This is a genomic window from Phenylobacterium sp. (assembly GCF_030697305.1).
In the GTDB taxonomy this organism is placed as follows: domain Bacteria; phylum Pseudomonadota; class Alphaproteobacteria; order Caulobacterales; family Caulobacteraceae; genus Phenylobacterium.
In genome coordinates, this window is sequence record NZ_JAUYQL010000112.1 from 1 (window position 1) to 46661 (window position 46661).

Here is a 46661-nt window from a genome sequence, read left to right on the forward strand (position 1 = left end):
GCGCTGGCGCTCGAACGCTATGAGGAGGCGTTCCGGCGGCAGGGCTTCACCGAGATGCTCTACGCCTACGAGCCCGTCGGCGCGGCGTTCTTCTTCGCTCGTGGCCTGACCGAGGACGCGACGGTGCTGGTCGGCGACTTCGGCGGCGGCACAAGCGACTTCTCGATCATCCGCTTCGAGCGCGTGGGAAACGCGATGCGGGCGACGCCGCTGGGACGCTCCGGCGTGGGCGTGGCGGGCGACGCCTTCGACTATCGGATCATCGACCGACTGGTTTCGCCGCAGCTCGGAAAGGGGTCGAGCTATACGGCGTTCGACAAGGTGCTGCCGATCCCTAACCGCTACTACGCGGCGTTCGCCCGCTGGGATCAGCTGGCGCTGATGCGCGCCTCACGCGACATGCGCGAGATCCGCGGCCTCGTCCGCGACGCAGTGGAGCCAGAGAAGCTGTCGCGCCTGGTCGAGGTGCTGGACGACAACCTGGGCTATCCGCTGTACCGCGCCGTCACCCGGCTGAAGGAGGCGTTGTCGGTCGATGAGGTGGCGGCGTTCAGCTTCGCGGCCGGCAGCATCGAGATCGCCCGCGACGTCGAGCGCACGGAATTCGAGGCGTGGATCGCGCCGGAGCTCGCGCTGATCGAGAGCGCCGTCGATTCGGCGATGGCCGACGCCGGCCTGGGGGCCGATCAGATCGACCGGGTGTTCCTCACCGGCGGCTCGTCGCTGGTTCCGGCGGTGCGACAGGTCTTCCATCGCCGTTTCGCCGCCGAGCGGATCGAGTCGGGCGGCGAGCTTGAATCGATCGCCTCAGGCCTGGCCCTCATGGGCCTGGAGCGCGACTTGGGCCGCTGGACGATGCGGGCTCCCACAGCCGCTCATCCCGGCGAAAGCCGGGACCCAAGCTGACTTTTGGTTGATCCGCTTAGAGCCCGCTTGGGCCCCGGCTTTCGCCGGGGTGAGCGGGTGTTGAGTGGGTGAAGCAGCCCCTACTTCGCCAGTTTGCGCAGGGTCGGGCTTTCGACGTCGAGCTGGTCGATGGGGATGACCTCCAGATTGGCGGCGCGGGTCTTCAGCTCGGCCTCGAAGGCCTTGGCGTCCCCGACGACGATGACGCTGGCCTTGTCGGGCGCCAGGATGCGCGCGGCGAAGGTCTGCACCTGCGCGGCGTCAATCGCCTCCACCTTGCCGGTGTAGGCGCCGATCTCGCCCAGCGGTACGCCGTAGAGCGCCAGTTCGCCGAGGATGTCGGCGAGGCCGCCCGTGGTGGCGAGCTGGCGCCCGAACCCGCCGATCAGCACCGATTTGCGCGCCTTCAGCTCTTCCGGTCCGGCGGGCTGGGTCGCCAGGCGGTCCAGCTCTGCGCGGATCAGGTCGAGCACCTGGGCCGCGGACTCGTTCTTGGTCTGGGCGCGGGCGGTGAACACACCGGTGGTGCGCCGGGCCGAGATGGCCGAGCCGGCGCCATAGCTGAGGCCGCGCTTGATGCGGATCTCCTGGTTCAGGCGGGCGGAATAACCGCCGCCCAGCACCGCGTTGGCGACCAGGCCAGGATAGAAGGCCGGATCATCCCGGGCGATGGCGGGGCCGGTCACCGTCACCGCCGCCTGGCCTGTGCCCGGCATGTCGACCGCCACGGCGCGGGGCTTGGCGTCGGCCTTGACGTTCGGCTGGTCGGGCAGCCGCGACGCGGGCTTTTCCCACCCGCCGAACACCTGCGAGGCGAGGGCGAAGCCGTCCTCGGCGGTGATGTCGCCGGTCAGCACCAGCACGGCGTTGTCGGGCCGGAAGTAGGTGGTGTGCAGCTTGACCAGGTCGTCGGTCTGGATGCGGGCGATCGAGGCCGGCGCGCCCGTGGCCGGGTGTCCGAACGGCGTGCCGCCGAACACCACCGGAGCGGCGACAAATGCGGCCACCGATCCCGGTTCCTGGTAGGCGACCTGCAGGCCGTCCAGCGCGAGCTGGCGCTGGCGTTCCAGTTCCTCCGGCGCGAAGGCCGGGTTGCGGGCGACGTCGGCCATGATCGCCATGGCCGGGGCCAGCTTGTCCGGCGTGACGTTCAGGGTGACGGAGGTGGAATCCGACGCGGCCCCGGCGCCCAGCGTCGCCCCAAGGGCCTCGATTTCACGGGCGATCTCGCGGGCGCTGCGGGTCTTGGTGCCTTCGCTGAGCATGTCGGCGGTGAGGCCGGCCGCGCCGGCGAGGCCGGTCGGGTCGGCCCAGGCGCCGGTCCTGACGGTGAGGTCGGCGGTGACCAGCGGCAGATCGCTGGAGCGGGCGACGATCACACGCAGGCCGTTCGGCAAGGTGCGTTCTGCGGGCGTCGGCAAGGTGGGAGCGATGGGGTCGGCGATCGGCGGCGGCGCCTCGCGGGCGGCTTCCGGCGCCAAGGCGACCACCGGGCCGGTGTATTTGACCGAGGCGACCTTGCGGGCGGGGGGCGTCGCCGGCGCCTTGGCCGAGCGCTCGGACTCCGGACGGTAGCGGATGGTCATGCGGCGGTTGTCGGCCAGATACTTGACCGCCACCCGCTGAACGTCGGCGCCGGTGACCGCCTGCAGGTCCGCGAGCGCGGTGTTGGCGCGGGCGGCGTCGCCCTCGACCTGCAGCGCATAGCCGAGCGCGAAGCCGCGGCCTTCCAGGGTTTCGCGTTCACGCAGGGTGCTCGCGATCAATTCGTTCTTCGCCTCGTCCAGCTCTTCCGGTGTGGGGACTGCGTCGCGCAGCTTCGCTACCTGCGCCAGCAGGGCGCTCTCGCCCTCGGCCAGGGTGTGGCCGCTGGCCATCACCGCGCCGACCACCACCATGCCCGGCTGCTGCGGCAGGTCTGCGTTGGAGTAGATCTGGGCGGCGATCTGCTTGTCGTAGACCAGCGCGTCATAGAGCCTGGACGACTTGCCGGCCGAGAGGATGGCGTCCAGCACCTTCAGCGCCGGGGCGTCGGGGTCGGCCGCGCGCGCGCCCAGCCAAGTGATCGCCACAGCCGGCAGCGGCACATTGGGGCCGAAGCCGTCATAGACGCCGGGACCTTTGCGCGCGGGCTCCACCGCAGTCACCCGGCGGACGGGCGCGGCGGGCTTCTTCAGGGCGGCGTAGTACTTGTCGACCCAGGCGGCGAGGTCCGCCTCGTCGAAGTTGCCGACCACGATCAGGGCGGCGTTGTCGGGTCGGTAGTAGGCCTGGTGGAAGGCGCGCACGTCGTCGAGCGTGGCGGCGTCCAGCTCCTCGATGGAGCCGATGCCGGGCCGGCGGTAGGGATGCTTGGTGTAGGTCGCCTGGGGCAACATCAGCGCGAACAGCCGGCCGTAGGGATCGGCCAGCACCCGCTGGCGCAGCTCCTCCTTCACCACGTCGCGTTCGGATTTGAAGTTGGCCTCGTCGACCACCAGCGAGCCCATGCGCTGGCTCTCGACCCACAGCAGGCGCTGCAAATGGTTGGCCGGGACCACCTCGTAGTAGTTGGTGAAATCGTCCCAGGTGGAGGCGTTGTTGACGCCGCCGACGTCCTCGGTGAAGCGGTCGATGCTCTCGGCCGGCATGTCCCTGGTCGCCTTGAACATCATGTGTTCGAACAGGTGGGCGAAACCCGAGCGGCCGTTCGGATCATCCTTGGACCCGACGCCGTACCAGACCTGGACGCTGACATTGGGCGTCGAACGGTCGCGGGAGGTGAACACCTTCAGCCCGTTGGCGAGCGTGCGTTCCTTGTAGACGATCGGCGGCACCTGGACGCCTTGAGCGGCAGCTACGGTCGGGACGACGAGGGCGAGCGTCAACGACAGGCAGGCGGCGCGAAGGGCGTTGCGGAACATGCGGGCTTCCGATGCGAGGAGGAGGCCCCACCCTTAGAGCAGATCGCTCGCGAGTTGAATCGCAGGTGTGAACTCAGTCGTCGCCCGGCATGGGGTCGCCCCAGTCGATGTGGCGGACGGCGCGGTAGGCGGCCTTGTCGCGGCGGGGCACGAAGCGATGCTCGACGTCGCCAGCCGTGCAGAGCTTCAGCTCGACACCGGGCTTCAGGTGGCGGGGGCGGGCGAGGACGCGAGGGCTGCGCGCGGCGAGGCGCACCGTCGGCCGGGCGGCGACGACATAGGCGAACTTCTCATCCTCGAACGGGGCGTCGGCGCCTTTGGCCAGGCGATGGGCGCGGCTGCGCGGCAGGCGCTGGACGAAGTGGCACCAGTCCGGCTCGACCATCGGGCAGGCGTCGTTGTGCGGGCAGGGCGCGGCGATGGCCACGCCGGTGGCGATCAGGCTCGCGCGGGCGGCGCGGATGCGCTCAAAGCCCTGTGGCGTTCCCGGCTCGACCAGCACCAGCAAACCCGCGCAGGCGTCCCACAGGGCGGCGACGGCCTGCGCCTGGGCGTCCACGCCCAGTTCGGCCAGGGCGTAGCTCGCCACTACGAGGTCGGCTACGGGGAAGGGATCGGCCGCGAGGAGGTCGCGCCGCGTGATCTCTGCGGCTTGCAGCGCGGGCGATCCGGACCCGGCGAGGCGGCGCGCCAGGGCCAGGAACGGGGGGCTCGCGTCGATCATCCGGACGTGCTCGAGGCTCGGCCAGCGCTCGAGCGCCGCCCAGCTCGCGCCGCCCGGTCCGGCGCCGGCGTCGAGCAGGCGGCGGGGCGCGAAGTCGGGCGCCATCGCTTGGCCTCGCGCGAAAGCCGCTGCGCACGCCGCGTAGGTCGCAGGCGCGCGGGCGAGCGCATAGGCCAGCGCGTCCTCGCCATCGGCGATCGCCTTGGCCGAGGTGTCGCCGCGGCGGTAGCGTTCGGAGACCTGTGTGGCGCGCTCATTCAGCGCGCGGCCGGAGACACCGTCCAGTTCGCGCGCGATGGCCTCGCTCAGGGCGGCGGGAAGTTCGGCGTTCACGCCGCCGGCTCAGTCCTTGGCCCGGTTGGCGACCAGGTCGTCGACCACCGCAGGGTCGGCCAGCGTCGAGGTGTCGCCGAGGTTGGACAGGTCGCCCTCGGCGATCTTGCGCAGGATGCGGCGCATGATCTTGCCCGACCGGGTCTTGGGCAGGCCGGGCGCGAACTGGATGACGTCTGGGGCCGCAAAGGGGCCGATCTCGCGGCGAACCCAGCCCTTCAGTTCGGCCTCCAGGATGTCGGTGGGCTTCACCTCGCTGTTCAGGGTGACGAAGCAGTAGATCGCCTGGCCCTTCACGTCGTGCGGGCGGCCGACCACGGCGGCCTCGGCCACGTCCTGGTGCTCGACCAGGGCGCTCTCGATCTCGGCGGTGCCCAGGCGGTGGCCGGAGACGTTGATCACGTCGTCGACCCGGCCGGTGATCCAGTAGTCGCCGTCCTCGTCGCGGCGGCAGCCGTCGCCAGTGAAGTACTTGCCGGGATAGGTGGCGAAGTAGGTGGTGATGAACCGTTCGTGGTCGCCGTAGACCGTGCGCATCTGTCCGGGCCAGGAGTCGGTGAAGCACAGGTTGCCGCTGACCGCGCCCTCCAGCACCTTGCCGTCGGCGTCGACCAGCTGAGCCTTGATCCCCGGCAGCGGGCGGGTGGCGGAGCCGGGCTTCAGCGCCGTCGCGCCCGGCAGCGGCGAGATCAGCGCGCCGCCGGTCTCCGTCTGCCAATAGGTGTCGACGATCGGGCAGCGCCCCTCGCCGACCACCCGGTGATACCAGAGCCAAGCCTCGGGATTGATCGGTTCGCCGACGCTGCCGAGCAACCGGAGCGAGGCGCGTGAGGTGCGCTTCACCGGCTCCTCGCCGTCACGCATCAGGGCGCGGATGGCGGTGGGGGCGGTGTAGAAGATCTCCACCTTATGCTTGTCGATCACCTCCCAGAACCGCGAGTTGGTCGGGTAGGTGGGCACGCCCTCGAACATCACCGTGGTCGCCGCGTTGGCCAGCGGGCCGTAGACGACATAGGTGTGGCCGGTGACCCAGCCGATGTCGGCGGTGCACCAGAACACCTCGCCCGGCCGATAGTCGAACACCGCCTCGTGGGTGTAGGCGGCCCAGGCGAGATAGCCGCCGGTGGTGTGCAGCACGCCCTTGGGCTTACCCGTCGAGCCGGAGGTGTAGAGGATGAACAGCGGATCCTCGGCGTTCATCGGCTCGGGATCGCAGGTATCGGCGACGGTCGCCTTGAGGTCCGAATAGTAGGCGTCGCGACCCTCCACCATCGGCACGTCGGCGCGGGTGCGGCGCACGACGATGACGTCGGTGACGCCCGGGCACTCCTTCAACGCCTCGTCGACATTGGCCTTCAGCGGCACGGGCTTGCCGGCGCGCAGGCCTTCGTCGGCGGTGATGACGATGCGGGAGTCGCAGTCCTGGATGCGTCCGGCCAGGCTGTCGGGGGAGAAGCCGCCGAACACCACCGAGTGCACGGCGCCGATCCGCGCGCAGGCCAACATGGCGACGGCCGCCTGCGGGATCATCGGCAGGTAGATGGTCACCCGGTCGCCCTTGGCCACGTTCTTGGCCTTGAGCACATTGGCCATCCGGCAGACCTCGGCGTGCAGGTCGCGGTAGCTGATCGGGTAGTATTCGCCGTCGTCACCTTCCCAGATGATCGCCGTCTGATCGCCGCGGGTCTCGAGGTGGCGGTCCAGGCAGTTGACCGAGACGTTCAGGACGCCATCGGCGTACCAGCGGATGCGGAAGTCCTCGCGATCGAAGGAGACGTCCTTGATCTCGGTGGGCGGGGTGATCCAGTCGAGGCGGCTGGCGAAGTCGCGCCAGTACCCTTGCGGATCCGCGTCGACGCGCGCGACCGCGGCCTGATAGGCCTGCTGGTCGATGAGCGCCCGCTTCGCCCAGGCCTCGGGAACGGGAAAAACCTCGCCATCGCTCACCGCGTCACTCCTCCCGCTGCCGACCTCGCCGGGCCGGATGCGCGAATTAGGCGATACCCGGCGCGATGCGCAACACCCTGCACGCTCAGTCGCGCAGCGCGCGCCGCGACCAGCCGGAATAGGTCATCGCCGCCGGCGCCGGCATCTGCGCGAACACGTGGCCGGAGAGGCCTGACGTGCTTTGAAGCTGCAGGCGCAGGCGCGCGCCAGGCGCGGCCTCGGCCGCCGACAACCGGAAGCGCCAGCCCACCGGCGTGTTAGCGGCGCCCGGGAAGGCTGCGAGCACATCCGGCCGTTCGGCGGCAGGCAGGATCTCGGCCGCGGGGGCGCCGTCGACGAGGACGCCGATGCGTTCGATCCGCTGCCCCGGCGTGCGCTCGATCGCCCAGCCGGCGAATTCGGCCTCGCCGGTGGGCAACAGGGTGATGGTTTCGAGTCCGCCCATCGGCGTGCTGGCGAGCATGAGATGCTGGAGCTCGACGCCAGGCGTTCCGACCACATAGAGGTCCTGGTTCTCGTACAGCCCCTTGGGGAAGCGCCGCCAGGCGAGGCCGGGGGCGACGCGCGCGATCGCGTCGGCGACAAAGGCTTCGGTGACGTAGGACATGCCGTAGATGTCGGCGTCGAGGCTGCCGCTCTCGCTGGTGCGGAAGTAGCGCAAGCCGGTGGCGTCCATGGTTTCGCCAGCCGGCAGCAGCGCCTCGTCGTGGACGCTGAACGCCAGCACGCCGCGGGGCCCCAGGAACCCGTAGAGCTTCGCCAGCCAGTCGTGGAACAGGCCGGCGGGCAGGTGGGAGAACATCGAACCCACGAACACCAGGTCGTGGCCGCCGGCGTGGTCCAGAAGCGCGGGGTCGGGGCCGGAGGCGAAGGCGTTGACGCCGAAGGTCCGCGCCTGCCAATCCACGGCCTCGGCATAGATGTCGGACACCCAGATGCGATCGCGGGGCAGCTTCTGGATGAGGATGCGGGTCAGGCGGCCGTAGCCGGAGGCGAAGTCGAGCACCGAATTCAGCCGCTCGAACCCGCCGAACACGCCGCGCACGATCTGATCGTAGGCGTCGAAGTGGCGTAGGGTCGCCTCGGTGAACTTGAAGGCGCCGATGTTGCGGTCGAACTCGTAGTTGGGCAACAGCGCCTTGAAGGTCATCTCGTCGGCCGCCGGCACCGGGGTGCAGAACACCGCCGGATCGAGACCGTACTGGGCCAGCGCCTCGTCGATGAAGGCGCGGTAGGCGGGATCCAGGTGGTCGAAGTCCAGGTCCTGAAGGTCCGAATCCGCCATCACCGCTCCGCTCGCCAGGGCTGTGCGGCCCGCGTCATCCGCAGCACTAGCGCCGCCCGGCAGGCGTGAGAAGCGCCTGGCGCCCGCCCAGCGCCGCGGCGATCACCACGACGCACAGTACATTGGACGGGAAGATGTAGCGGGCGTCGGCGGCGGCGGCGATGAACAGGTGGCTGCCGGCGTAGGCCAGCGCGCTCAAGGTGAGCAGGCCCAACGGCAGGGCGCGCACGTCGCGGCGCAGGGCCAGCCAGAGGACCGCCGCAACCGCGCCCAGGTAGAGCCACACCGGCCGACGGAGCGGATCGTTGGCGGATTGGGAGATCGCCACCGCCGCGCGCTGCGCTTGCTCGGGATTGTCGAGCACGAAGCCGAAGCGGTTGGGGTCAATTCCGCCGTGCGTCGCATAGAACAGGCCGCCGGGAGCCGCGCCCATCTGCTCGGTGAACACGGCCCAGCGGTGCTTCAGGTAGCAGCCGGGATGGGCGGCCACCGCGCGACGCCAGGCGGCGTCGACCTGGTCGGCGTCGGCAGGTTTGACGATCGAGGCGACGCCGGGCCGGTCGGCGAGGCTGACGTTGAGGTGGCGCGGATCATAGTGGCGGCGGACGGCGGCGATGGAGACCGGACCCTTGGCGGTCATCTCGGGGGTGAGGAAGCTCTCGCCGCACAGCGCCGACACGCCGATCAGGTCGAAGCTCTGGATCGTGCGCACCCCGGCGTTGAACGGCAGCGGCTTCAGGTCCGGCAGGCGATGGCTGAAGCTGACCAGGGCGATCGCGAAGGCGACCAGGGCGACGGTCGCGACAGTGATCCGGTGCTTCGCCGTGCTGCGCGCGCCCAGCGGAAAGGCCAACAGCAGCAGCATCTCCGGCCCGATCAGGAACACCGAGTTGTAGCGCAGAGCGAAACAGGTCGCGTAGGCGAGAATCGCGGCGAGCGCCCAACCGATGCGCTGGCCACGCGCGCCGGCCAGCTGGAAGACGGCGCCGGCCAGCATGAAGCCCGCCACCGGCACCGCGTTCCACAGCACGATCATCGTGCCCAACAGCGGCGGAACCGCGATGAAGGCGGCCATGAACAGCACCAGCGCCAAGAGCCTGCGCACCGACGATCCCGCCGCCAGCCGCATCGTCAGATATCCGCCGAAGCCGAACACCATCGCAGTCTGCGCGAGGAACAGGGCGCCGTAGTCGCCGCCCAGCGCGCGGGTGATCTGGATCAGGTAAGCGTAGGCCGGCGGCCAGGTGCTGCGGGTGACGCCGTCGATCGCTTCTTCGTAGAACAGCAGGCTGTCGAACGACATGAAGCCCGGCGCGAAGATGGTGTGAAGCTGGTAGGCGGACGCGCCGATGCAGAGCGCGAGCGCCAGCCATTCGACAACGCCCAGCCGGCGGCCGGCCTGCTCCGCCGCGCTCAACCCCGAAGTCGCCGCCATGCCCGCATCGTTCTCGAATCCGTGCCTGAGTGAGGCTTGGGCCAAGGACGCGGTCACGACAACGCCATATGCGCCGCAACACGCTTAACCCGGCGCGCGGGCGCCTCTAGACTCATCCGCATGGCGCTCAAATCTTCCCCGTTGCGCGGACCGCGCCTGTTGCTGGCCCTGGCGCTTTCTCTGAGCCTGGCGGCCTGCGGCGGCGCGGTGAGGAAGGACGCCGCCGGCGACGTGCGGGCCTTCCTGCAAGCCGCAGAGAAGGACGACGCCAAGGCGCTGGAGGCGCATCTCGACCGCAAGGCGTTGCGCGCTGACCTGAAGACCCAATTGCTGGAGTCGCCCGACGTTCGTGCGCTTCACGCCCAGTTGGGTGATGTGGGCGACGTGGCGGTGGACCGGATGATCGCGCCGCAGGCGCTGGCGCTGGCGCGGGGCGGCCCGCTGCTGTCGCTGTCGGGCGACAGCAGTCGAGCGGATGTCGCCCGCGCCCTCAAGAAGCTGGACAGCGGCAGGGTGTGCCTGCTCGACCCCGGCGTGCGCGACCTCTGCCTGCTGACGTTCGCCAAGCGCGCGAAGGCGTGGAAGCTGGTGGCGCTGCACGCCGCCGACCTGGGCGTGCAGCTCGCCGATCCATCGATCACGCCGGCCAATGTGGCGCCGGTGGAAGACGCGGCGGACTAGAGCGCCTCAGCCCACCGGCTGCTTGACCGTCCGGAGATACGGTTTGTGCTCGGTCCAGCCGTCAGGAAACAGGTCCTTGGCCTGGTCGTTGGTCACCGAGGTGACGATGATCACGTCCTCACCCTGACGCCAGTTGGCCGGAGTGGCGACCTTGTGCTTGTCGGTGAGCTGCAGGGAATCGATCACCCGCAGCAGCTCATCGAAGTTGCGCCCCGTCGACGCCGGATAGGTGAGCGTCAGACGCACCTTGTGGGCCGGGTCGATGATGAACACCGAGCGCACGGTCATGGTGTCGGACGCGTTCGGATGGATCATGCCGTAAAGGTCGGCGACCTTGCGGTCGTGGTCGGCGATCAGCGGGAAGTTCAGTTTCGCGCCTTGCGTCTCCTCGATGTCCTTCGACCAGCCGGTGTGGCTGGCGGCGGCGTCCACCGACAAGCCGATGACCTTGGCGTTACGCTTCTGGAATTCGGGCTTGAGCTTGGCCACTACGCCCAGCTCGGTGGTGCAGACCGGGGTGAAGTCCTTGGGGTGCGAGAACAGCACGACCCACGAGTCTCCCGCCCAGTCGTAGAAGTGGATCGGCCCCTCGGTGGAATCCTGGGTGAAGTCCGGGGCGACGTCGTTCAGTTGCAGAGCCATGTCTGGCCTCCTTCGCGCGATTGGTCTTACCGGCCCGCTGCGAACGTAATATGCCGGAGGCCGATTTTCACCGTCCGAAGGACGCGCGCACGATGCTTTTGCACCTTTCCACCTGGCCGGAGATCGAAAGCTACCTGGGGCGCTCCAAGGCGGTGGTGATTCCCATCGGCTCTAATGAGCAGCACGGACCCACCGGCCTGCTCGGCACCGACTGGCTGTGCCCCGAGATCATCGCCCACGAGGCGCAGAAGACCGCCGACATGCTTGTGGCGCCGACCTTCAACATCGGCATGGCGCAGCACCATCTGGGCTTCCCCGGCACCATCGCGCTGCGGCCTTCGACCTTCATGCTGGCGATCGGCGACTGGTGCCGCTCGCTGGCGCTGCACGGCTTCGAGAAGCTGTATTTCCTCAATGGGCACGGGGGCAATCTGCCGACCATCGAGGCGGCGTTCTCGGAAATCTACGCGGACGCCAGCTACGCGGGGCGCCCGCGGGGCTTCGCGCTACGGGTGGTCAACTGGTGGCAACTGCGCGGGGTGATGGGCCTGGTGAACCGCCAGTACCCTTCGGGACACGGCAGCCACGCGACGCCGTCGGAGATCGCCATCACCCAGTGGGCTTATCCCGACGCGATCAAGGCCGCCAACTATGCGCCGCAGATCGCGCCCAGCGGGCCGATCCGCGAGGCGATGGACTTCCGCGCCCGCTATGCGGACGGCCGGATGGGTTCGGATCCCGGCCTGGCGACGCCGGAAAAGGGCGGCGAACTGGTCGCCGCCTGCGTGTCCGCGCTGATCGAGGACTTCAAGAGCTTCGCGAGCGAAGCGGCGCTGGAGCGGCCCTAGAGCCCGCCGGGGACGGCGACGCGCGGCGGGCCCTTGGGCTTCGGCCGTCCGGCCCAGTCCAGCTCTTCCGGCTTGGTGATCGCGCCCGCATCCTGGCCCATGTCGATGGCGGCCAGGGTCTCGGCGTCGTCCAGCGGCGAGGCGGCGCCTTGGCCGGAAGCATTGCGCTGGGTCGTGCTGTTGGCGGCCAACACCACCGACTCGGCCGGAGCCGCCATGCTCTCGGGCGCGTCGGACATGTCGAGCTTCACCTGGGACTTGGCGAGGCCGTCGAGGGTGGCGATCTGCAGGCCGGCCATCTCGCCGCCCGCATAGCCGCCGCTGAACGCCGGCGGCAAACCGCTGCGGCCCGTCCAGCGATAGAAGATGTGAGCGCCGATCGCGCCGATCTTCACCAGGCTCGGGCTCCAGTACGGGGCGACGTAGTTGGCGTGGTAGTGGGTGGCGGTGCCGACCTTGCGCATAACGTAGCCGTTCAGCGCCTCAACCGCGACCTGGCGGGCGCGAGACCAACCGCCCGCAGAGGGCTGGCGGCCGAGCGAACCGTCGCAGGTGAAGCTGAACTGGCAGCCGGTGGTGCGATTGGATCCCTGGAACACCACGCCGCAGACCGTCTTCGGATAGGCGGGGTGGCGCATGCGGTTCAGCACCACCTGGGCGACCGCGCGCTGGCCGTCGAGGCTCTCGCTGGCGGCTTCATAGTAGACCGCCGCGGTCAGGCAGTCGGTGGCGCGGGATTCGTCGAGCACGGCGCCGGCGTTCAGCTTGAACGGCTTGGCCGAGGCGTTCGGCAGTTCGGCGGCGGGCACGGAGGCGTTGTAGAGGCGTGCGGCGTCAGGGGTCAGCGCTTGCAGGCGGATCACTGAGTCCTCCTGGCTCGCAGCGACGGCTTCGGCCGTGGGGCCGGCGCCGCGCAGGCCGGTCTGATCGATCAGCGAATCGGCGCGCGGTTCGAACCGGCTGGCCAGCCACAGCATCGCCGGGTCCATCCGGTCGGTGAGGCGGGTGAAACCTTCGCCGGAGACGTCGCCGGCATGGCGCGGCGCGGTCTGTTCGGGCACAGCCGCAAAGGCGATGCTGGCGGTCATGGCGCCGACCACGCACAGCTCCAAGCCGACCAGGTGAATCGCCCGGTCGTGGATGCGCGTCTCCCGCGGGGTGAGCGGGAACACGGTCTTCGGATTGGTGTCAGGTTGCGATCGCATTCAGCGACGCAATAAGGCCAAAAGGCGGTTAGCGCCAGATAAATCTTTAACAGACGGTTAATCCCGCCTCGGCGCCTCAGAATGATACAGAGTTGCTAACCAAATTCCTTAAGCAGTCTAAAGTTCCGTCTGCGTGTTTGGTTAGCTGGTTAACGTGGAATTTCGCCGGTCTTCGTGAGAACAACCTGCCTATACACGGCAGCGATCTCGAAATACCGGCCGAACACGCCGTAGAAGCGATCTACAGCCTGTTTTACTCCGGGTCCGCCGATCTCGCTCTCGTCGTGCCAGTAGTCATCCAGGACCACCATCCCGCCGATCGCCAGCATCGCGGCGCAATATGCCAAGTCCACGCCGACCGCCCAGGCCGTGTGTGAACCATCAACATAGATTAGTTCGAAAGAGTTCCCCGCCTGCAGCATCCGAGGCAGTTCATATGTGGAAAAGCCTTTTCGGACGTCGATCTGAGGGAAGCCCAGCTTGTTCACGTTGCGATGGAAGCGCGGCTCGACGGCGAGGTACTTCTCTTCGGGGTTGAGGGTTTCGTCGAACCAGGGGTCGATGACGGTGACGTCGAGCTGGCCCGGCAGCAGCCAGTCCATCAGCGCCAGGTTGCGGCCCTCGTAGGCGCCGATCTCCAGGTAGCGGATGCGTTCGCGCCCTTGCGCGAACTTACGCAGCAGCGGGGCGACGTAGGGGATGTTGTTGTCCGCCCAGGCGGTGGTGAACTCGAACCCCTTGGCCTCGCAGTGTGCGGCGAAAGCCTGTGCGTCCGCGGCCGTCCGCGACGCCAGCATGGTGCGGGCGAAGTTCGGCGCGAACCGCGCGTTGATCGTGGCGAGCGCGCGCAGGGCGTCGGCCATGGCTTGCAGATCCTCTCTCGTCCAAGGATCCCGCCATAGCGAATGCAAGTTAAGGAACGGTCAGGCCCGCGGTGACGAACAGCGCGTCAGGCGGTGAACACCTCGCCGTCACGCACCTCCACCGGCCAGGGCACCAGATGGTCATCTTCACAGGGGCCGGCGATGCACAGGCCGTCGAAGTTGAACAGCGCGCCGTGGCCGGTGCACAGCAGGTGGCGGCCGTCGCGCGTGACATATTGCTCGTAGACGTCGAGCGGCCAGCCCACGTGCGGGCACCAGTCGACGAAGCCGGTGACGGTGTCGCCGCGTCGCAGCACGAAGCCATTGAACAACCGCAGGTCCTCACGGAAGTGGAAGCCCTTGGCCCCTGGGTCCTTCAACTCGTCGACCGCGCACAGGCGCACGCCCGCGGGCGGCCGCGCCGGATTGTCGTCGGTGGCGTCGTCGGTGTTCATGCGACCGATCCCATGATGTTTCCTCCCCTGCGGCCGCGCTGACGTCGCGCGGTCTTCGCTATCGTTCCTCGCGCAGCGGCCGTGACAGCAGGCCGCGGATGGCCGCGTCGACATCCAGCTCTTCGGCCAGGATGCCTGCGACCGCTTCGCAGATTGGCGTATCGACGTCGAGCTGGCGAGCCAGTTCGCGCACCGCGGGCGCCGAGGCGACGCCCTCGGCCACCGAAAGCTTGCCGGCGAGCGCGGCCTGCAGGCTCTCGCCGCGGCCCAGCGCCAGGCCGACGCTCATGTTGCGCGACTGCGGACTGGAGCAGGTCAGCACCAGGTCCCCTAGGCCGCACAGGCCAGCGACGGTGTCGGCCTGACCGCCGAGCGCGATGGCCAATCGGGTCATCTCGGAGAAGCCGCGGGTGATCAGGGCCGCGTGGGCGCTGCGCCCGAGCTCGCGCCCCTCGACGACGCCACAGGCGATAGCCAGGACGTTCTTCACCGCACCGCCGGCCTCGGCGCCGATCATGTCGACGGCCAAGTAGGGGCGGAAGGTGGGCGTAGCTATGGCTTCAGCCAGGGCGCGGCCGAGGTCCTCGTCGGCGCAGGCCAGGGTCACGGCCGTGGGCAGGCCGCGGGCGACCTCGCCCGCGAAGCTCGGGCCCGACAGCACCGCGGCGGCAGCCTGGGGCACAGTCTCGGCCAGCACCTGGGTCATCAGTTTCAGCGAACCCTGCTCGACGCCTTTGGCGCACAGCACGATCGGCAGGCCGGGGCGCACGTGCGGCGCGAGCACGGCCAGCGCCGCGCGCAAGTGCTGGGCCGGGGCGACCGCGAGGATCAGGTCGACGTCGGCGAGGACGGCCATGTCGCCGACGGCGCGGATCGAACGTTCCAGGGCGATCCCGGGCAGGAAGACGGAATTCTCGCCACGCTCGGCGATGGCGGCGATCACTTCCGGCTCGCGGGCCCAGAGCGTGGTGTCGAGGCCGGCGCGGGCGCAGACCTGAGCCAGAGCCGTGCCCCAGGCCCCCGCGCCGATGACTCCTGCGCGCTTCACGCCTTGGCTCCCTTGCGGCCGGCGACGTGAGTCGGATTGGCCAGCGCCGCGGCGGCGTCCAGCGGCCAGCGCGGGCGGGCCGGCGCGTCCAGGGGATCGCTCCAGCCCAGCGCCAGGCGTTCAGCGCCGGCCAGCGCGATCATCGCGGCGTTGTCGGTGCAGTATGTCAGGGGCGGGGCGGTGAAGCTGAAGCCGCGCGTCTGGGCCGCGTCCTCGAGCTTCGCGCGCACGCAGGCGTTGGCGGCGACGCCGCCGGCCACCACCAGGCGCAGGTCACGGCCCTCGTGCTCGCGGGCGTAGGCGGCCATGGCGCGGTCGGTGCGTTCGGCGAGCTGGCCGGCGATGGCCGTCTGCACGGCGGCGGCGAGGTCGGCGCGGTGGGCGTCCTCGGTGATCGCCTCGGCCAGGCGCGCCGCGGCGGTCTTCAGGCCGGAGAACGAGAAGTCGAAGCCGGCGCGGCCCAACAGGGCGCGGGGTAGGGGAAACCGCGTGGCGTCGCCGCTCTTCGCCAGCCGCTCCAGCGCCGGGCCGCCGGGATAGGGCAGGCCGAGCGACTTGGCGATCTTGTCGAACGCCTCTCCGGCGGCGTCGTCGATGGTCGTGCCGAGGCGGCGGTGCGCGCCCGGCCCGGACACTTCGATCAACTGGCAGTGGCCGCCGGAGACCAGCAACAGCAGAAAGGGATAGGGAACCTCGGCCGCCAGCCGCGCCGACAGGGCGTGGCCCTCCAGGTGGTTGACCGCGGCCAACGGCAGGCCGCGGGCCAGCGCCACCGCCTTGCCGAACGCCAAGCCCACCATCACCCCGCCGACGAGGCCCGGGCCCGCGGTCGCCGCCACGCCGGTCAGGCCGTCATAACCGACCCCGGCGTCGGTCATCGCCCGGGCGGCGATGGCGTCGATGGACTCCACGTGCGCGCGGGCGGCGATTTCCGGCACGACCCCGCCATAGGGCGCGTGCTCGGCGATCTGGCTGGCGATCACCGAGGACAGCACCTCGACGCGCCCGGCCGGCCAGCGACGGACCACGGCGGCGGCGGTCTCGTCGCAGCTGGTTTCCAGGCCGAGGATGGTTTGGACGGCTTCGGGCATCGGTTGCGGCGGGGGGCCGGCTCCTGTAGCAGGCGCTCTTGGTTCGGCCTCCGAGGTAGACCGCCGCCCGTGCCCACGCAACCGCCTGTCCGGATCGGCGCCCGCGGCTCCAAGCTGTCGCTCGCCCAGGCCGGCATCATGCAACGCCGGATCGCCGCGGCGCTGGGCGCGGACCCGGCCGACGCCGAGCGCGTGGCGCCGCTGACCATTATCACCACCAGCGGCGACCGCATCCAGGACCGCCGGCTGCTGGAGGTCGGCGGCAAGGGCCTGTTCACCAAGGAGATCGAGGAGGCCCTGCTCGAAGGCCGCATCGACTGCGCCATCCATTCGCTGAAGGACATGCCGGCGATCGTGCCCGACGGCCTGTGCATCGCCGCGATCCCCGAGCGCGAGGATGTGCGCGACGCCTTCATCAGCACGCGGGCCGGCAGCATCGACGAGCTGGACGCGGGTTTGGTGATCGGCACCGCCAGCCTGCGCCGACAGGCCCAGACCCTGTATCGCCGGCCCGACCTGCGCATCGCCATGCTGCGCGGCAATGTCGACACCCGCCTGGCCAAGCTCGCCGCCGGGGACGCCGACGCGATCCTGCTGGCCATGGCGGGGCTGAACCGGCTGGGGCTGGGCCACCTGCCGCGCAGCCTGATCGACCCGCTGGAATGCCCGCCGGCGCCCGGCCAGGGCGCGCTGGCCATCGAGACCCGCGAGGCGGACCGTGACGCGCCCTGGCTGGTGGCGCTGCGCGACCCGGCGACCAGCGTCGCGGTGGCGGCCGAGCGCGGGGCGATGGCGGCGCTGGAGGGGTCGTGCCGCACGCCGATCGGCGCCTACGCCCGGCTGGAGGGCGGCCGGCTGAAGCTGGTGGTCGAGGCGCTGTCGCCGGACGGCCGTCTGCGTTTCCGCCATCAGGGCGACGCCGAGCTGTCGGCGGCGGCCGATCCACACGAAGCGGCGCGCGACCTGGGGCTGGCCCTGGGCCATGCGGTGCGCGAGGAAGCCGGCGACGCGATCATCCTTAGCGATTGATCCTTAATGGGTGGCGGATAGGGTTTTTCCGCCATGGCTGACGAGGCGCGTCTCAGGATCTGGATCACCCGCGCCCAACCAGGGGCCGCGGCGACCGCCGAGCGCGTGGCCACGCTGGGCCATGATCCCGTCGTCGAACCGCTGATCAACCTCCGCCCGATCCCGGACGCCCGGATCGATCTGGACGGCGTCGCGGCGCTGGCCTTCACCAGCGCCAACGGCGTACGCGCCTTCGCCGACCTCAGCTCGGAGCGGAGCTTGAGGGTGTTCGCCGTCGGCGCGGCCACGGCCCAGGCGGCCAAGGTGGCCGGCTTCCGCTCGGTGTTCTCGTCCGATGGCGACGTCGCGGCGCTCGCCGAGGGGCTGGCGGCGCGCAAGCGCGAGCTGGATGGCGTGGTTCTGCATCCAGGGGCGACGGAACTGGCCGGCGACCTGGTCGGCATCCTCGCCGGGCAGGGGGTGGAGGCGCGCACCGTCGCGCTCTACGATTCCGTGCCCGTCTCGCCGCCCGACGGGCGCATCGCCGAGCTCGTCGGACTTGACGTGGCGCTGCTGCATTCGCCGTCCGCCGCCCGCGTGCTGGCGCGGTTCCTGAAGGACCATCCGGCCCCGAAGATGCGCGCGGTCGCCCTGTCTAAGGCGGTCCTGAAACCGTTGGCGCGGGTGCGCATGGCGGCCAAGCAATCGCCGCCGTTCCCGCTCGAGGCCGCCCTGCTCAACCTGATCGGGCGGGGCCGATGAGCGTCGCGCCCGACCCCTTGCCGCCCGATCCCGCCGATGATCCCGCGCCGGCGCTGATGGGTCGCAGCTTCTGGGCGATGATCGCCTTCAGCGTGCTGTGCGTGGTCGCCGGCGCGGCCATCGTCGCCTTCCTGCCGGGATTCCTGACCCAACGATCGAGCGACCGCGAGACGACGCCGGCGCTGGTGCACACGCCGCCAGCCGTGAGCCCCCCGCCGGTCATCGTGGCGGCGCCGGCCGCCACGAGCCCGGCCGCGCCATCGCCCGACCTGGATCGCCTGGATGCGCGGATCGCCGCGCTGGAGGCCCGCGAGGCCGGGGTGTCATCCGCCGCGGCCGGGGCTCTGGCCGCCGCCGCCCTGGTCGAGGCGTCGCAAGGCTCTCGCCCGTTCGCCGGGGAACTGGCGGCGCTGGAGGCGGTGTCCCCGCCGTCGGCCGAACTGCAGTCCCTGCGTCGCCTCGCCGAACAGGGCGCGCCCAGCCGCGCGGCCCTGGCCTCCGGTTTCCCGGACTATGCGGCGCGCGCCGCCGTCGCCGGCCGCGCGCCAGGCGACGGCGCGGGCCTGCTGGACCGCGCCCTCTATGCGCTCACCCGTGTGGTCTCGGTGCGCCGGGTTGGCGAGGTTCCCGGCTCCGGCGTCGACGCCGTGCTGGCCCGCGCCGAGCGGCTGGTCGAGGACGGCGAGATCGACCTGGCGCTGAAGACGCTCGACAGCCTGCCGCCCGGCGCGCGCGAGGCGATCGCCCCCTGGCGGCTGCGGGCCGAGCGCAGGGCCGAGATCGACCGGCGCGTGGCCTCCGTCCGCAGCCGCGCGCTGCAGGATCTGACCAGCCTGCAGAGGCCGGCGTCGTGATCCGCATCATCCTGGTGTTCCTGGCGGTCGCCGCCGTGGCTCTGACCGTGCTGGCGCTGGCCGGCGATCCAGGCCGGGCCAGCGTCGTGTGGCAAGGCTGGCGGCTGGACACCACCGCGGCCGCGGCCTGCCTGTTCGTCGGCGCCGCGTCTCTCGCGGCGATGATCGCCTGGCGGCTGCTGCTGTGGATCCTGGAGACGCCGCGCCGCGCGGCCCGCGCCCGCGACGACCTGCGCCGCCGTCAGGCGGCAGAGGCGCTGACCCGCGGCTTCCTGGCCGCCGCCGCCGGCGACGGGTCGGAGGCCCGCAGGCTGGCGCGCAAGGCCGCCGAACTGGCCGACGAGACTCCGGGCCTGGCCCGCATCCTGGCCGCCCACGCCGCCGAAGCGGCTGGCGATCCGGCCGAGGCTCAGTCCGCCTATCAGGCGATGCTGGACTTTCCCGAGATGCGCCTGGCCGGGCGTCGCGGGCTGATGCAACTCGCCCTGCAGGCGGGCGACCGGACCCAGGCGCTGGAGCACGCCGAGCAGGCCTTCGCGCTCGCCCGCACCGCCCGCTGGCCGTGGAGGGCCCTGTTCGAGGCCAGGCTGGAGGCGGCCGATTGGGATGGCGCGCTGGCGCTGGTGCGCGCCGCCCTCGACCGCAAGATCGTCCCGCCGATCGTCGCCGACCGCGCCCGCGCGGCGCTGCTCGCGGCCTCCGCCGCGGGGCTGGAGGCCAGTCCGGACCCGGCCGCCCGCGCCCGGGCGCTGGAGTTCGCTCTGGAAGCCGCCAAACGCCAGCCGGGGTTCGCGCCCGGCGTGGTGATGGCCGCGCGCCTGCTGGCCGGCGACGGCAAGTTCGGCCGCGCCGCCCAAGCGCTGGAGGGCGCGTGGAAGGCCTCGCCGCACCCCGCCCTGTGGCTCGCCTACCGTGACCTGCACACCGACGAGACGCCGGCCCGGCGCGCCGACCGCCTGGCTGCGCTGGTGCGGGTGAACCCTGAACCGCGCGAAAGCCGCATCCTGGCGATCGAACGGGCGCTGGTGATCGGCGACGCGGCCGCCGCGCGGCTGGGCGCCCAGGCGCTGCAGGCTGAGCCGCTGACCGCGCGCACCGCCGGCCTGTTCGCCCGCACCGCCTTCGCCGATGCGCAGCCCGACGAGGCGCGAATGTGGATGGCCCGCGCCGCGCAGGCGCCGCAGGAGCCGGACTGGTCCGATCTCGATCCGGAGGGCCGCGCCTTCGCCTACCAGCCGTCCGACTGGGCGAGGCTGGTCGCCGCCTTCGCCGAAACCGGCGCCCTGATCCACCCGCGCCACGAGCGGCGCGAGCGCAGCATGGGCGATCTGCCGGACCTGCCGATGGCCTATGTCGAGCCGCCGCCGGCCGCAGGTTTCGGAGACCAGCCGCCGGTGCTCTATCCGACGGCGGCCGAGGCCTATGAGGACGAAGCCGCGGCGCAGGAACCCGCCCTGCCGCCGCCGCCCGCGCCGCCGCCTCGCAGATCGGTTGCGCGGCGACGCTTGGCGAGCGGGCCAAGAGCCGCTAAGTAGGCGCGCCTTCGCGCACCAGCCCCTCAGGCTCGCCGTGCGGACGCCCCGACCAGGGCCCCAAACTTCGCCACGGTTCACCAGTGGTTAGGTCATGGGCGCTATCAGGGATGCATAGACACCAGGGTCTGCGAAACGCGGACCGGACGCCGCTTTAGCTCAGCTGGTAGAGCACCTCATTCGTAATGAGGGGGTCACAGGTTCGAGTCCTGTAAGCGGCACCACTCCTCCCGGAAGTTCGGCGCTGAAGATCCGCTGGTCTGCGTTCGCTGCGGGTCAGCTTTCGACTTAAGCGGACTTTCGTGGCGTCCGCTTTTCGCGCCGGCGCCATTGTCCGAAATCGACCCAGGGCGCCCGCGCGGCCGGTTGTCGTCGCAGAGATGGCCGCAGGCCGAGCCTCCTGAGGCAGACCCCTGCGCGCGCACGCCGATTGCACAAGCCAGCGGTCCGAACCAAGGTTGTCCTGCGCGACCGTCGCGCAGGACAGGAGGAAACGACGATGGCGCACCTGAACGTGTCGACCAAGGAATTCGCCGCCATGGCGGGCCACAAGCTCGGCCCGTCGGATTGGATGACCGTCACCCAGGAAATGGTGCAGACCTACGGGGAGACTGTGGGGGATCTCTGGTGGATCCACGTTGACGTGCCCCGCGCCAAGAAGGCTTTCGGTGGGACCATCGTCTACGGCCTGCTGACCCTCTCGCTCGTCCCCAAGATGATGAACGAGATCATGAGGATCACCGACCACGGCAACGACCTGAACTACGGGTATGACAACGTCCGCTTCCTGTCCGTGGTGCACGGCGGCGATCGGATACGGCTGACCGCCGATATCATCGGGGCTGAGCCTCGCCGCGACGGCATGCTGTGCCGTACGCACTGCATCGTGGAGGTCGAGGGCAGCGAGAAGCCCGCGCTTGTCGCCGACTGGACGCTGCTGGTCTTCCCGGATGGGGACGGGTCGATGGCGGAGCACGCGGGCCTCGTTGGGGCCAGCTAGCCCTCCGGCCCGCGCGTTCGGCCGCCGGGTCGCGGCAGAATGTCCGGTCGGCGGCCGAAGGTAAATGTCCGTCTTCCACCCCTAGCGGACGTCGGCGGGGTCAGCTTCAGGGTTGCCCTCGCCCGACCCTCTTTGGGGAATCCAGGCGATCATTCCTTCTGTCCTTGCGCGAATCTCCGGCGGACCAAGACAACTGGCCAAAGCCTCGTAGCCAGGCGAGCCCGGCTGCAGACGCACTGTCTGTGGGGGGCTGTGATTGGCAGGGCAGAAGATGGCGATCTCGTGCGGCGTCGTTGCTGAAAGGTCGAGGATTGCAGACGAGCGGGTGATTATGAACACGGGGCGATCGCCGGGGCCGCGTTTGCGCAGGTGGGCCATGACGGCCTGCTGGGTGACCTCATCGAGGCCTTGTTCGATTATGTCGATCACCAGGATCTTCGAGGCGTCCTGTTCCAGGCCGACGACCAATGCGAACAGGGCGTCTGACTCGCGAGCGCCGTCTTCCAGAAGCCAGGCCAACGCCGCCTCGGCGCGTTCCCGCAAGCCGGCGTTGGCTTCCACGGCCGATCTGGCTATGGCCGCCTGACGCTCGATCCGCTCTAGTCCGAGAAAGACCGTATCCGGCAAGTGCTCTGCAAGCATCTTCGCGAGCCTCGTCTTCCCGCTCCCGAGCGGACCGACGATGTAGTTGATGGGGCGAACGTCACGTACGGCGAACCGCTCGCCGCCCCACGGCCACGGCAAGTCGAACGTCGCCATCGGCTCGACAGCCGCCTGGATCAGGCCAGCCAAATCCTTCGCTGAGGGAACCTCGCCCCGCGCCAGCTCTCGCCTCAGTCCTCGGACTTTGTCCAACTTGAGCCCGAGCTGGCCGAGGTCGCCTTCAAGTCTTGACTGGTGGGCGGCGAGCGCCGGTTCCAGGCGGTCGGCGACGCCGCTGAGCACACCCTCCACCTGGGCTAGGCTGAACCCCAACGCCCTGAGCGCGACGATCTCAGCGGTGCGCGCCAAGTCGTCGGGTCCGTAGGCTCTCCAGCCTGCGGCCGTGCGACCTGGGGATACGAGACCGCGCTCCTCATAGAGCCGAAGCGCCTTCACCGAAATTCCAAGACGCAGAGCGGCTTCGGATGGGCTTAGAAAATTGACGGAAGCGTTCACGACTCACCTCGATTCTGCTGACCGTCACGCTTATCCGGCCGGCCCCACGGTCCAGGTCAAGAGGGGATGCGGAAAGCCACAATCCGCCCGCCCGCACGTTGCGAAGTTCCGCAATCGGGCAACCATTCCAGCGGGTGACCAATATCCATATTTCTAGGACTATAGAAATATGGATATTGAAGACGCCATTGAGAGCTTATCCGGGCGGGGCTCATCCGGTCGCGGCGGAAGAGCCCGTCGGTCATCTACTCGGCGGACTATGGCGAGGTCGCGGCCCTCATCGCGCCGGGCGAAGCATCGGGTAGACGCGAGGGAAGTCGTCAGGGCGAACCTCGCCGATGACCTCGAACCCGTACCGCGCATAGAGTGGGATGTTCCGCGGGTTGGAGCTCTCCTGATAGGCCGGCAGCCCGTGCTCGCCGAGCGGGCTATGGCCGTCGCACCGGCGCACGTTCCTGTTCGCTTCCGACCCAATTCGGAGCTTCCTCCTGTTCACTTGATCCACTTAGCCAACGGGTTGAAACTGAAACGGTGGGCGCTTGCCTTGAATGTCACGCCAGCGGAAGCATGCATTGACGATGTTCGCTGATCACGACGCCTACATAGCTGAGGCTCTTGAAGACCTCCGCCCTCTGCTGGTTCGATTGCGCGCTCAGCTTGCCAGTGCGCTGCCGGACGCCGAAGAAGTCATTGCCTACAAGATGCCAGGGTTCAGGATCGGACAATCCATCGTCGCGGGTTACGCAGCGTTCAGTAAGCAATGCGGCCTTTATCTAACTCCATCCGCCATCGCGTCGTATGCCGACGAAATAGCCGCGGCCGGGCTCAAGTCCACCAAGACCGGCGTCACCTTCTCGCCGAACCAACCGATCCCTGACGGCCTCGTTGAGAAACTCGCCTTAGCGTCTAAAAGGGATCAAAATCTCTGAGCGGCTCGATCCGGCACAGTGGGTCTTGTCGATGCTGGAGGTGACGGTTCGGGATACGGCGTTCCACAAGCTGACGGTTCAAGATCGATCCTGGACGATCGGGTCGACGAGCCGAGCGTACTGGGACGTGCTGATGCGGTTTCCCACCGGGCCCTGACGGGGAAATAGCCGATCGTGCGCCCGACGGCCGTGGCGGCAAGGCACGGAACTTCACTCACATCCATAAAGCAGACCTTGGCGGGGCCTTTCGGCGGACAACAGCAGCCTCCCGGGCCGAGCCAGTAAGCGGACATCACGTCTCTATCGCGCCGCGTCCGTTGTCGCCATCTCGGACGTTGCGGAGGCCCGCTTTCGGGTCAAACGCTTTGACGGTTGACGAAGGGCCAAATTTCTACGAACGTGGAAATATGGATACTGATGACGCCATCGAGAGCCTATCCGCGCTAGCGCACCCTGGTCGGCTTGCCGTGTTCCGTCTGCTGGTCCAGGCGGGGACTGAGGGGATGCCGGCTGGGGAGATTGCTCGCGCGTTCAACACCCCGGCCAACACCATGTCCACACAGCTCGCCATCTTGACGCGGGCGGGGCTCATCCGGTCGCGGCGGGCGAGCCGGTCGGTCATCTACTCGGCGGACTATGGCGAGGTCGCCGGGCTCCTCGGGTTCCTGATGCAGGACTGTTGCCAGGGGCGACCCGAGGTCTGCGCGCCCGTCCTTCAGGCCGCGTCCTGCTGCGCGCCCAACACCACCGCCAAGGAGACCACGTCATGAAGCGCCTTCACCTGCACGTCGCCGTCGAGGACCTCGGCAAGTCTATCGGCTTCTATTCCACTCTGTTCGGCATGCCACCCGTCGTCACCAAGGATGACTATGCGAAGTGGATGCTCGAGGACCCGCGCGTGAACTTCGCGATCTCCGAGCGGGGCCGCGCGGGCGGGGTCGATCACGTCGGCATCCAGGTGGACAGTCCCGAAGAGCTGGGCGAGCTGGCGACCCGGCTCAAGGCGGCGGGGGAGATCACCTTCGACCAGGAGGCGACCACCTGTTGCTATGCGAAGTCGGACAAGGCTTGGGTCAACGATCCGTCCGGTTTGCGTTGGGAGACGTTCTTCACGTTCGGCGACGCCACCTCCTATGGCGAGGACCTCGCGGTGGACGCCGAGCCCGCCAAGGCTGAGACCTCCTCCTGCTGCGGCGCACCGGCCAAGGCCGCCGCTCCCGCTTGCTGCTGACCCACGGGTGACCCGATGAGCGCCTTCAACATCCTCTTCCTCTGCACTGGCAATTCGGCGCGCTCGATCCTGGCGGAGGCGATCACCAACGCCCTGCCCGGCGACAAGTTCACCGGCTATTCGGCGGGGTCTATGCCGCGCGGGGAGGTCAACCCGCACGCCCTGGCGCTGCTGAACAAGCTGGGCCACCCCACCGCGGGGCTGCGCTCCAAGTCCTGGGATGAGTTCGCCGTCCCAGGCGCCGCGCCGCTGCACTTCGTCATCACCGTCTGCGACAACGCGGCGGGCGAGGTGTGCCCGATCTGGCCGGGCCAGCCGATGACCGCGCACTGGGGGCTCCCCGACCCGGCGGAGGTGGCCGGCACGGATGCTGAAATCGCCCTGGCGTTCGCTGACACCTACCGGATGCTGCGCAACCGCATCGGCGCTTTCGCGGAGCTGCCCCTGGCGAGCCTCGACCGGCTGTCGCTCAAGCGGCGCATGGATGAGATCGGCAAGGACGTGGTCGAAGCCGCCAACGACACCGCCGCGCGGTGAGCCGCTTCGGGTTCGGGCGAAGGCTCGCCAGCGAGGGCCTGGGGACGGCGCTGCTGCTCGCGGTGGTGGTCGGCTCCGGGATCATGGGCCAACGCCTGTCGGCCGGGAATGACGCCGTCGCGCTGCTGGGCAACACCATCGCCACCGGGGCGGGGCTCGTCGTGCTGATCTCGATCTTCGGCCCGATCTCCGGCGCGCAGTTCAACCCGGCGGTGACCCTGGCGTTTCTCGTGCGGCGCGAACTCACGATGGGCACGGCCGCGGCCTATTTGGCGGTGCAGTTCCTGGGCGCGGTGGCGGGGGTCTGGGCGGCGCACGCGATGTTCGCCGAGCCGATCCTCCAGGTGTCCGCCAAGCTCCGCGCGGGGCCACCCCAGGTGTTCGCCGAGGCGGTGGCGACCTTTGGGCTCATCGGGACGATCCTCGCGACCCTCCGCTTTCGGCCGCAGTTCACGCCCGCCGCCGTGGGCCTGTACATCACCGCCGCCTACTGGTTCACCGCCTCGACCGCCTTCGCCAACCCGGCGGTGACCGTGGCGCGGTCGCTGTCCGACACCTTCGCGGGGATCGCGCCCGTGTCCGTCCCCGGCTTCATCCTGGGGCAGTTGATCGGCGCGGGGGTCGGCGTGGGGTTCTTCGGGTGGCTCTTGGGGCAAGAGCCGCCCGGAGATGCCGGTGCGGTCTCTTAGGTCCGGTTGCGGCTCCACGCCTGCCAACAGTCTACGGAAAGCCGCATTGTAAGCGAGACCGCAACGTCGGGCGGCGGACGACTCTGCGGGCCGGACTGGACTCGGCGGCGCCTTCCGCGGTTAGCTTGGGCGTGGTCGGAGGGCATTGCATGAGGCGGTTCGTTCTCGGAGGTCTATTGCTGGCTCTGGCGGCGTGCAGCGGTGAAGGCGGCGGCGAGGCCACGGCGCCGAGGGACCCGCAGCAGGCGTTTCAGGGCGGTCCGCAGCCGGGGCCTCAGGGCGGCTCCCCGCAACCGTCGGCGAACGCGGCTCAGCAGGCCTTGCAGGGGCTGTACGCGATCCGCCAACAGCAGTGCCAAACCGGCAACACGCTGGCGTGCCAGTCGCTTGGCGCGTTTGCGGGTCAGGATCAGCAGCTCGCCCAGGCAGGGCAGGCCTGCCGCGCCGGCGACCAGCGCGCCTGCGAGATGCTCATCACCATGTCGCAGAACATCCTGAAGGCATACGCCGAGAGCGCCCAGGTGATGCAGGCCGGGGCGCAGGGCGCGGCGCAGATGGATGCCTGGCGCTCGCAGATGAACGCCAACCACGCCGCCAACATGGCGCGGCTGGGGGCGCAGGCCGCCGCGGGCCAGGCGGCGCATCAGGCGCGGCAGGAAAGCTATGCGGCCATGAACCAGACCTGGGCCAACGGCCAGGCGGCCGCCGAGCGCAATACGGGGCGTTTCAACGACTACATCTACGAAGGAACGACCGTGAACGGCGGCGGCGTGCAGACCTTCGTTCCCCACGGATCGACGGCCTACACCGACGGCGCGGGCAATGTGGTCGTGGGTCAGGAGGGCGGCGAGGCTCCAAGCGGCTGGCGGCAGATGGACCCGACGTACGCTGCGCCGGATTGACCCGGCGCAGATGAACCGACGCAGCCGCGCCTCGTTCTGGATGAGGCGTGAGGAGGCGTCGATGGCTCCCGACCAGGACCTTGAAGACATGAGCGCCGACGCCCTGAGGGTGGAGGTGCGGCGGTTGCGAGCGGCGATCCGCGAGCATCGTGATGCGACCGGGCACGCGCTGTGCTGGCACCATCCGAGGATGTGGGCGCTGCTGCCCGAAGGCGTCGATCCGGAGATCGAAGTTCCGGAATGGCCACGCTTCTTGCGCGGTTGCGTCGCCTATCGGGAGTCGTTGGACAGGCAAGCGCCGGGCGCGCCCAGGACGGACGCGGAGTTCGAGCGCTAGAACACGCCGCCGGGTTCACGCCAGGTCGAAGCGATCGGCGTTCATGACGTTAGGCGGCGGGGGCGCCGTCCTTGATGATCTGGCGGAGCTGGGCGCGGAGCTCGGGGCCGTCTTCGTGTCCGTGGACCTGGACGGCGTGTTGCGCGGCGGCGCTCAGGAGCTCGTCCTCGGTGTCGGCGGAAATGGCGACCGTGCAATTCGATTCACTGGGGTATTCGCGGCAGTCGATGAATTTCCGGCTCATGGCGTCCTCCTAAAAGAGCCTTCTCCCCCGCCTTAGAGTTTGACGTTGACCGTCTTGCCGTTGCGGATGACCACGCGGCGCATCAGCGCCATATCCTTGCCGGAACCGGCGTAGACGGGTCGTGCGACGGTGATCACGTACCATGCGCCATCGGGAACGCCCGTGAAGCTGAAGCGGCCGACGGCGTCGCAGGTCGCGCGTTTGACGAAGCTGGAATAGTCCTGGCTGCGCTCCGGCGGCGTGCGGCGGCGCACCTCTTCAGCCGGCAGCGAGGCGGCCTCGGCGGAATTGTAGAGGATCTGCATGCGGCTGCGCACCCAGGGGGTGTCGGGCGTGGCGACCACGCCGGCGGCGGCGCAGCTATAGCCGACGCCGTTGGGACGGAAGGTCAATTGTCCCTGGATGACCGCGCGGCCGGGCGCCGTGGACCAGGCGAAATCGGTGGAGCGGAAGGCTGCGCTCGACGGCTGAGCGGAAGGCGTGGTCACGCCGACCTGGGCCGGGCCTTGCGTGGTGGCGCAGGCGGTTAGCGTCAGGCAAGCGGCGACGTAGGCGAAACGAGCGTCCATGGCCAAGCCTCCCAAGCTTCAGCACGATGGCCCCATGTGAGGGGTGACGCAAGATACCGGTTCGGCGGTTTCCCTCACGATCGGAACTGGCGGGTCTGCGGCTGAAAACGCGGCGCCGCGCGCCTCCTTGGTAGACAGCGGAAGATGTGCGGCTTTGGGCTTGGCAAATCCTGCCGTTCCGCCTTGTCTAGGGTCGCCGGGGCGCCGCATCAGGCGGTGGACGGCCTGCGCGGGGGCGCCTGGATGATTCAGATCGCGTTCGCGGGCCATAACCGCCCCGATGACCTCGGCCACCGCGAACAGGCCTCGGCGGCGCTGGCCGCGACGTTCGCGCTGATCAAGGCGACCGGCGTCGGCGAGGCGCGGCTGCTCAGCGGCCTGGCGTCGGGCGCCGACGAACTGGCGGCCGCGGCCTGGCGCGAGGCGGGGCTGGGGCCGGTGCACGCGGTGCTGCCGTTCCTTGATGATCCCGACGTCTCAAAGGTTGGTCCGGGCGGTCTGGCCGACAGCGTCACCCTGCTGGACGGCGCGGCGGCGGAAGCCCAGGGACGCAATCCGCACCTGAAGCAGACGCGGCTGATCGTCGAGGCGGCCGACCTGGTGGTGGTGGTCTGGACCGGCGGTCCGGCGAAGGGCGCCGGGGGCACCGCCGACGCGGTGCTCTGCGCGCTTGAGGTCGGTCTGCCGGTGTTGTGGATCAAGCCGATGGAGCCGCATCCGATCCGGCTGATCCGCCCCGAGCGGTTGCCGGCGGATTTCCACTTTCCGGAGTTCCAGGAGCTGCTGGAGCGCGGCGGGCTGGACCACGTGGAGATCGCTACCGAGGACAGTCTGCGCGAGCTGCTGACGCCGGCCGCGGCGACCCCGGCCCCGCCGCGCGAGCCGGTCGCCGGCTGGAAGGCCGAGCTCGACGAATTCCTGCACCGCTCGCTCTGGCGGACCTATGCGACGTTCCGCAGCCTGCTGGGGGGACGGGTGGACATGTCGGCGCCCGACGTGCCGGTCCCGGCCAGCCTGGCCGCCCAGCCGGGCTTCGTCCTGCTCAGCGAGGTCTATCTTCGGGCCGATCGCATCGCCAACCGGCTGTCGGCGATCCACCGGTCTGAACTCGTCCTGCTGGTGCTGGCGATGATCACCGCCGCCCTGGTCGGCTCCGCGCCGGCGGTGTGGCCGGAGTTCAAGGTGACCGCGGTCTGCATCGAACTGGCGCTCAGCGCCCTGGGCCTGCTGGTCTGGGCGACCGCCCGGGACGCCCGCCAGCACGAACGCTGGAGCGAACAGCGGTTCCTGGCCGAACAGATCCGGCTGGCGCGCGCCGGCTGGGTGATCGGCGTCGGCGGCGCGACGCCGGGGGCGGTGAAGCTCGACAATCGTCCGGGGCGCGAGGCGGCGCGGCTGGCGGGATTGCCGAACGGGCCCTTCGACGCCGAGCGCGTTCGGTCATGGGGCGCCTGGGCGATGAACGAACTGGTGCAGGGACAGGCGGCCTATCACCACGCGATCAGTATCAGGGAGGCGCGGATCGCCCACCGGATCCACATCGTCGAGGATGTCAGCCTGCTGTTCCTGTTCGTGGTGTTTGCTCTCTACGTCACGGTGCACGCCTTCGGCTTCGGGCACGACCTGCCGCACTGGATCTCCGGCGCGGTCTCGATGACCGGCACCGTGGTGCCCGCGGTGGCGGCCGCCAGCATCGCACTGGAGGCCAAGCTCGAATTCCAGGAACACAGCGCGCGCAGCCGCCGGATCGCCAACACCCTCGACAGCCTTGCAAAACGCCTCGGACCGGCGCCATCCTACAGCGCCCTGCAGGACGTTGGACGCGCCGCCGTCAACGTCCATCTCGCCGAATCCAGTCACTGGCGGGACGGCACAGATCGTAGGCGTCTGTTCCGCCTGTGAGCCGCCGACGCGGTCACTGAGGCATAATTTATTGCGTTAACCGAATATTAAGGTTGCGTTTTTTGCTTCCAGGGTCTTCGAATTGAGCAGCTCATTCGGGGGATGGGATTGTTGTAATGTCGGCCAGTATATTCATTAGCTTTGCGTCCAAGGACGTGAAGGTGGCTACAACGCTGTGTTCAGCGCTGGAAAGCCGCGGGTTCGCCTGCTGGATTTCCGCCCGCGACATCCAACCCGGCGAGAACTTCCAGGTCTCGATCGTCCAGGCTCTGCGGCGCGCGAAGATCATGTTGCTGGTCTTCACAGCCAATTCCAACACCTCCGAAGAGATGACCAAGGAGCTGGCGCTGGCTAGCCAGCAAAAGCTGATCGTCATCCCGCTGCGCATTGAGGATGTCACGCCGAACGACGCCTTCGCCTACGAATTCGCCACCCGTCAGTGGATCGACGTGTTCTCCGACTGGGAGTCGTCGATCGATCAGCTGTGCCGCCGCATCGGCCGGGCGCTGGAGGGCCATCCCGTTGAGGCGCCGTCTCAGGCCGCGGCGCCCGCGCCGGTCATCGCACCCGTCATCACCCCCTCCAAGCCGCGCGTCGCCAAGGCCGCGCCCGTCGAGGAGCCCGAGGTCGAGTCCGAGCCCGAGGAGGCGTTCGACCCCTACTCGACGTCGCTGCCGGTGCTGGCCAACGACGACACCGAAGCCGAGGTGGAGTACGAAGACGCGGAAGAAGAGGCCGACGACGAACACCAGGCGCCGGCCCGCCGTTCGCCTGGACTGTGGCGTGCGGCCCTGCTGGCCGCCGGCGTCGCCGCGTTAGCGGTGATCGGCTTGGCGACGCCGAAGTTGCTGGGCGGCAAGCACGCGCCAACGGCCCAGGTCGCCGCTGCGCCGCCGCCGGTCGCGGCGCCGGTGCAGGCCGTCGCCGCGGCGCCGGTTCTGCTGGCCGCTCAGGCGGTGCTGGTCGAGGACGAAAAGCCGGTCGCCCGCCCGAAGCGCAAGGCCGTCTCCCGCGATCGCGAAGTCGCCGCGAAGAAAGACCAGTCGAACGACATCCCGTTCTGACGCGGACCTGCCCGGCCGCAGTCGCCGGATGAATCCTTTCCACGGACACTGCGTTACGCTTGCAGTCCCGAGGAGATCGCGATGACCCCGACCCCCGCCGCCAGCCCGCTCAGGTCATTCTCCGTCCACGCGACCGAGGGTGCGCCCGGCCGTGCGCACATGGTCGAAGGCGCTTCGTTCGAGGACGCCGCCGTACACTTCGCGATGGAGTGGGGGGTGGATGCGGACGGCGATGGCGAGGCCTCGGTGATGGTCGAGGACCAGGATAGCGGCGAGCGCCACTGCTTCCGCATCGACCTGGGCTCCGGCGACGCGGCCCCCTGCGATTAGTCGAAGCCGCGCATTTCGGCCCAGACGTCGAACGGGTCACGGCTGGCGCGCAGGGTGTTGATCGCGTGCGCCTCGTCGCGATAGCCCAGCGCCATGCCAGAGAACACCATGTGGTCGTCCGGCAAGCCGAGGAAATCGGCCACGGTGCGCCAGTGGTTGGCCCAGTATTCCTGCGGGCAGGTGTCCAGCCCCCGCTCCACGGCCAGCAGCATCACGCTCTGCATGAACATGCCGAGGTCCGCCCACTGCGGCGGGCCAAGATTGCGGTCGAGACAGAAGAACAGGCCAACCGGCGCGCCGAAGAACTCGGCGTTGCGGGCGAGTTGGCGCAGGCGCGCCGGCTTGTCCTCGCGCGGGATGCCGATGGACCGGTAGAGGTCCTCGCCGTTCTGGAAGCGCCGCGTGCGGAACGGGTCCCACAGGTTGGCCGGGTAGACGGCGTATTGCGGCGGCTGGCCTAGAGGGTTCGCCGCGACCGCGGCTTTGAATTCGGTGAGCGCCTCGCCGGCCAGGGCGTAGACGCGCCAGGGCTGCAGATTGCCGCCCGATGGGCTCTGGGCCGCGGCCTGCAGGATCTCACGCACCAGAGCGCCCGGCACGGGGTCGGTCTTGAAGGCGCGGATGCTGATCCGGTTGGCGACGGCTTCGGACACGTTCATGGGCAGGCTCCTCAGCGCGACTTGACCCGGATTGCGGCGCATCGCAAGCACGCTCCCTGGGGGTGACGCAAGGAAGCCGCGCGTGAACGCCAAGCCTGCCCGCAGCCGAGAACCCAAGGCGCCGCGCCGTGGCCTGTTCGGTCGCATGATGCGCACGCTGTTCACGCTGGTGCTTGTGTTCGGCTTCATCGGGCCGGTGCTGGTCACCGCGGTGTATCGGTTCGTACCGCCGCCGATCACCTATCTGATGATCGAGCGCACGGTCGACGGACGGGGCTTCGACCGGCGCTGGCGACCGCTGGAGCGGATCTCGCCGGCGCTCGTCCGCGCGGTGATCGCGGCTGAGGACGCGCATTTCTGCGACCACCACGGCTTCGACTTCGCGGCCATGGAAAGGGCCATGAAGAACAACGAACGGCGGCCGAACAAAATCCGCGGCGGGTCGACCATCTCGCAGCAGACCGCCAAGAACGTCTTCCTGTGGCCGCAGCGCTCCTACGTGCGCAAAGGCCTGGAGGCCTATTTCACGGTGCTGATCGAGTTCCTGTGGGGTAAGCCCAGGATCATGGAGGTCTATCTCAACTCCATCGAATGGGGGCCGGGGGTGTACGGCGCGGAGGCGGCCGCCAGGCGCAACTTCGGGGTCGGCGCCGACAAGCTGTCGCAGGCCCAGGCCGCGCGGCTGGCGGCGATCCTGCCCAGCCCGCTGAAATGGCGCGCCGCCGCTCCCGGGCCCTACGTGAAGCGCCGCTCGGGAAGGATCGGGGCTGCGGCAGGAACCGTGCGCCGCGATGGTCTGGCGGCCTGCGTCCTGCGTTAGTGACGGATCGGGCGGCGTGCAGCCGTTCCACGGCGATCAAGGAGCTGCCCCATGCGCATCGGCGTCCCGCGGGAGATCAAGCCTGACGAGCATCGCGTGGGGCTCACCCCCACCGCAGCGCGCGAATATGTGGTGCATGGCCACCAGGTGGTGGTCGAGGCCGGAGCCGGAGCCGACGCGGGTTACCCAGACGAGGCCTACAGGCGCGCCGGCGCGACGCTGGAGGCCAGCGCCGAGGCGGTGTTCGCGAGCGCCGGACTGATCGTCAAGGTGAAGGAGCCGCAGGCCCAGGAGTGGGCGCGGCTGAAGCCTGGCCAGATCCTGTTCACCTACCTGCACCTGGCCCCGGATCCGGAACAGACGAAGGGCCTGCTGGCCTCCAAATGCGCCGCCATCGCCTATGAGACCGTCACCGACGACCGCAAGGGTCTGCCCCTGCTGGCCCCGATGTCGGAAGTCGCCGGCCGGATCGCCGTCTTCTCGGCCGCCGAGACCCTGCTCAAGCACAACGGCGGCATGGGGCTGCTGTTCTGCGGCGTCCCGGGCGTGGCCCCCGCCCGCGTGCTGGTGCTGGGCGGCGGCGTGGTCGGCTTCAACGCCGCCCGCATGGCCATGGGTCTGGGCGCCGAGGTGGTGATCCTCGAACGCTCGATCCCGCGCATGGCCTATATCGACGAGGTCACCAACGGCCGCGTCATCACCCGCTATTCCTCGATCGGCGCGATCGAGGAAGAACTGGTCAAGGCCGACGTCATCATCGGCGCCGTGCTGGTCCCCGGGGCCGAGGCGCCCAAGCTGATCAAGCGCGAACACCTCAAGCAGATGAAGCCCGGCTCGGTGCTGGTCGACGTCGCCATCGACCAGGGCGGCTGTTTCGAGACCAGCCACGCCACGACCCACGAAGACCCCACCTATGTCGTCGACGACGTGGTCCACTATTGCGTCGCCAACATGCCGGGCGCCGCGCCACGCACCTCGTCGGAAGCCCTCAACAACGCCACCCTGCCGTTCGGCTTGGCCCTGGCCGACAAGGGGCTCGAAGCGCTGAAGCAGAACCCTCACCTGGCGCGCGGCCTCAACGTCCTGAAGGGGGAGATCACCTATCCGGCGGTCGCCGAGGCGCTGGACATGCCCTGGAGCGATCCGTTCGGGGTGTGGGCGAAGGGCTGATCGCAGGTCCTTCCCCTTCCTGGAGCGAAGTCGGCCCGGACGCCCTCCTCAACCGGTCAGGCTCCAGGGGGGGAGGGGACGGGAAGGAAGGCCGGGTTCGCGCGGCGCGGCAATCCGGCTATAGGCCGCGCCATGACCACCCTTCTGTATGGCCGCCCGCCGGCGGTGTTCGATCCGCCCGGCGCGGCGACGCAGGTTTCTCCGCTGATCCCGGGCTCGACATCGCTCGAGGATGTCGCCGAAGGCTCGGCCGACGCCGTCATGATCTATGCCCCGCCCGGCGTGCTGGAGCGGCGCCACACCCTGGCTCTCGCGCTGAAGGCGCTGAAGCCGGGCGGGCGGCTGGACGTCATGGCGGCCAAGGACAAGGGCGGCTCGCGGCTGAAGAAGGAGCTGGAGGGCTTCGGCGTCGAGGTCGGCGAGAGCGCCAAGGCGCACCACCGCCGCTGCGTCGTCATCCGGCCGGAAACGCTGATCGGAATCGATGAGGCGATCGCGGCGGGGGCGCCGCGTCTGGTCGAGGGGCTGGAGGCCTGGTCGCAGCCGGGCGTATTCGCCTGGGACCGGATCGACGCGGGGTCGCTGCTGCTGGCGCAGACCGCGCCGGCGCTGAAGGGGGCCGGGGCCGATCTGGGCTGCGGCTACGGCGCTCTGGCGACGGTGGTGCTGGGTTCACCGGCGGCAGCCTCGCTGCGGCTGATCGATCTGGACCGCCGGGCGATCGCGGCGGCGCGGAAGAATGTGACCGACCCGCGCGCGACGTTCGAATGGGCCGATGCGCGGACTTTGGAGGCGGCGGGCGACCTCGACTTCGTGGTCACCAATCCCCCGTTCCATGACGGCGGGGCGGAGGACAAGCGGCTGGGGCAGGCCTTCATCCGGCAGGCGGCGGCCATGCTGGGCAAGGGCGGGGTGTTGTGGCTCGTGGCCAATCGCCACCTGCCCTATGAGGCCGAGCTGAACGCGGCCTTCAAACGCGTGCGGATGGCCGCCGACGCGGGCGGCTACAAGGTGTTCGAGGCCATCAAGTGAAAACCCCCACCGCGCGCGTCGACAAGCTGCTGGGCTCGATGGGCTATGGCTCGCGGACCGAGATGGCGCGGCTGGGCAAGGCCGGCGGCATCGTTCTGGACGGGGCCGATCTGACAGACGTGTCGAAGCGCATCGCGGTGACGCCGGACCTGCCGGCGCGGATGGAGATCGACGGCGAGCCGCTGGATCCGCCGCCGGGGCTGGTGATGATGCTGCACAAGCCGTTGGGCATGACCTGTTCGCGCAAGGAGGACGGGGCCCTGGTCTATGACGTCCTGCCGCCGCGCTGGCGGCGGCGCGACCCGGCCATTTCGACCATCGGCCGGCTGGACAAACAGACAACGGGCCTGCTGCTGCTGACCGACGACGGCGACCTGCTGCACCGGGTGATCTCGCCCAAACGCCATGTGGCCAAGGTCTATCGCGCCACCCTGGCGCGGCCGCTGGACGGGACCGAGGAGGCGGTGTTCGCCGCCGGCGGCCTGGTGCTGGAGGGCGAGGACAAGCCGCTGTCGCCGGCGGTGCTGGAGGTGCTGTCGCCGACCGAGGCGCGGCTGACGGTGACGGAGGGGCGCTATCACATGGTGCGGCGGATGTTCGCGGCGGTGGGCAACCACGTCGAGGGCCTGCACCGCGAACGGGTCGGCGGCCTGGCCCTGCCGGACGATCTGGCCCCGGGGGACTGGCGGCTGCTGGATCAGGACCAGATCGATCTGGTCTTCGCCTGACGGAACCGCTGCGCCGCGGCCGACTTATCGCTGCGCTTGCAGCGGAGACGGCATGACCGGGGCGACGATCAAGAGAGACCTGCGCACGGGGCGGTCGCTGTGGGCCGACAGCCCCGGGGCTGGGCGTGCCGGTGCGGCCGCTGAAAGAGGCGATTTCGGTCGATGTCGCCATCGTCGGGGCCGGGATCAGCGGCGCCTTCATGGCCCATGAACTGAGCCGGGATCATTCGTTGGCGGTGCTGGACCGGCGGCCGCCGCTGACCGGATCGACCGTGGCCTCCACCGCCCTGCTGCAATGGGAGATCGACCTGCCGCTGACGGCCCTGGCCGGGAAGGTCGGGATGGCGAAGGCGAAGCGGGCCTGGCTGCGCTCGCGCTCGGCGGTCGATGCCCTGAAGCGGATCGTGGCCGGGGAGCGGATCGTCTGCGGGCTGAAGGACAAGGACACCCTGTATCTGGCCGGCGACGCCTATGGCCACCGGGCGCTGGAGGCCGAGGCGGAGGCGCGGGAGGCGATCGGACTGGAGAGCGAATATATCGGCCCGGAGGCCCTGCGTGATCGCTTCGGCGTCGACCGGACCGGCGCCATCGTCAGCCGCGGCTCGGCCAGCGGCGATCCGGCGCGGCTGGCGGCGGCCCTGCTGCGACGGGCGCAGGAGAACGGAGCCAGGGTGTATTCGCGGGTCGAGGTGATGGAGGCCGCCAGCGATCCGGACGGCGTCACCCTGCTGACCGACGCGGGCCATGCGGTGCGGGCGAAATCGGTGGTGTTCTGCTGCGGCTACGAGTTTCCCAGGGGCGTGCCGACGCCGGGAGCGGAGGTGATCTCGACCTGGGCCATGGCCTCGAAGCCGCGCCAGCGTTGTCCGGCGTGGCTGCGCGAGACGCTGGTCTGGGAGGCGTCGGATCCATACCTCTATTTCCGCATGGGCGGGGACGGCCGGCTGATCGTCGGCGGCGAGGACGAGGCGACGCCGGACGCCCATGCGGATCAGGCGAAGCTGAAGCGGAAATGCGAGACCATCGTGAAGAAACTCCACGCCCTGCTGCCCGGAGTCGAATTCGAGGTCGACTACAGCTGGGCGGGGGCGTTCGGCGAGAGCGCGACCGGTCTGCCCTCGATCGCGCCGGTGCCGGACATGGAGCACGCCTGGGCGGTGATGGGGTTCGGAGGCAACGGCATCACCTATTCGGTGATCGCCTCGCAGGTGGTGTCCACAGCGCTGCGCGGCGGGGTCGACCCGGACGCAGACCTGTACCGGCCTTGACCCCGGCGGACGGCGGGGGCAACTGCGGCGGATGAGCGCCCACGCCAAGATCTGCGGCCTTACCACGCCCAGGACGCTGGATGCGGCGCTGGCGGGCGGCGCGGCCTTCGTCGGGGCGGTGGTGTTTCCGAAGAGCCCGCGCCACATCGACCCGCTGCACGCCGCGACCCTGTTCGAACGGGCGCGGGGCAAGGCGAAGGTGGTGGCCGTGACGGTGGACGCCGACGACGCCCTGCTGACCGAGATCGCCCTGATCCTGAAGCCGGACCTGGTCCAGTTGCACGGCCATGAGACGCGCGAGCGGGCCGAGCGGGTCCGGTTGCTGACCGGGGCGGGGATCATCAAGGTCCTGCCGATCCGGACGCATGAGGATTTCGCCGAGGCGGACGACTGGGAGCCGTTCGCCGATCATCTGATGTTCGACGCCAGACCGCCCGAGGGGTCGCATCTGCCGGGCGGGGTCGGGGCGCGGTTCGACTGGGTCTTGCTGGCCGACCGGGCCTTTCGTCGCCCATGGTTCGTGGCAGGGGGCCTGACCCCGGACAATGTGGCGCAGGCGATCCGGGTCTCAGGGGCGCCGCTGGTGGATGTGTCCTCTGGCGTGGAAACCGCGCCGGGTGTTAAGGACCCCGCCCTGATCGCGGCGTTCCTCGAGGCGGTGCGGTCGGCCTGATTTCCGTCGCCTCCCCAAAAAGCCCGATTGTGCGTGAAAGCTTCATCCGTGAACGCCATCATCCCCAACCGCTACGCCATGCCTGACGCCGAAGGCCGGTTCGGTCCCTATGGCGGCCGGTTCGTGGCCGAGACCCTGATGCCGCTGGTTCATGAATTGAACGCGGCGTATGAGGCGGCCAAGGCCGATCCGACCTTTCAGGCCGAGCTGGACGGCTTCCTGACCGACTATGTCGGCCGGCCCAGCCCGCTGTATCTGGCCGAGCGGCTGACCGCCCACTACGGAGCCGCCGACATCTGGTTCAAGCGCGACGAGCTGAACCATACGGGCGCGCACAAGATCAATAACTGCATGGGGCAGATCCTGCTGGCCATGCGGATGGGCAAGACCCGGATCATCGCCGAGACCGGCGCTGGCCAGCACGGCGTGGCGACAGCGACCGTCTGCGCCCGTTTCGGCCTGAAATGCATCGTCTATATGGGTGCCACCGACGTCGAGCGGCAGTCACCCAATGTCTTCCGCATGAAGCTGCTGGGAGCCGAGGTGGTGCCGGTGACGGCGGGCCGGGCGACGCTCAAGGACGCCATGAACGAGGCGATGCGCGACTGGGTCACCAATGTCGAGGACACCTATTATCTGATCGGCACGGCGGCCGGGCCGCACCCCTATCCGGCCATGGTGCGCGACTTCCAGTCGGTGATCGGCAAGGAGACACGGGCCCAGATGCTGGCCCGCAAGGACAAGCTGCCCGACGCCTGCGTCGCGGCCATCGGCGGCGGGTCGAACGCCATCGGCCTGTTCCACCCCTTCATCGAGGACGCCGGCGTGCGTCTGATCGGGGTCGAGGCGGCCGGGCGCGGGTTGGACGGTCCGGATCACGCGGCCAGCCTGCAGGGCGGGCGCCCCGGGGTGCTGCACGGCAACCGCACCTATCTGCTGCAGGACGACGACGGCCAGATTCTGGAAGGCCATTCGATCTCGGCCGGTCTCGACTATCCCGGCATCGGCCCCGAACACGCCTGGCTCAAGGACATCGGCCGCGCCGAATACCGCGCCGCCACCGACGCCGAGGCGCTGGAAGCCTTCCAGCTGTGTTCGAAGCTGGAGGGGATCATTCCGGCGCTGGAGCCCAGCCACGCCCTGGCTCGTGTCGGCGAGATCGCGAAGGAAGTGGGCCAGGGCGGCGATATCGTGCTGAATATGTGCGGGCGGGGCGACAAGGACATTTTCGCCGTGGCGAAACATCTGGGCGTGGAGTTGTAGAGATGAATATGATCGTTCTGGCCGCCGCGGCGGCCTTGCTGGCCCCGCCGGCGACGGCGGGCCAGGACCCGGCCGCCTCGCCCGAGGCCATGGTGCTTCCTGGCGCGACCCTCGCCCCGGATTGCGGCAATCTGTACGGCCTCGCGGGGAGGGCCTTCTGCGTCAGCGCCCCGCTGACGGAAATTGGGGGCCTGGCCGACGCCTATATCGCCGACCTCCAGACCCGGGGCTGGATCCCGGCCGGCGGCGACGACAACCGCGTGGTGTTCGTGCGCCGCCGCGACGGCGGCGGCTGCGACGGTCTCCAGATGCACGCCTTTTACAACACCTCCCTGCCCACGGGCCCGGAGGCTGTGGGCTACCTCGGGCTCGGCCCGATCCCGGGCGACGTCTGTTCGGACCAGCCGGCTCCGCTGGCGACGCCCGCGCCGCCCGCTGAATGACGACCCAACGCATCGACGCCCGTTTCGCCGCGCTGAAGGCCGACGGCCGGGCCGGGTTCGTGGCCTATGTCATGGCCGGGGACCCGACGCGGGACGAGGCGCTGCAGATCCTGCGCGGCCTGCCGGCGGCGGGCGCGGACATCATCGAGCTGGGATTTCCCTTCTCTGACCCGATGGCCGAAGGGCCGCCGATCCAGCGCGCCGCCCTGCGCGGCCTCAAGGCCGGGTTGACGCTGCGTGGGACCCTGGACCTGGCCCGCGACTTCCGCGCCCGCGACGCGGACACGCCGGTGATCCTGATGGGCTATCTCAATCCCATCGAGAGCTATGGCCATGCCGCCTTCGCCCGCGACGCGGCCGCCAGCGGCGTCGACGGGGTGATCGTGGTCGACTGCCCGCCGGAGGAGGCGGGGCCGCTGTCGGACGCCCTGGACGCGGCGTCGGTGTCGCTGATCCGGCTGGCCACGCCGACCTCGGATGACGCGCGGCTGAAACTGATCGCCGAACGGACCTCGGGCTTCGTCTACTATGTCTCGGTCGCCGGCGTGACCGGGGTCTAGGAGGCCCAGACCCTGTCCGTGGCCCCGGCGGTGGAGCGGGTGCGCAAGGCCTCGGGCCTGCCGGTGGCGGTCGGCTTCGGGGTCAGGACGCCCGAGCGCGCGGCGGAGATCGCCCGGGTCGCCGATGCGGTGGTGGCCGGTTCGGTGCTGGTCGACGAGGTGGCGGCGGCGCTGGCGGCGAACGAACCCGCCGTTCCGCGCGTTCTGGCGAAGGTGAAGGCCCTCGCGGACGCGGTCCGGGGTGCGCGGGTCGCGGAAACGGTCTAAAGCGCGCCCATGGCTGAGAAGAACCCTCCCAAACCCCAGGAAAAACCCCAGGAACGACGGGGGGGCTGGCTGTCGCGCTTCGCGCCCGGCGTTCGCAAGATCGTCAGCCGGCGCGATACGCCCGACAATCTGTGGGTCAAGGACCCCGATTCCGGCGAGATGCTGTACCGCCCGGATCTGGAAGCCAGCCTGTGGGTCACGCCCTCGGGCCGGCATATGCGGATCGACGCCCCGACGCGGCTGCGCGCCACCTTCGACGACGGCGCCTGGGAGACCATCGACACGCCGGACGTGCCTGAGGACCCGCTGAAATTTTCGGACGGCAAGCCCTACAAGGACCGTCTGGCCGCCGCGCGCAAGGCGTCTGGCCGCAAGGATGCGATGGCCATCGGCTTCGGCGAACTGGACGGCACGCCGGCGGTGGTCATCGTCCAGGACTTCACCTTCATGGGCGGATCGCTGGGCATGGCGGCGGGCGAGGCCTTCATCGCCGCGGCCCGGGCGGCCATCGAACGCGGCGTGCCCCTGGTCTGTTTCACCGCCGCCGGCGGGGCGCGGATGCAGGAGGGCGCCCTCAGCCTGATGCAGATGGCCCGCACGACCCTGGCCATCCAGGAGCTGAAGGCGGCGCAGCTGCCCTTCGTCGTGGTGCTGACCGATCCCACCACCGGCGGGGTCACCGCCAGCTACGCCATGCTCGGCGACGTCCATCTGGCCGAGCCGGGGGCCCTGATCGGCTTCGCCGGCCCGCGCGTGATCGAGGCCACCATCCGCGAGAAACTCCCGCCCGGCTTCCAGCGCGCCGAATATCTGCAGGAGAAGGGCATGGTCGACAAGGTCGTGCCGCGGGCGGAGCTGCCCGAGACCCTGGGCCGGATCCTGTCGATGCTGATGGGCGGGAAGCGCCGGGCGGCTTGAATGCGCCCTCCACCTGCAAGGGGAGAAGGGTAGTGGATCCGATTTCCCAGAGGCTCAGGCTACGCCATCCGCAGCGCATCGATCTGTCGCTGGACCGAATGCGGGTGTTGTGCGCCGGTCTGGGCGATCCCCAGCACAGGCTGCCGCCGGTGGTCCATGTCGCGGGCACCAACGGCAAGGGTTCGACGGTCGCCTTCATCCGCGCCATCGCCGAGGCGGCGGGGCTGACGGTCCACGCCTATACCTCGCCGCATCTGGTGCGGTTCAATGAACGCATCCGGCTGGCCGGCACGCTGATCGAGGACGAGGCGCTGAACGCCATTCTCGACCGTATCGAAGCAGTCGGCAGCGAGGCGACGGTGTTCGAGAGCGCTACGGCCGCCGCCTTTGTGGCCATGAGCGAGACGCGGGCCGACCTGGCCATCGTCGAGGTCGGTCTCGGCGGGGTGCTCGACGCCACCAATGTGATCGAGAGGCCGCTGCTCAGCGTCATCACCCCGGTCGACCTCGACCACGCCGAATTCCTCGGCGACAGCCTGCATGGCGTGGCGGTGGAAAAGGCGGGCGTCCTCAAGCCGGGCGCGCGCGGCCTGATCGCCCGTCAGGCCGAGACGGCCATGGCGGCCATCGAGGCGGCGGCGCGGGCGGTGCATGCGCCCCTGACCGTCATGGGGGTGGATTTCGACGCCTGGGCCGAGCGCGGCGGCCTGGCCTTCCAGGACCCGGAGCGGTTTCTGGACCTGCCGGTCCCGGCTCTGACGGGTCCGCACCAGATCGACAACGCCGGGCTGGCGGTGGCGGTCGCCCTGGAACTGGACCTGCCCGAGACGGCCATCGCCGAGGGGCTGCGCACGGTTCGCTGGCCGGCGCGAATGCAGCGGTTGACGGCAGGCCCCTATGCCGAGGCTGCGCGGGCGGCCGACGCCGAACTGTGGCTGGACGGTGGGCACAATCCGCATGCGGCGGCGGCGCTGGCGGCGGCGCTGGCCGAACGGCAGGCCAGGGCGCCGCGGCCTTTGGCCCTGGTCGTCGGCATGCTGGCCAACAAGGACGCGGGCGGTTTCTTCGAGGCGCTGAAAGCCTCCGGCGCGGCGGTATTCACCGTGCCCTTCGAGGGGGCGGCGGCCGAACCGGAGGCCCTGGCGGCGGTGGCGCGCGGGCGCGGGCTCGGCGCGACTCCCTGCGCCTCGATCGAAGAGGCTTTGACCCGGGCCCTGGCGCTGGGCGCCGGGCGGGTGGTCATCTGCGGCTCGCTCTATCTGGCGGGCGAGGTGCTGGGCGCGGCGCGCGAGACCTGGCCGGACTGAGGCCCGCCGGGGGAGCGGGCCGGCGCCGGAGTCAGGCGGCGGCCTGGCCGATTCCTGCCTCGGCCAGCCATTCGACGATCTTGCCCTTGGGCATGGCGCCGACCTTCATCGAGGCCATCTGGCCGTCCTTGAACAGCATCAGGGTGGGGATGCCCTTCACGCCCAGTTTCGACGGGATCATGGGGCTGTCGTCGATATTGACCTTGGCGATCACCACCTGGCCGGCCAGTTCGTCGGCGATCTGCTCCAGGGCCGGGCCGATCTGCTTGCAGGGGCCGCACCATTCGGCCCAGAAATCGACCAGCACGGGGGTGGACGACTTGAGGACGTCGGCTTCAAAGCTGTCGTCGGTGACCTTGACGGTGGCCATGGGGAAAATTCTCCAGATGGGCGGGGTCCCGGGGCGAACCGGGCGCTTCGCAGCGGATGTGGGCGGTCGCGGCGCTCAAATCAACATCAGGGCGTCGTCCATCATCGCCGGCGGGACCGGCATCAGGCGCGGACCGTCGGTCCAGACCAGGGCCGCCTCGACTGCGCGGTCGGGATACAACTGCCTCAGCACGGCGACGTAGAGGGCGATCTGCAGCACATAGGCGGGGTCGGCGTCCCCGATCCTGTCCGGGGCGGGCCGGTTGGTCTTGTAGTCCACCACCAGCACCCGGTCGGGCGCGACGACCAGACGGTCGATCTGTCCGGCGATGGCCACGCCCGCGACCGTCCCGGTTACGGCCACCTCGGGGCGTGATCCCGGACCGAAGACCGGCCCGAACCGCGCATCGTCCAGCACCGCGAAGGCGGCGGCGATCATCTCAGCCCGCTGCGCGTCGTCTAGGTCCCGCTCCCGCGACATCATGCGGCGACCGGCGTCGGCCCGCGCATCGGGGGCGATATCGGGCAGCCGCTCCAGCAGCCGGTGGATCAGATCGCCGCGCCGGAACCGGCCCAGGGGCGCGCCGGGTCCGGCGGTCACGGCCAGCGGCGAGGGGGCGGGAATGCGGATCAGCGCGTCCATCTTCGAGGGCGAGGCGAAGCGGGCGGTTCCATCGGCCGCCGGAGCCTCCCGCGCCCAGGCGGGAACGACGGCGGATGGCGCGCGTCCGATGGTTCCGGCGAGAAGGCGCTCCGGATCGACGCCGAAGCGCAGCACGCCGTCGCCGATGTCGCGAGCGTTGAGCGGCTCATCCTCGCCCAACCGGGCGAAGGTTTCGGCGATGACGCTCCACCAGCTGCCGGGCTCGAAGCCTTCCTCCGGCCGCCGGAGCGCCCGTCCCATGACTGCCAGCCGGTCGCGCGCGCGCGTCAGGGCGACATAGAGCAGGCGCAGGGACTCGGCGTCGGTGCGGGCGACCCGGGCCTCGCGCGCGGCCCTGGAGGCGGGGCAGTCGTCCTTCGACGAGCCGGGGCACATCAGCCAGCCCTCGCCCTCCGCGCCGTCCTCGCCGGCGGCGGGCATCAGGGTCGGGCCCTGCGGCTTGGCCCGCGAGGTGGTGTCGGGAAGGATGACGATCGGCGCCTCCAGCCCCTTGGCCCCGTGGACGGTCATGACCCGGACCTCGTCGCGGGCCCCCTCCATCTCGCGCTTGACCTCGACGTCGGCAGCTTCCAGCAGGGCGACGCAGGTCTCCAGATCGACGCCGCCCCGGCCCTCGGCGGCCAGGACCTGGGCCAGGGTCTCGTCGATCGCCTCCTCGGCCTCGCGGCCCAGCCGGGCGAGGATGCGGGCGCGGCCCGAGACGCCGGCAGCGTCGACCCGGTTCAGCAGGCTGGAGAAGAAGGCGAAGGGGTCGCGGTCGCGGGCGTCGAGCGCGGCCTGGAGGAAATCATGGGCGCGGCCCCATTGCGGCTGTTCCCCGGCCCGCTCGCGCAGCGTGCGCCACAGGGAGCGGCCCGCGCGGGCCTCCTTGTCGGCCAGGGGGTAGAGGCTGTGCGGGTCGCCGAAATCGCTGACGTCGCAGAAGGGGCTGCGCAGGACCTCGGCCAGGCTCAGGTCGTCGTCGGGGTAGAGGGCGAAACGGGCCGCGGCGATCAGGTCGTCGAAGACGATATGGCTGCTGAGCTTCAGCCGGTCGGCCCCCGCGACGGGCACGGCCTCGGCCTTGAGGGCGCGAATGATCTCCTCGAACAGGGCGTCGCGGCGGCGGACCAGCACGAGGAAATCGCCCCAGCGGGCGGGGCGCAGGCCTTCGGAGCTCCTGTGGTCATGGACGGCGGTCCCGGCCTCGACCTGTTTGCGGATGTCGCGGGCGAGGGCCTGGGCCAGCTGTTTGCGGCCGCCGCGGGCGTCCTCCTTGTCGACCGGGGCGTTCCAGGCTTCGCGGTCCGGCGCGGCCGGATCCCGGAACAGCGGCCACAGGTCGACCGAGCCGTGCTGGCCGACGCGGGCCGGATGGTGGGTCGGGATGTCGCCCGAGACGCCGACCAGGGCGCGGGTCCGCTCGGGCCCCTCGAAGGCGGCGTCGACGAAGGCCAGCACCTCCTCGGTCGAGCGGAAGGAGGTGTCCAGCGGCACTTCCTGGAACGGACGGCCGGCGCCGCGGGCGAGGGCCTCATAGGCCTGGGCCTCCTGCCGCAGCCGCTCGGGGCGGGCGCCCTGGAAGGAGTAGATCGACTGTTTCTCGTCGCCGACGGCGAAGACCGTGCGGGGGATGCGGGGGACGGTTTCGCCCCGCCGCGGGGCGCCCTCGCCCGAGAAAAACTCCTCGGTCAGGGCCTTGAAGATGGCCCACTGGTCGGGGGCGGTGTCCTGGGCTTCGTCGACGAGGACATGTTCAATGCCGCCGTCCAGCTTGAACAGCACCCAGGCGGCGGTGGACCGCTGGGTGAGCAGGTCCACGGTCCGGACTACCAGGTCGGAGAAGTCGAGCGCGCCCTGCCGGGCCTTGGCGCTCTCGTAGAGGGCGGCGTGGGCCTGGGCCAGGGTCAGGGCCTTGACGGTGTCGTCGGCCACCCGGGCGGCGCGCATGCGGTCGAGGACGGCGCAGTATTTGTGCGAGACGGAGTCGAGGTAGGCCGCCGCGGCGGGCGGGGCGTTCTTCGTGCCGAATTTGGTCCGCGCCCTGCCCTCCGAGTCGATGAAGAGCGCCTTCAGGGCGGCCAGGCTGGTGTGCGGCGGGACCGCCTCGCGCATCCGGGCGGCGATCTTCTGGTCGTTGGTCGAGCCCGTGGCGAAGCCGTCGGCGGCGGCGCGCCAGGCGGCGGGGTCGAGCCAACTCAGGAAATCGCCTTCGATCGCCGACGGGGTTTCGTCCTCGGAGACGCCGGCGAGGATGTGCGGGCCGGGCGCGAAGCCCGAGGTCCAACGGTCGACGTAGGCGACCAGTTTGCCGCGTTCCGATTCGATCATGGCCAACAGGGCGTGGAAGGCTTTCCAGTCCAGCTCGACCGCGAAATGGGCGTAGGCGGCGCCCAACCGACCGTCGGGATCGGCCAGCGCCGCGCGGGCCAGGTCCTCGCGCGCGGCATGCGACAGGGCGACGGCGGCCTCGTTCTCCAGCACCCTGAAGGTGGGGGAGACGCCGGCCTCGATCGGGAAGCGGCGCAGCAGTTTTTCGCAGAAGGCGTGGATGGTCTGGATCTTCAGCCCGCCGGGCGTCTCGAGGGCGCGGGCGAACAGGCGGCGGGCGTCGGACAGGTCGGCGGCGGTCAGGCGGGCGGGGTCGCGGTCGTCCAGCTGCGCCAGGTCGCGCGACAGGTCGGCGTCGTCCATCACGGCCCAGCGGCCCAGCTTGTCGAACAGCCGGGCCTGCATCTCGGCGGCGGCGGCCTTGGTGTAGGTGACGCAGAGGATCTCGCCGGGCGGGGCCTTCTGCAGCAGCAGCCGGGCCACCCGGTCGACGAGGGTGGTGGTCTTGCCCGAGCCGGCGTTGGCGGTGACGAAGACCGAGCGGCCGGGGTCGGCGGCGGTGCGCTGGTGGGCGCGGGCCTGTTCCAGGGGCGCCAAGGTCGACGGGACATGTGTCATTCGGGGGCCTCGTCCTCGCCGCCGACGACGTGCCATTCCCAGACCCGGGCCAGATGGTCGTAGTTGCCGCCGAAATTGCCCAGGATATGCGGCGCCGCCCAGGAGACATAGGGCCGGGCCTCGTCGTCGAAGGCGGCGACGCCATCGACCAGCCGGGCCAGTTCGCGCTCGGCCAGTT

Annotated in this window: 46 protein-coding genes, 1 tRNA gene and 1 pseudogene; 30 read left to right on the top strand and 18 right to left on the bottom strand. The window is 69.9% G+C overall.

Translation table 11 applies throughout. The features are described from left to right. Positions 1 to 906 (top strand): Hsp70 family protein (locus Q8R27_RS11490; RefSeq protein WP_305699150.1); only part of this gene is annotated, 906 nt, incomplete at its 5' end. A gap of 80 nt (positions 907 to 986) precedes the next feature. Here Q8R27_RS11490 and Q8R27_RS11495 read toward each other — a convergent pair. The 5 genes from Q8R27_RS11495 to Q8R27_RS11515 form a co-directional block, all read right to left on the bottom strand. Then, positions 987 to 3809, bottom strand: a complete 2823-nt coding sequence (locus Q8R27_RS11495) for a pitrilysin family protein (RefSeq protein ID WP_305699151.1) — start codon at positions 3807 to 3809, stop codon at positions 987 to 989. 73 nt (positions 3810 to 3882) lie between these two features. After that, entirely contained in the window at positions 3883 to 4866 is a 984-nt protein-coding gene (locus Q8R27_RS11500) for a small ribosomal subunit Rsm22 family protein (protein WP_305699152.1), read from the bottom strand. 9 nt (positions 4867 to 4875) lie between these two features. Further along, positions 4876 to 6813: an acetate--CoA ligase gene (acs, locus tag Q8R27_RS11505; protein ID WP_305699153.1), complete on the bottom strand. Its 1938-nt coding sequence runs from the start codon at positions 6811 to 6813 to the stop codon at positions 4876 to 4878. 85 nt (positions 6814 to 6898) lie between these two features. Beyond that, on the bottom strand, positions 6899 to 8098 hold the full coding sequence (locus Q8R27_RS11510) for a class I SAM-dependent methyltransferase (RefSeq protein WP_305699154.1): 1200 nt from the start codon (positions 8096 to 8098) through the stop codon (positions 6899 to 6901). A 46-nt stretch (positions 8099 to 8144) separates the two neighbouring features. After that, entirely contained in the window at positions 8145 to 9533 is a 1389-nt protein-coding gene (locus tag Q8R27_RS11515) for a hypothetical protein (RefSeq protein ID WP_305699155.1), read from the bottom strand. A 120-nt stretch (positions 9534 to 9653) separates the two neighbouring features. Between Q8R27_RS11515 and Q8R27_RS11520 the strand changes: the two genes are divergently transcribed. Further along, positions 9654 to 10214, top strand: a complete 561-nt coding sequence (locus Q8R27_RS11520; RefSeq protein ID WP_305699156.1) for a DUF2939 domain-containing protein — start codon at positions 9654 to 9656, stop codon at positions 10212 to 10214. Positions 10215 to 10220: 6 nt separating this feature from the next. On the opposite strand, the gene Q8R27_RS11525 is transcribed toward Q8R27_RS11520, so the two are convergent. Beyond that, complete coding sequence (locus tag Q8R27_RS11525) at positions 10221 to 10856, bottom strand: peroxiredoxin (protein ID WP_305699157.1); 636 nt, start codon at positions 10854 to 10856, stop codon at positions 10221 to 10223. Between the two features lie 92 nt (positions 10857 to 10948). Here Q8R27_RS11525 and Q8R27_RS11530 point away from each other — a divergent pair, with 92 nt between their 5' ends. Continuing rightward, positions 10949 to 11704 carry a creatininase family protein gene (locus Q8R27_RS11530; RefSeq protein ID WP_305699158.1) on the top strand — a complete coding sequence of 252 codons (756 nt, stop codon included), beginning with the start codon at positions 10949 to 10951 and terminating at the stop codon, positions 11702 to 11704. Here Q8R27_RS11530 and Q8R27_RS11535 read toward each other — a convergent pair. From Q8R27_RS11535 to tsaD, 5 genes are all read right to left on the bottom strand, one after another. After that, complete coding sequence (locus Q8R27_RS11535) at positions 11701 to 12909, bottom strand: cell wall hydrolase (RefSeq protein WP_305699159.1); 1209 nt, start codon at positions 12907 to 12909, stop codon at positions 11701 to 11703. The two genes, Q8R27_RS11530 and Q8R27_RS11535, sit on opposite strands and share 4 nt — an antisense overlap. Positions 12910 to 13058: 149 nt before the next feature. Further along, entirely contained in the window at positions 13059 to 13772 is a 714-nt protein-coding gene (locus Q8R27_RS11540; protein WP_305699160.1) for a class I SAM-dependent methyltransferase, read from the bottom strand. 86 nt (positions 13773 to 13858) lie between these two features. Next, positions 13859 to 14227, bottom strand: coding sequence for a Rieske 2Fe-2S domain-containing protein (locus tag Q8R27_RS11545; RefSeq protein WP_305699161.1), 369 nt, complete (start codon positions 14225 to 14227; stop codon positions 13859 to 13861). Between the two features lie 58 nt (positions 14228 to 14285). Further along, positions 14286 to 15275: an NAD(P)H-dependent glycerol-3-phosphate dehydrogenase gene (locus Q8R27_RS11550; RefSeq protein WP_305699162.1), complete on the bottom strand. Its 990-nt coding sequence runs from the start codon at positions 15273 to 15275 to the stop codon at positions 14286 to 14288. Further along, the gene (tsaD, locus tag Q8R27_RS11555) at positions 15272 to 16366 is read right to left on the bottom strand and encodes a tRNA (adenosine(37)-N6)-threonylcarbamoyltransferase complex transferase subunit TsaD (protein ID WP_305699163.1); all 1095 of its coding nucleotides are present in this window, start codon (positions 16364 to 16366) and stop codon (positions 15272 to 15274) included. The genes Q8R27_RS11550 and tsaD overlap by 4 nt, the downstream gene beginning before the upstream one ends. Before the next feature lie 69 nt (positions 16367 to 16435). Here tsaD and hemC point away from each other — a divergent pair, with 69 nt between their 5' ends. The 6 genes from hemC to Q8R27_RS11585 all read left to right on the top strand — a co-directional run bounded on the left by hemC (position 16436) and on the right by Q8R27_RS11585 (position 21522). Further along, on the top strand, positions 16436 to 17395 hold the full coding sequence (gene hemC / locus Q8R27_RS11560) for a hydroxymethylbilane synthase (protein WP_305699164.1): 960 nt from the start codon (positions 16436 to 16438) through the stop codon (positions 17393 to 17395). A gap of 33 nt (positions 17396 to 17428) precedes the next feature. Beyond that, positions 17429 to 18136 (top strand): uroporphyrinogen-III synthase, encoded by a 708-nt coding sequence (locus tag Q8R27_RS11565; RefSeq protein WP_305699165.1) that lies wholly within the window; start codon positions 17429 to 17431, stop codon positions 18134 to 18136. After that, entirely contained in the window at positions 18133 to 18990 is an 858-nt protein-coding gene (locus Q8R27_RS11570; RefSeq protein WP_305699166.1) for a COG4223 family protein, read from the top strand. Before Q8R27_RS11565 ends, Q8R27_RS11570 begins: the two co-directional genes overlap by 4 nt. Further along, positions 18987 to 20525 (top strand): heme biosynthesis protein HemY, encoded by a 1539-nt coding sequence (locus tag Q8R27_RS11575; protein ID WP_305699167.1) that lies wholly within the window; start codon positions 18987 to 18989, stop codon positions 20523 to 20525. Before Q8R27_RS11570 ends, Q8R27_RS11575 begins: the two co-directional genes overlap by 4 nt. 145 nt (positions 20526 to 20670) lie before the next feature. Then, a tRNA-Thr gene (locus Q8R27_RS11580) sits at positions 20671 to 20746 on the top strand. Between the two features lie 275 nt (positions 20747 to 21021). Then, positions 21022 to 21522, top strand: coding sequence for a MaoC family dehydratase (locus Q8R27_RS11585; protein ID WP_305699168.1), 501 nt, complete (start codon positions 21022 to 21024; stop codon positions 21520 to 21522). An 81-nt stretch (positions 21523 to 21603) separates the two neighbouring features. On the opposite strand, the gene Q8R27_RS11590 is transcribed toward Q8R27_RS11585, so the two are convergent. Next, entirely contained in the window at positions 21604 to 22680 is a 1077-nt protein-coding gene (locus Q8R27_RS11590) for a MerR family transcriptional regulator (protein ID WP_305699169.1), read from the bottom strand. 578 nt (positions 22681 to 23258) lie between these two features. Between Q8R27_RS11590 and Q8R27_RS11595 the strand changes: the two genes are divergently transcribed. The 7 genes from Q8R27_RS11595 to Q8R27_RS11625 all read left to right on the top strand — a co-directional run bounded on the left by Q8R27_RS11595 (position 23259) and on the right by Q8R27_RS11625 (position 27305). Further along, the gene (locus Q8R27_RS11595) at positions 23259 to 23609 is read left to right on the top strand and encodes an iron chaperone (RefSeq protein ID WP_305699170.1); all 351 of its coding nucleotides are present in this window, start codon (positions 23259 to 23261) and stop codon (positions 23607 to 23609) included. A gap of 407 nt (positions 23610 to 24016) precedes the next feature. After that, positions 24017 to 24379 carry a helix-turn-helix transcriptional regulator gene (locus tag Q8R27_RS11600; RefSeq protein ID WP_305699171.1) on the top strand — a complete coding sequence of 121 codons (363 nt, stop codon included), beginning with the start codon at positions 24017 to 24019 and terminating at the stop codon, positions 24377 to 24379. Continuing rightward, positions 24376 to 24840: an ArsI/CadI family heavy metal resistance metalloenzyme gene (locus tag Q8R27_RS11605; protein ID WP_305699172.1), complete on the top strand. Its 465-nt coding sequence runs from the start codon at positions 24376 to 24378 to the stop codon at positions 24838 to 24840. Before Q8R27_RS11600 ends, Q8R27_RS11605 begins: the two co-directional genes overlap by 4 nt. A gap of 15 nt (positions 24841 to 24855) precedes the next feature. Beyond that, complete coding sequence (locus Q8R27_RS11610; protein WP_305699173.1) at positions 24856 to 25377, top strand: arsenate reductase ArsC; 522 nt, start codon at positions 24856 to 24858, stop codon at positions 25375 to 25377. After that, the gene (locus Q8R27_RS11615; RefSeq protein WP_305699174.1) at positions 25374 to 26066 is read left to right on the top strand and encodes an MIP/aquaporin family protein; all 693 of its coding nucleotides are present in this window, start codon (positions 25374 to 25376) and stop codon (positions 26064 to 26066) included. The genes Q8R27_RS11610 and Q8R27_RS11615 overlap by 4 nt, the downstream gene beginning before the upstream one ends. A 149-nt stretch (positions 26067 to 26215) precedes the next feature. After that, entirely contained in the window at positions 26216 to 26968 is a 753-nt protein-coding gene (locus Q8R27_RS11620; protein WP_305699175.1) for a hypothetical protein, read from the top strand. 61 nt (positions 26969 to 27029) lie between these two features. Further along, the gene (locus Q8R27_RS11625; RefSeq protein WP_305699176.1) at positions 27030 to 27305 is read left to right on the top strand and encodes a hypothetical protein; all 276 of its coding nucleotides are present in this window, start codon (positions 27030 to 27032) and stop codon (positions 27303 to 27305) included. Between the two features lie 49 nt (positions 27306 to 27354). Here Q8R27_RS11625 and Q8R27_RS11630 read toward each other — a convergent pair whose 3' ends face one another. Next, the gene (locus Q8R27_RS11630; protein ID WP_305699177.1) at positions 27355 to 27549 is read right to left on the bottom strand and encodes a DUF1059 domain-containing protein; all 195 of its coding nucleotides are present in this window, start codon (positions 27547 to 27549) and stop codon (positions 27355 to 27357) included. Positions 27550 to 27581: 32 nt separating this feature from the next. Beyond that, positions 27582 to 28118: a hypothetical protein gene (locus Q8R27_RS11635; RefSeq protein ID WP_305699178.1), complete on the bottom strand. Its 537-nt coding sequence runs from the start codon at positions 28116 to 28118 to the stop codon at positions 27582 to 27584. A gap of 243 nt (positions 28119 to 28361) precedes the next feature. Between Q8R27_RS11635 and Q8R27_RS11640 the strand changes: the two genes are divergently transcribed. From Q8R27_RS11640 to Q8R27_RS11650, 3 genes are all read left to right on the top strand, one after another. Beyond that, positions 28362 to 30020 (top strand): hypothetical protein, encoded by a 1659-nt coding sequence (locus Q8R27_RS11640; protein ID WP_305699179.1) that lies wholly within the window; start codon positions 28362 to 28364, stop codon positions 30018 to 30020. Positions 30021 to 30136: 116 nt separating this feature from the next. Further along, on the top strand, positions 30137 to 31084 hold the full coding sequence (locus Q8R27_RS11645) for a toll/interleukin-1 receptor domain-containing protein (protein WP_305699180.1): 948 nt from the start codon (positions 30137 to 30139) through the stop codon (positions 31082 to 31084). An 81-nt stretch (positions 31085 to 31165) separates the two neighbouring features. Further along, on the top strand, positions 31166 to 31414 hold the full coding sequence (locus tag Q8R27_RS11650; RefSeq protein ID WP_305699181.1) for a DUF5961 family protein: 249 nt from the start codon (positions 31166 to 31168) through the stop codon (positions 31412 to 31414). Here Q8R27_RS11650 and Q8R27_RS11655 read toward each other — a convergent pair. After that, positions 31411 to 32073 carry a nitroreductase gene (locus tag Q8R27_RS11655; protein ID WP_305699182.1) on the bottom strand — a complete coding sequence of 221 codons (663 nt, stop codon included), beginning with the start codon at positions 32071 to 32073 and terminating at the stop codon, positions 31411 to 31413. The genes Q8R27_RS11650 and Q8R27_RS11655 overlap by 4 nt on opposite strands. A 148-nt stretch (positions 32074 to 32221) precedes the next feature. On the opposite strand from Q8R27_RS11655, the gene mtgA reads away from it, so the two are divergent. The 11 genes and pseudogenes from mtgA (at position 32222) to Q8R27_RS11710 (ending at position 42522) form a co-directional block, all read left to right on the top strand. After that, positions 32222 to 32893: a monofunctional biosynthetic peptidoglycan transglycosylase gene (gene mtgA, locus Q8R27_RS11660; RefSeq protein ID WP_305699192.1), complete on the top strand. Its 672-nt coding sequence runs from the start codon at positions 32222 to 32224 to the stop codon at positions 32891 to 32893. Between the two features lie 51 nt (positions 32894 to 32944). Further along, entirely contained in the window at positions 32945 to 34063 is a 1119-nt protein-coding gene (gene ald / locus Q8R27_RS11665; protein ID WP_305699183.1) for an alanine dehydrogenase, read from the top strand. A gap of 132 nt (positions 34064 to 34195) precedes the next feature. After that, positions 34196 to 35095, top strand: a complete 900-nt coding sequence (locus Q8R27_RS11670; protein ID WP_305699184.1) for a class I SAM-dependent methyltransferase — start codon at positions 34196 to 34198, stop codon at positions 35093 to 35095. Between the two features lie 38 nt (positions 35096 to 35133). Then, positions 35134 to 35823: a pseudouridine synthase gene (locus Q8R27_RS11675; RefSeq protein WP_304928321.1), complete on the top strand. Its 690-nt coding sequence runs from the start codon at positions 35134 to 35136 to the stop codon at positions 35821 to 35823. 131 nt (positions 35824 to 35954) lie between these two features. Next, positions 35955 to 37091, top strand: a complete 1137-nt coding sequence (locus Q8R27_RS11680) for an FAD-binding oxidoreductase (RefSeq protein ID WP_305699185.1) — start codon at positions 35955 to 35957, stop codon at positions 37089 to 37091. A 31-nt stretch (positions 37092 to 37122) separates the two neighbouring features. Beyond that, positions 37123 to 37764, top strand: coding sequence for a phosphoribosylanthranilate isomerase (locus tag Q8R27_RS11685; protein ID WP_304928316.1), 642 nt, complete (start codon positions 37123 to 37125; stop codon positions 37762 to 37764). Positions 37765 to 37842: 78 nt separating this feature from the next. Beyond that, the gene (gene trpB, locus Q8R27_RS11690; protein WP_371134690.1) at positions 37843 to 39027 is read left to right on the top strand and encodes a tryptophan synthase subunit beta; all 1185 of its coding nucleotides are present in this window, start codon (positions 37843 to 37845) and stop codon (positions 39025 to 39027) included. Positions 39028 to 39029: 2 nt separating this feature from the next. Beyond that, positions 39030 to 39470, top strand: a complete 441-nt coding sequence (locus Q8R27_RS11695; RefSeq protein ID WP_305699187.1) for a hypothetical protein — start codon at positions 39030 to 39032, stop codon at positions 39468 to 39470. Beyond that, positions 39467 to 40297, top strand: a pseudogene (trpA, locus tag Q8R27_RS11700) (tryptophan synthase subunit alpha). Before Q8R27_RS11695 ends, trpA begins: the two are co-directional and overlap by 4 nt. Positions 40298 to 40306: 9 nt before the next feature. Next, a complete protein-coding gene (gene accD / locus Q8R27_RS11705; RefSeq protein WP_305699188.1) occupies positions 40307 to 41215 on the top strand; it encodes an acetyl-CoA carboxylase, carboxyltransferase subunit beta in 909 nt (302 codons plus the stop codon). A 32-nt stretch (positions 41216 to 41247) separates the two neighbouring features. Beyond that, positions 41248 to 42522, top strand: a complete 1275-nt coding sequence (locus Q8R27_RS11710) for a folylpolyglutamate synthase/dihydrofolate synthase family protein (protein ID WP_305699189.1) — start codon at positions 41248 to 41250, stop codon at positions 42520 to 42522. A 31-nt stretch (positions 42523 to 42553) separates the two neighbouring features. Here Q8R27_RS11710 and trxA read toward each other — a convergent pair whose 3' ends face one another. The 3 genes from trxA to Q8R27_RS11725 all read right to left on the bottom strand — a co-directional run. Continuing rightward, positions 42554 to 42892, bottom strand: a complete 339-nt coding sequence (trxA, locus tag Q8R27_RS11715) for a thioredoxin (RefSeq protein WP_304930182.1) — start codon at positions 42890 to 42892, stop codon at positions 42554 to 42556. Positions 42893 to 42967: 75 nt separating this feature from the next. Then, positions 42968 to 46483 (bottom strand): double-strand break repair helicase AddA, encoded by a 3516-nt coding sequence (addA, locus tag Q8R27_RS11720; protein WP_305699190.1) that lies wholly within the window; start codon positions 46481 to 46483, stop codon positions 42968 to 42970. Next, on the bottom strand, positions 46480 to 46661 hold a 182-nt coding region (locus Q8R27_RS11725), incomplete at its 5' end, for a hypothetical protein (protein ID WP_305699191.1). The genes Q8R27_RS11725 and addA, both read right to left, overlap by 4 nt.

Coding starts and splice junctions, on each gene's coding strand:
- Q8R27_RS11495 (WP_305699151.1), bottom strand. CDS start 3,809: ATGTTCCGCAACGCCCTTCGCGCCGCCTGCCTGTCGTTGACGCTCGCC.
- Q8R27_RS11510 (WP_305699154.1), bottom strand. CDS start 8,098: ATGGCGGATTCGGACCTTCAGGACCTGGACTTCGACCACCTGGATCCC.
- Q8R27_RS11515 (WP_305699155.1), bottom strand. CDS start 9,533: ATGGCGGCGACTTCGGGGTTGAGCGCGGCGGAGCAGGCCGGCCGCCGG.
- Q8R27_RS11520 (WP_305699156.1), top strand. CDS start 9,654: ATGGCGCTCAAATCTTCCCCGTTGCGCGGACCGCGCCTGTTGCTGGCC.
- Q8R27_RS11525 (WP_305699157.1), bottom strand. CDS start 10,856: ATGGCTCTGCAACTGAACGACGTCGCCCCGGACTTCACCCAGGATTCC.
- Q8R27_RS11530 (WP_305699158.1), top strand. CDS start 10,949: ATGCTTTTGCACCTTTCCACCTGGCCGGAGATCGAAAGCTACCTGGGG.
- Q8R27_RS11535 (WP_305699159.1), bottom strand. CDS start 12,909: ATGCGATCGCAACCTGACACCAATCCGAAGACCGTGTTCCCGCTCACC.
- Q8R27_RS11540 (WP_305699160.1), bottom strand. CDS start 13,772: ATGGCCGACGCCCTGCGCGCGCTCGCCACGATCAACGCGCGGTTCGCG.
- Q8R27_RS11545 (WP_305699161.1), bottom strand. CDS start 14,227: ATGAACACCGACGACGCCACCGACGACAATCCGGCGCGGCCGCCCGCG.
- tsaD (WP_305699163.1), bottom strand. CDS start 16,366: ATGCCCGAAGCCGTCCAAACCATCCTCGGCCTGGAAACCAGCTGCGAC.
- Q8R27_RS11565 (WP_305699165.1), top strand. CDS start 17,429: ATGGCTGACGAGGCGCGTCTCAGGATCTGGATCACCCGCGCCCAACCA.
- Q8R27_RS11570 (WP_305699166.1), top strand. CDS start 18,133: ATGAGCGTCGCGCCCGACCCCTTGCCGCCCGATCCCGCCGATGATCCC.
- Q8R27_RS11585 (WP_305699168.1), top strand. CDS start 21,022: ATGGCGCACCTGAACGTGTCGACCAAGGAATTCGCCGCCATGGCGGGC.
- Q8R27_RS11595 (WP_305699170.1), top strand. CDS start 23,259: ATGTTCGCTGATCACGACGCCTACATAGCTGAGGCTCTTGAAGACCTC.
- Q8R27_RS11600 (WP_305699171.1), top strand. CDS start 24,017: ATGGATACTGATGACGCCATCGAGAGCCTATCCGCGCTAGCGCACCCT.
- Q8R27_RS11605 (WP_305699172.1), top strand. CDS start 24,376: ATGAAGCGCCTTCACCTGCACGTCGCCGTCGAGGACCTCGGCAAGTCT.
- Q8R27_RS11610 (WP_305699173.1), top strand. CDS start 24,856: ATGAGCGCCTTCAACATCCTCTTCCTCTGCACTGGCAATTCGGCGCGC.
- Q8R27_RS11620 (WP_305699175.1), top strand. CDS start 26,216: ATGAGGCGGTTCGTTCTCGGAGGTCTATTGCTGGCTCTGGCGGCGTGC.
- Q8R27_RS11625 (WP_305699176.1), top strand. CDS start 27,030: ATGGCTCCCGACCAGGACCTTGAAGACATGAGCGCCGACGCCCTGAGG.
- Q8R27_RS11630 (WP_305699177.1), bottom strand. CDS start 27,549: ATGAGCCGGAAATTCATCGACTGCCGCGAATACCCCAGTGAATCGAAT.
- Q8R27_RS11635 (WP_305699178.1), bottom strand. CDS start 28,118: ATGGACGCTCGTTTCGCCTACGTCGCCGCTTGCCTGACGCTAACCGCC.
- Q8R27_RS11640 (WP_305699179.1), top strand. CDS start 28,362: ATGATTCAGATCGCGTTCGCGGGCCATAACCGCCCCGATGACCTCGGC.
- Q8R27_RS11645 (WP_305699180.1), top strand. CDS start 30,137: ATGTCGGCCAGTATATTCATTAGCTTTGCGTCCAAGGACGTGAAGGTG.
- Q8R27_RS11650 (WP_305699181.1), top strand. CDS start 31,166: ATGACCCCGACCCCCGCCGCCAGCCCGCTCAGGTCATTCTCCGTCCAC.
- Q8R27_RS11655 (WP_305699182.1), bottom strand. CDS start 32,073: ATGAACGTGTCCGAAGCCGTCGCCAACCGGATCAGCATCCGCGCCTTC.
- mtgA (WP_305699192.1), top strand. CDS start 32,222: ATGCGCACGCTGTTCACGCTGGTGCTTGTGTTCGGCTTCATCGGGCCG.
- ald (WP_305699183.1), top strand. CDS start 32,945: ATGCGCATCGGCGTCCCGCGGGAGATCAAGCCTGACGAGCATCGCGTG.
- Q8R27_RS11670 (WP_305699184.1), top strand. CDS start 34,196: ATGACCACCCTTCTGTATGGCCGCCCGCCGGCGGTGTTCGATCCGCCC.
- Q8R27_RS11675 (WP_304928321.1), top strand. CDS start 35,134: ATGGGCTATGGCTCGCGGACCGAGATGGCGCGGCTGGGCAAGGCCGGC.
- Q8R27_RS11685 (WP_304928316.1), top strand. CDS start 37,123: ATGAGCGCCCACGCCAAGATCTGCGGCCTTACCACGCCCAGGACGCTG.
- trpB (WP_371134690.1), top strand. CDS start 37,843: ATGCCTGACGCCGAAGGCCGGTTCGGTCCCTATGGCGGCCGGTTCGTG.
- Q8R27_RS11695 (WP_305699187.1), top strand. CDS start 39,030: ATGAATATGATCGTTCTGGCCGCCGCGGCGGCCTTGCTGGCCCCGCCG.
- accD (WP_305699188.1), top strand. CDS start 40,307: ATGGCTGAGAAGAACCCTCCCAAACCCCAGGAAAAACCCCAGGAACGA.
- trxA (WP_304930182.1), bottom strand. CDS start 42,892: ATGGCCACCGTCAAGGTCACCGACGACAGCTTTGAAGCCGACGTCCTC.
- addA (WP_305699190.1), bottom strand. CDS start 46,483: ATGACACATGTCCCGTCGACCTTGGCGCCCCTGGAACAGGCCCGCGCC.